This window comes from uncultured Slackia sp. (assembly GCF_959608125.1).
Lineage (GTDB): Bacteria > Actinomycetota > Coriobacteriia > Coriobacteriales > Eggerthellaceae > Slackia.
The window spans coordinates 1-57,671 of record NZ_CAUHPG010000010.1 but is presented as its reverse complement, the minus strand read 5'-3'; the positions used below and the strand labels follow the sequence as shown (position 1 = coordinate 57,671).

Below are 57,671 nucleotides of genomic sequence, written 5' to 3'. Positions count from 1 at the left end.
CGCTTTTGCGTGATGCGGGCCTTGTCCACATGCCCGTCGCGCCTGGGCCGTCGTATTCGACAAAGGGCGTACCTGCGCTTAAGCATGCGGCACCGATGCCGCGAAGGCAAAGGGTCCGATGAGGCGCTTTGCTTCCATCACCCCAATGAAAACTGGAGGAAAAACTGTGGCAAACATCAAAAGTCAGAAAAAGCGTATCCTGACCGCCGAGAAGGCTCGCCAGCGCAATCGCGCTGTCAAGTCCGAGCTCAAGACCGCCGTCCGCCGCGTGCGCGAGGCCGTCGAGGCTAAAGACGGCGTGAAGGCTTACGTCGCCGCTCAGGAGGCCTGCCGTCTGCTCGACAAGGCTGCTTCCAAGGGTGTCATCCACAAGAACCAGGCTGCCAATCGCAAGAGCGGCGTCATGGCTCTTGCCAACACCGTGGTGACCGCCGAGGATATCGCGGCTGCCCCCAAGCGCGAGAAGAAGATGCCCGTCGCCAAGGACGGCGGCAAGAAGGCCGCCAAGAAGGCCGCCAAGAAGGCCGCTTACGAGGCTGCTGCCAAGGAGAAGGCCGTCCGTCGCGAGGCTACCCTGAAGGCAGAGGCTGCCGCTCACGAGGCCAAGGCTAAGGCTGAGGCAGAGGCTGCCGCCGCCGAGGCTGCTGAGGCCGCTGCTGAAGAGGCTGCTGAATAAAGCAACTCGCGGTTTTACCGCACATTCAAGGGGAAAGAGGCTCCGATTCGTCGGGGCCTCTCTTTATATAGGCTCGCATCGCTTCGAAACCGCACGGATGCCGGGCCGGTTCCTCTCATGCGCGTTTTCCTGTTTTTCGGGGCGTCGTGCATGCAATCGGCTAGGATAAGGCCGACAAGATAGGAGACACGATGAACTACCACAACGTCAAATTCGCTGCCGCCTACGGAACGTCTTCCCAGCTTCCTGCGTCGACGCGTCCCGAAATCGCATTCGTCGGACGTTCGAACGTCGGCAAGTCTTCTCTGCTTAACAAGCTTTTCAACCGCAAGAAGCTCGCGAAGGTGTCTTCGAAGCCGGGCAAGACCTCCACGATCAATTTCTTCGATGCCGAAGGCGCTCATTTCGTCGACCTGCCAGGGTACGGCTATGCGCAGGTGTCGAAGTCCGAGAAGGTGCGTTGGGCCGAGATGATCAACGGCTATTTCGATCAGGACCGCGATTTCAGGCTCGTGGTCTCGCTGGTCGATATCCGCCATCCCGCAACGAAGCTCGACGTGCAGATGATCGACTTCCTCAAAGAGGCAGAGCTTCCTTTCATGGTAGTGCTCACCAAGGCGGACAAGCTGAGCAAGACCCAGATGCTTCGCCAGGTCGCGGCGCTGCGCAAACAGCTTGCTTTCGGCCCCGAGATCGAAGTCGTGCCGTGTTCGTCCGAAAACGGCACCGGTATCGACGATCTTAAGAAGGTCATCGAGAGCTATTTGGCGCAGGCGTAGCCGTTCGGCCGCCGAACCGTCGCGCTCGAGGACGTCGAGCGATACAATACACGGCGAGAAAAACGCCTTCGAGGCTATGTATCGGATAACGGAACGCGCGCGAGCGCGGCATCGAGGAACGAACAGGACATCATGGCAACCGATCCCCGCTTTATCAGGAATTTCAGCATCATCGCCCATATCGACCACGGCAAATCGACGCTTTCCGACCGTGTTCTCGAGCTGACCGGCACGGTCTCTTCGCGCGATATGACCGAGCAGCTGCTCGACAGCATGGATATCGAACGCGAGCGCGGCATCACGATCAAGAGCCAGGCCGTCCGCGTGGATTACACGGCCGATGACGGCCAGGTCTATCAGTTCAACCTGATCGACACGCCGGGCCACGTCGACTTCACCTACGAGGTGAGCCGAAGCCTCGCGGCATGCGAGGGCGCCGTGCTGGTCGTCGATGCGACGCAGGGCGTCGAGGCCCAGACCGTGGCGAATGCCATGATGGCGATGAACGCCGACCTCGAAATCATCCCTCTCATCAACAAAATCGACCTTCCGGCCGCCGAGCCCGAGCGTGTCAAGGTCGAAATCGAAGACGGCCTTGCCATTCCCGCCGACGACGCTATTCTGGCGAGCGGCAAGACGGGCGAGGGCATCCCCGATTTGCTCGAGGCCGTAGTGCACATGATTCCCGCGCCCGAAGGAAATCCCGACGCCCCGTTGCGTGCGTTGATTTTCGATTCGTATTTCGATGCGTATCGCGGCGTGGTGGCGCTTGTGCGCGTTGTCGACGGCTCGATTAAGAAGGGCGATACGGTTCGTCTGGTTAATGCGGGAACCGAGCTGCAGGTCGAAGAGGTCGGTGCCCGCCGTCCTGCCGAAATCGCCCTGCCCGAGCTCTCGGTCGGCGAAGTCGGCTACCTTGTCACGGGCCTCAAGGACGTCTCCCTGGTTCGCGTGGGCGATACGATCACGGCGAAGACGGGCGGCGTTACCGAGCCGTTGCCCGGCTATCGCGAGGCGAAACCCATGGTGTATACGGGCCTGTTCCCGATCGACGGAGACCAGTACGAGGCGCTCAAAGAGGCACTCGAGAAGCTTTCCCTTAACGACCCGGCGCTTATCTGGGAGCCCGAGAACAGCCATGCGCTGGGCTTCGGCTTCCGCGTGGGCTTTTTGGGCTTGCTGCATATGGAGGTCATCAAAGAGCGTCTCGAGCGCGAGTTCGGCCTCGACCTGATCGCGACGGCGCCGAGCGTCGAATACCATGTCTACAAGACCAACAAGGATATGGTGAGCCTGCATTCGCCGCAGGATATGCCCGACCCGTCCGAAATCGACCACGTCGAAGAGCCTTATCTCAAGGCCACCATCATGATCCCGCCCGACTACGTGGGCGCCGTGATGGATCTCACGGTAGCGCATCGCGGTACGTTCAAGACCATGAACTACTTGTCCGCGACCACGGTCGAGATGATATGGGAGATTCCTTCTTCCGAGCTGATTCTCGATTACTTCGACCAGCTCAAGAGCCGCACGAAGGGTTATGCGAGCCTCGATTACGAGTACCTGGGCTATAAGCCGGGCGCTCTTCAGAAGCTCGACATCCTGCTTTCCGGCAAGCCGATCGACGCCTTGTCCTTCATCGTTCACAAGGATAAGGCCTACGACCGCGGCCGCGTGCTGTGCGAGAAGCTCAAAGAGATCATCCCGCAGCAGATGTTCGAGGTGCCCATCCAGGCCGCCGTCGGCGGCCGCGTGCTGGCACGCCAGACGGTCCGCGCGAAGCGCAAGGACGTGCTTGCCAAGTGCTACGGCGGCGACATCTCGCGTAAGCGCAAGTTGCTCGAGAAGCAGAAGGCCGGCAAGAAGCGCATGAAGGCCATCGGCAACGTAGAGGTTCCCCAGGAGGCGTTCATGGCCATTCTGAAGGTCGACGAGTAGTCGGATAGCGGAGTATGCGGCCGTTCGTTCTTCGATTCGAGGGCGTGCGGCGAAAACGATATAAGAATCCGTCGACGGTTTCGCGAAGCGGAACCGTCGTTGTTTGGAGGCGTTGTATGCAGATGAAAAACGTCGTCTCGGTCTTTTTCACGGGCGCGGGCGCGACGAAGAACGTGGTTGCGCGCGTGTGCGACGGCCTGGGCGGCTGCCAAGCGTCGTTCGACATAACGCCGTATGCCGCTCGGGTCGATTTCGAATTCGGCCCTGGCGATATCGCGGTCGTCGGCGTGCCGTCGTACGGCGGACGCGTCCCCGCGCCCGTCGTGGAGAAAATCGAGGCCTGCAACGGCAACGGGGCGCTTGCCGTCCTCGTCGCGACGTTTGGAAACCGCGATATCGACGATACGCTGCTCGAGCTTGCCGACGCTGCCGAGCGCGCGGGATTCGTCGTCGCGGCTGCGGGGGCGTTCGTCGCGCATCACAGCCTGATGACCGACGTGGCGATCGGCCGTCCTGACGAGCGCGATTTCTCCGATATCGACGAATTTTGCGTGCGCGTGCGCGACAAACTCGCTGCGGCCGAGGGCGCAGAGGTCCTGTCGAACCCAGAACTGCCCGGCTCCAGGCCGTATAAGGAGTTCGGCGGCGTCCCGTTCGTTCCCGAGATGGTCGGCGGCTGCACGTCGTGCGGCATCTGCGCCCGCGTCTGTCCGACGGGGGCGATTCCCGAAGAGGTCCCTTCGTCGACCGACGCGGCGCGCTGCATCTCGTGCATGCGCTGCGTTCATGCGTGCCGCCTGAAGGGCAGGGCCATCAAGGGGATGAAGTACAAGATCGCGAAATTCGTGTTCGCGCGCAAATTCAAAGCGAGGCAGGGCTCTCGCCTGTATCTTTAGAGCCGTTGCGGGTTCCTGGGCGTTCGAGGGCGAAGGCCCGGGCTCGCGGTGGCTCATTCCGCTTTTTCGATTTCCTGCAAGATTCGATTCGAGGGAGGACGGCAATGCCACACGACCCTTATAAAGCGCTTTATATCCATCTTCCGTTTTGCAAGCATCGTTGCGCTTATTGCGATTTCGCCACGCGGGCGGTCGAGCGCGACAGTCCCGAAATCGGCGAGTATATCGAGCGGCTCATCCTGGACATCCGCCGCAAGGCGAAAGAGGGCGAGCTTTCGGCGGTCGAAACGGTGTACCTTGGCGGCGGCACGCCTTCGTACATCGGCTCGAAGCACCTTTCCAACCTGTTCTACACGCTGGGCGTGTCCATGGACCTGACGCCCGAGGTGGAATGCTCCATGGAGGCCAACCCCGAAAGCATCACGCCCGAGCTGATCCGCGACATCTACGCGCTCGGCGTGAACCGCCTTTCCATCGGCGTGCAGAGCTTCGACGACGGCCTGCTTCGGACGCTCGATCGCGTCCATGACGGCGCGCGCGCCGAAGAGGCCGTCCGCATGGCTCAGGAGCGTTTCGAGAACGTGTCCGTCGATCTGATGTGCGGCATTCCGGGCCAGACGCCCGAGATGTTCCTCGACAGCTTGAACAAGGCGGTCGAGCTGGGCGTGACGCATGTCAGCGTCTACCCGCTCACCATCGAAGAGCACACGCCGTTTCAGAAGATGGTCGACAAGGGGCAGATCGACGATGTGGACGAGGAGCAGGAGGCCCTCATGATGTCCATGGCGCCCAACGTGCTGGCGCCCGCAGGCTTCCATCGTTACGAGGTGGCAAGCTATGCCAAGGAAGGCTACGAGTGCAAGCACAACATAGCCTACTGGACGGGCGTGCCGTATCTCGGCCTCGGCTTGTCGGCCGTCACGATGACGCAAAACGACGCGCGCCGCATGCGCGTGCAGGACGGCGAAGTGGTCGACGACCTCGATCGCCGTCAGATGGCCGCCGAAGACCTCATGATGAAGATGCGCATGTGTCGCGGCGTCGCCGAGGAAGAGGTGTTCGAGGCGGCGCTGCTGCTTCCGACAGTGCAGGAGACGTTCAGGGGCTTGGTGCGCGACAATTTGGTCGAGCGCAAGGACGGACGTTTCGTGCCGACGTTCGGCGGCTGGCTTCTGGGCAACGAGCTGTATGGGAGGATCTATGAGCTGGCTCCGTAAGTTCGCGTCGAACGCGTCGACGGGCGGCGGGCGTGTCGACGTTCCCGTGCTGCTTGCGCCCATGGCGGGTGTGAACGACCTCGCCTTCAGGCAGCTGTGCGTCGAGTGCGGCGTCGATCTGACCTATACCGAGATGGTGTCGTCGAAGGCCCTTTCGTTCGCCAACGAGAAGACGCGCCATCTGCTCGACCGAGCGCCCAACGAGAAGCGCGTCGCCGTGCAGCTGTTCGGCCACGAGCCTCAGACCATGGCGCGCGAGGCAGCCTGGGTCGAAGAGCAGATGGGCGATGCGCTCGCCTACATCGACATCAATATGGGCTGTCCTGCGCGCAAGATCGTGAAGAAAGGCGACGGCAGCGCCTTGCTGAAGACGCCCGATACGGCGTGCGATATCGTGCGCCAGGTGTCTGCCGCGGTCGAGCATCCCGTGACCGTGAAGTTTCGAAAGGGCTATCACGAAGGGGAGGACGTCGCCGTCGAGTTCGCGCGCAGGATAGAAGACGCGGGAGCCGCCGCGGCGGCGGTGCACGGCCGCACGGCCGCCCAGTTCTACAGCGGCACCGCCGACTGGGATGTCGTAGCTCGCGTGAAGCAGGCCGTCGCCATTCCCGTCATCGGCAACGGCGACGTGCGCAGCGGCTCGGATGCCGTAGCGCTCGTCGAGCGCACCGGATGCGATGCGGTGATGGTCGGTCGAGCCGCCCAGGGCGATCCGTGGCTTTTCGCGCGCGTGAAGGCCGCCTTGCAGGGCGGGGAAGAGCCTGCTTTGCCGACGGTCGAAGAGCGCGTCGCCATGGCCCACCGGCATGCCGAGATTCTCTCGCAGCGCATCGGCAACAACCTCGTGTATATGCGCAAGCATGTGATGTGGTATCTGCATGGAATCCCGGGCGCTGCACGTGCGCGCGGCGAACTGAACGGCTGCGTCACGTTGGCCGATTTCGACCGCGTGCTCGAAAGCCTGCTCGAAGACCGTGCGCGCATCGAGGCGCAAGAGGCCGAATATCTTGAGAGGGGATTCGAATAGGGGATTTTTGCATTGTCCGATGCCTTCGACGTGCTGTCTTTCAAAGGGCGCTACGTTGGGACATCGCTCAGCCTGTCTGCTTTCCAGACAAGGTCGTGCGGAAGTCATGCGATTGTTTGCAAGAGCGAAAGAGCTCTTTTTGAACTTATTGTCTAAATCAATTTCGATGTATTAAATAATGTCAGAAATAATCTGATCTTATCGAATCTTTCATTAACGCAATGATGAAGATGCCAATTTCGCTGAAAATGGCGAATGAGAAAAGATAATTGATAAAAGACTCTTGATTTTTCTGGAAAGTTCAGAATAGACTTTTTATGCACGGCAACGAGCCGTGACCGTTTTATCCAGAGTCGGGGTAGAGAGTTGGCTCGAAGATCCCGACACCAACCGGCTATGTGCGCGGTGGTCCTGCCAACATCGATGAAAGGAGTCCGTCATGGACAATATTTCTGTGCGTAACGTACGCGATTATCGAAATCTTGCAATCGAATTCAAGCCGCTGCATTGGCTTGATGTCCCATCGGGCGCTGTTTCCGCTATGGCGAAAGCGAACCTTGGCCATCAGATGCGCTATAGCGTCGAGGCGCTTGAGGACGAATTGGAGAGAGCGGACCATCGTCATGTGCTCCAGCTCGAATGCGTGGGCGGCACCGAACGCGATCCCGAGTGCTGGTCGTTGTATGCCGACGGCGTGCTTGCGGCAAGCGGCAGCGGTGCGTTCGCTCGCGCTTGTTTCGAGGAGGATGCCGAGGCGTTCAAAGATGTGTGTCGTGGCGCGGTCGAGGCCGCCGAAAAAGACGGATTATCGCCCCTCCGCGAGCATGACTTCCGACCGCTTCGCACTTGCCGCGCCATTGCTGCTGTAGAGGGGCGACGCTCTCGCGCGTAGGTTGCTCGATTGCCGGCGAGGAAGGGGAGGCCGTCTCGGTTTCCTCTTCGCGCGTCATGCCATGAGCGGTACATTCGCCATGCGGGCGCATCGTGTTGTTGCGTGCTTTTCCTACGAATCGATCCTTGTTGCCTTTTATGTTGGTTTTTATGGAAAAGACGGGGTGAAAACGCAATGATCATCTTGGTGACGGGCACTTCCCATACAGGCAAAACGGTTTTGGCGAAAAACTCGTCGAACGCCATGGCTTCGCGTGCCTTTCGATCGACCTTTTGAAGATGGGGTTTATCCGCAGCGGCAACACCTCGCTCACTCCTGAAGACGACGAGGAGCTCGAGGCGTATCTGTGGCCCATTGTGCGCGAAATCATGAAAACGGCTATCGAGAACGGGCAGGACCTTATCGTGGAAGGCTGCTATGCCCCCTTCGATTGGCGGAAGGACTTCACGGACGATTATGCGAGCGAAATCCCCTTTTGCTGTCTGGCGATGACCGAGCGCTACATCGAGGAGCATTTTGACGACATCAAAGCCCACGCAAGCGATGTCGAACGCCGCCTCGACGACGAATGGCGCACGAAAGAGCTGCCGCTCGAAGAGAACGCGCACACTATCGAACTGTGCCGCAAACACGGCGAGGCGTGCGCCCTGATAGATGAGCGCTACGAGGTCGGTTTGGAGCTATAGGCTGGGGTCGGACGGGTGCCGAAGCGTTCCCGTCCGATGGGGGGCGGCGAGGGGTATGCTCCCTCCGCTCGCTCGGCATCATTGCTATGGCCTATTAATGTATCGATTCGCCTGATTGCTAAGTGCTAAGACATGGGTGTATTCACGTTTTTGCAAATGGGGATGGTTCTCGCATACTGTGGGTTGTTCGAGTGTGCTGCAGGGGTCATTTACGTGACATAATTTTCACGAGGGGACGGGGCATTCGCCTCTGGCGCAGAACTTATCCGCTGCAACCTGCTGTTAGACTGTTGATAAGTTTTGTTTCCGACTGATTTTTTATTGCTTTGGACAAAGTATAATTCGCTCTATAGTTCGAACTGTGTAAGGAAGGTTTCAATGGGCTTCAAAATCAAGTACACGTATCCCAACGGTGAAGAAGAAATTGAGGACGACGTTTACGAAACCGAGCAGGAGGCCGAACAGGTCGCAGAAGATGGGGTGACTGATTTTGCGACCGGAGCCGAGATTCTCGAAGATATGGGTCGTGATTTCATAGAGGGGTCTCTTGAATACGAGATTATTGAAGAGTAGACCTCATCTAGATGTTTGATGCCAAGACGTTGTTTCCATCAAGACGATGACAAATAGGGAGGGTTCCCGCATGCTGTGAGTTGTCTAGATTCATAGCGAAGGAGCCCTCCCATGGAACAGCATCCTAACGCAAAACTCACCCCGAAGGGGCGCGAGACGCTCGTCTCGCGCATAGAATCCGGCCTCGGCGTCGCCGAGGCCGCGCGCCAGATGGGAATCAGCCGCCAGACCGCCTGCAAATGGCTGCGCAGGAGCAGGTTGGGCGAGGGGCTCTCCGACCGCAGCAGCCGCCCGCGCAGGCTGGCGAGGCTCACGCCGGCCGACGTCGAGGAGCGGGTCGCCGCCGCGAGGCGGGAGCTTCTGCTCGCGCCGCTCGGGCTGGCGGCCGCGACCGGGATGCCCGCCCGCACCTGCGCCCGGATCGTCGCGAGGCGGGGGATGCCCAGGCTCGCCGACGTCGACCGCGCCACCGGGGAGGTGCGCCGCTGCGGCCCGGTCACTCCCGTGCGCTACGAGCGAGAGAGCCCCGGCGAGCTCGTGCACGTCGACGTCAAGAAGGTGGCCCGCATACCCGACGGCGGCGTTCATGGGCCGGTGCATGCGCTTCTTCGAGGGCATGGGCGTGCGGGTCGATAGCGTGATGACGGACAACGGGCCCGGCTACCGCAGCGGCGAGTTCAACGCGCTGCTCGAGTCCGAGGGCTCCCGGCACATCTACACGAGGCCGTTCAGCCCCTGGCAGAACGGCAAGGTCGAGCAGATGAACCGCACGCTCGCCCAGGAATGGCAGTACGCCCGCGCCTACGGAAGCGACGCCGGGAGGGCGGACGCCCCCCGGCCTTCATCGAGCACTGTAATTGGGAGCCCCCGCACAGCGCGTGCGGGGGCTTGCCGTCCATGTCGCGCATCGTCGGCGTAAACAACCCATCGGCACACAACAGCTAGATTTTTAATACGCACGCTTTCCGACCCTTCTTTCTTCTCAGATTCTGAAGGGCCTTCCTCTACTCTCTCTCCCTTGTGGTCTTTTGAACTTGGTGGCAATCCGCTCTTTGACGGCAGAAAGCCTGGGTTGAGCGGTTTCTCCCCACCACTTTTCAACATGTGGTTTCGCCTTCTTAATGCCCTTTACCAGCAAGATGCCTCCGGCGATTACCACGACGGTAATTCCGACTGCCTTGCCGTCGATGTCAATGTCTTCATCGTTTGCCATGACGTAGTCGGAGTTGCCAAGATTATCTTCATCTTCGCCCTCACACTCTGCCCGCCGTTCTTCTCTCTGCCTGCGCTGTTCAGCGCGGCGGGCGGCAATCTCGTCTCTGATCCCCCGCTTTCGCTCTGGGCTTACTGGGCCGATATCTTCGAGGACCTCATCGTCCCATCTGGCAGTAACGTACCCAGCGTGCATGGGACTGGAAACATCCCAGTGCTGTTGATTGGCGTGTGCTTGTCCCTTCTCCGTAAGCCTCCAGTCGCCTGGTTCGCCCTCAAAATATCCTTCATCACGAAGAAGGATATTCATCTCCTGAGAATTCAAACCAAGCTCCCAGGCCAAGCGCGCTGTTTTCATGCCCATGGCATCCACCTTTCTAACACTATAAGTATCTCACGCAAATCTCTCGTGAGGCACGCTGCTTCCGTTCGCGGGCAATTTGAGACGCGGACGTAAGTTGAACGCGCAACATAGACGGCATAGGAGGTTCAATTGCGCGGGGCACGGAACGGCGGTATTGGGTGTTGGAGAGGGTCAGGCGTATTTGCGGGGGCTGAGGTGCAGGCTCGCGGTCGACGAGATGGGGCCGTATATTCTGGAGTGGGATGGTTGGATGCGGGCGCAGGGCGAGTTTTGCGATTGCCGGGACACGGACGGTTACGGACGGGTGTACGAGGTGCACAGGTGCTCGATTGTGCTGGCGATACGGGTGTGCTGGGAGTGGATCTTTGCTATTGAGCGAGAGGACGCAGGTGGTGCGCTTGAGGCGGAGGAGACTGATTGCTCTCCGGCGCACTAGGGCGTTTTCGATTGCTTGTTGACTTGGCGCGAGCGTCAAAGGTTGGCAATGTCGATATTGGCGATGTTGGAAAAAGATAACGGCAGCTAGTTGCGGTAGCCTTCTTGGAGGCATATTGGCAATGCTAGAATGAAAAAAATATGTTTATGGATAGAGGTTTGATAAAGCTGTGCATTGGGTTGTTGTCGACAATGAGTTGGTTTGCGAGGATGATGAGGGCGGCGTCGTACGAGTGCCCGCCTCATCGATATGGAGCCATTTTCAGGGTGACGCCGACGATAATCTGCCCGATTTAACCGGACTTAACGTTCGCTGCTCTTCGAAATACCAGACACCCCAGTTGAGGCTCGTCAACACTGATGAGGGCCCGTTTGGAATGCTTGTGCTGGAGGCAAAGTCGCCTCTCGGAAAGCTAACAACGCTGGGCAACGAGCACAAATCTGATCACGTTACGTCCAATAACATCTGGTCGCCACTGGATAAAGCCACTCTTGAGGAAATCCTTAATGCAGTCGAAGGCGTAGGAGCAACAATCGGCGTCGCGTTGAGCGCCAAGCAGTATATGACGTGCATCCGTGATCTGTATGGCCACAGCTGGTTCATTTGCGAATGCGAGTTTGAAGCGAGGCGGTGGTCTGCGACACATGCTCCGCTGCGAAGAAAGCAACCGGCTAAGTTCGCTGCGACGCTTTTTGACTATCAAGCGCAGGGCAGCGATTGGTTGACCATGATGCGCGATAGCGGGGTCGGCGTGGTCCTGGGGGACGGCATGGGCCTTGGCAAGACGATCCAGGTCATCAAGACGATTTGCGACCTAATAGAAGACAACCCCGAAGCTCAGACGCTCATTATTTGTCCCTCGGCTCTCGTTGAGAACTGGGGTAGAGAAATTGATAAATTCACTCGAGGACTCGAGTATATGGTTCATCGGGGCGGCAATAGATCGCGCAATTATCGAACGTACACGGCATCGGTGATGATTACGACTTACGACGTTGCGCGGATGGACGTCGGAGTGCTTTCGCTTGTGGACTGGGATTTAGTTGTTCTCGACGAAGCGCAATTTATTAAGAATCCCAACTCGCAGAGAACTCGTGCAATTAAACGGATATCTCGCGAAGCATCGATCGCAGTCACCGGAACGCCATTTGAGAACCACATGACCGACATCTGGTCGCTGTACGATTTTTGCATGCCAGGATTCCTTGGAACTGTGGACGCGTTCACAACGAAATATGGCGATGATGAGGAATCCGCCTCTGAACTAGGCAGGGTTATCGCACCGACGCTACTCAGGAGGAGGCTTAGCGACATACCAAATGATTTGCCGCCCCTGATAACGATACCTATGCCGATTGCTCTTGAGCCGAGCGAGGCAGAAGAGTATGAAAGACGAAAGCTACAGTACACGCAGCAAGGGACAACATTCGGAGCTATTGGCAACCTTTTGTCAGACCTTGCGGCTCCGTTGTCTTCGGAGAGACACCTATCGAACCTCAAATACGACTATCTGGATTCCGTTGTAGATGAGGTGGCAGATTTCGGGGAAAAGATAATTGTGTTCGCGGAACGGCGGGCAACGATTGATACGCTGGAAACTAAGTACGCCAGCCACTTCCCCGTCTTTATCCTGAATGGATCGACGCCGATGGACATGCGGCAGCAAGTGGTTGATGACTTTTCTCGCTCCGAAGGCGCATCCATGTTGATTTGCAACCCCACCGTTGGCGGTGCGGGGCTGAACATCACCGCGGCGAACCACGTCTTTCATTTCTCCATGCAGTGGAACCCTGCAATGATTGACCAGGCCGATGCAAGAGCCCATCGAAGAGGGCAGGAGAAGACCGTAGTAGTCCATTATCCGTTCTACGCGTCAACAATTGAGGAGTACATGTGGGAGAAAGTTGAAAGGAAGCGAGCCCTGGCGGCTGAGGTAGTGATAGGCAATAAAGCAGAATCGGATGCCAATGAAGTAGCAATGGCGCTGAGTTTAAGCCCGGTATCGTTAGCGAGAAACAAGGAGTAGGTGTGGCGATGCAAAGTTTTGATACTGAAATTGTGATTCCAGAGCCATCCAGGTTGCTCGAGGGACTGAGGGACACCGGTTACGATTTCAATACGGCTGTTGCCGACATCGTCGATAACTCGATTGCCGCCGACGCCGAGCACGTAAGGATAACTGCGTCCAGAACTGCCGACCAAGGAATTCGGTTTTCCGTAGCCGACGACGGTATTGGCATGGATAGAGACGGACTCATTTCCGCAATGAAATACGGTGCGCCCGCGCGAGAGGGAAAGCACAGCCTCGGAAAATTTGGACTCGGCCTTAAAACTGCGTCAACGTCATGCTGCAGGAGGCTGAAGGTCATTTCCAGAAATGAAGCAAACGCTCAACCGCTCTGCGCTGTATGGGATTTGGACTATATTGCGACAGAGGGCAACTGGGTTCTTCGCTTCGAAGACACGACGGTGGACGATGACGAAGAATTCTTCGCCTGTGCCGAAGAGGCATCTGGAACACTTGTCGTTTGGGAGAAATGCGACAGGCTTTTGTCGGCTCGCTACTCCAACCCAAATTCCGCAGCATTTCAACGAGCCTTCGAGCGCAGTCTCGTTGTGCTGAGGCAGCATCTGGCGATGGTCTATCAGAGGTTTCTCGATAAAAACGACAATCGCGCGAGGAATGTCGAGATAACGCTAAACGGTGAGCTGGTGGAGCCTTGGGACCCATTCTGCAAGGAACTTGGTCCCGACTACGGTACGAAATACTATTCGATTACAGCCGAAGATAGCGACGGGGCTGTGGTAAGCAGCAATGTGAAGGTGACGGCCTACATCGTCCCCGCCAAGCAAGAGCTTGCCACAGATGCTGAGAAAAGCCGCGTGATGCCAAGCTATGGCAACGATGACTTAAAGGCCTACTCGGAAGAATCACTGGGCGGATTCTATATTTATCGAGAAAACAGGCTCATTCACTGGGGTGACTGGTTCAACTTGCCTGGTGTCGATTTCCACAACAAGCTGTGTCGCTTCGAGCTTTCCTTCGACGAAGAGCTTGACGACGTTTTCCAAGTCGACATTAAGAAATCCAGGATCCTGCTTAATGATGAGCTCCGCGAGGCTATTTTCGAATTTGCGGGCCCGATCAAGAACGAAGGCAATAGGAGATATCGCGGTAACGAGAGAAAGGTCATCTCGAAGACATCGAAGGGCCTGCACGAGGACGCGAACGCGCAGCTGGCGAAGTCACAGCAGGGCACCAGAGTGAAGAGCTCCCTTGGCACTGACAACTCTGGAAACCCGACGATTAGCAATAGGTTCGGAACCACTGCGGTGCCCTACGAAATAATCGAGAATGAGGGGGAGCACCCCGTTAAGGTCGAAGAATCTCTTGAGGATGGGCTGCTGTGGATGCCCGCGTTTATCGGTGACCAGCACGGCGTTCTGCTCAACTCGAACCACCCGTTCTACCAGCGGTTCTACGGAATCAATAAAGAGAACTCGAGTGCGGTGCAGGGAATGGACTCTGTCTTCCTAGCATTTGCGCAAGCTGAGACCACCGCATGGCAGCCAGAGGCCAAGGAAAACCTTGAGGAGGCACGTTACGAGGCATCGCGCATTCTAAGGAAGTACGCCGATGCATTGCCGGATGTTGCAACGGAAGATTTCGAGGATGAGAAGTAGTGGATATTGCGACTGGCCTAGCACAAAAAGCAAGCATGTTTTTCGGCACCGAGATTAACTGTGCCGCCAAATACGACGCTGGCCCATATTACGAAGTAACTTCTCCAGTTTTTGTGAAAGGGAGAGGGGTGGGCCTGGTTATCAAGCGGCCGTTCGAACGCAAAATGGTTGCGATGCCATCCTTTGGCATGTTTGGCACGAAACTCGTCGAAGTCTGGAAATCGATGGACGACGATGCGCTGGAAAAGGCCTTTCGATATCTATGGATATATCGGGATAGCCTAAAGATAGATTTGCGCATGTGCGGTATGCAGGTCTATGAACTGAATCAGGCAATTGAAGCCCTAAGAAGCATGGAGACCCCGGCTGATTTCAGCATGAAAGTCAGCTGTGAAATTAGAGGCGGGCAAGAGGAGGATGCCCTCTTCAATTTGGTCCAATGCGCATATGGCTTTCTCCTGATGCTCTCGGGGGCTATCGTCGATCAAGATCCAGCAGATGAGCCTCAGGGTGAAGCCGAGGGGTTGGCGAAGCAAGTTTTAACGACTCAATATGAAAGAAGTTCAAAGAACCGATTGATGTGCATAGCTGCCCATGGAAGCACCTGCGCAGTTTGTGGATTTGATTTTGGTGCAACATATGGGGCGTTTGCAGATGGGTTTATCGAGGTGCATCACAAAACCCCGGTTTCCAATTTGAGAACATCGACGATGATCGACCCAGTTGAAGATCTCGTTCCGTTGTGCCCGAACTGCCATGCTGCAGTACATCTTTTTGATCCGCCGCTCAAGCCAGAAGAGCTGACAGCATTGATGAAACAGATTTGAGGTAGCTAGTGAAAATCCACGAATTGCCGCCAAGCGCAGGTCGAGTTATTAACAGCCTGAGAGACGCTGGCTATGACTTCAATACCGCCGTGGCCGATATTGTTGACAACTCCATTTCTGCGAATGCAACTAGCATTTTGATTACGGCAACGATGGGCAGCCGCTCTGGCCAAATTGACGTGACGATTGCCGACAACGGCTGTGGAATGTCCCCCGACGAAGTTCTGAATGCAATGAAATATGGCTCGGATGAAAGGGTGGATTCTCATAGCCTGGGCAAATTCGGACTCGGATTAAAGACTGCTTCTACGTCACAGTGCAGAAAAGTTTCGTTAGTATCGAGGAAGAATGGCAGCGACGAGCCCTTCAAACTCGTGTTGGATATCGACCACGCACTCAGAACGAACCGGTGGGAATATCTCGAAGGGCCTGCGACTGCAGTAGAGTTGCAGGCTCTAAAGCGAGTGGCAGATGACCACGCAGGAACGGTGGTTCGTTGGGAGAAGTGCGATCGCATCCTATCGAGGAAATATAGCAAACCTGGCGGGCAGACTCATCAAGCTGCTTTCTATAGGAAAGTGAATGAGCTGCGCTTTCATCTTTCAGTGGTGTTCCAGAGATTCCTGGATTTCGAGGATGGAAGGGCACCGAACGTCAAAATCTCACTTAACGGTGGACGGATACACCCTTGGGACCCGTTCTGCAAGAAGCTGGGCGGAACCGAAGTCACATTTGCTGACAATATCCTTGTCGAAACGGATACCGAGGAAGATGTGCCGTTCAATGTTGCTGCGCATGTCGTTCCGTCTCGCGACGAACTCAACCTGTTTGAGCTGGAGAGCGTCTTTCCGCAGGGGGTCTCACCCGATAAGCTGCAAGGCATCTACGTCTATAGGGAAAACAGGCTCATACATTGGGGAGATTGGTGCAAACTCAGAAAGCCAGACTTCCATTACAGGCTATGCAGAATTGAGCTTTCGTTCAACTCCGATCTCGATGAGATTTTCAACGTTGACTTCAAAAAGTCGCGTATAGAAATCGATCCCTCGGTTGGCGAATATCTGTTAAGCGAGGTCATTGACCCAGCGAGGAAAAAGGCTGAAGCCAGATACAGGGGCCAGGCTTCAATTAGGCACAAACGTGAGGCTGAAGTCTTACATGCTAAGGCTAATAGCGACATTGGGAAACAGGCCGCATCTTCTAGAAGTTATTACGTCCAAAAGCTTTCCGATGGGCAATCAAAAGTTGTAACGAAGAGCGGAGCGACGTTCATCGAATCAAAGCCCATCATCAGGGACGAGAAAGCCGGGGGCGTTATCGCGGTGACTGAGCTTCCGGACAGCGTCTTGTGGCAGCCGCGTCTTGTGGAAAACTCATCGTCCATTTTGCAGACAAGCGTAGAGGTAAATGTCTCGCATCCCTTCTACCAAAAGGCTTACGACCTATGCAAAGAAAATCCTAATGCAATCAAGGCCCTGGATTATCTATTGTGGTCTTTGGCCAATGCGGAATACTCAGCAAAGGACCAACAGTCCATAGACAATTTTGAAGAGATGCGCCGAGAAGTATCTAGGAGTCTTCGCAAGCTTGCCGAAGAATTACCCAAACCCAAGAAGGATTAGTGATAGCCGAACGTAATGGTCGAGCACTTAGCAGAGGCGCCAGTCGATGTCGAGGTGTTTGCCGTTTTGACGCAGCGAACCTTGGGGCGGTGCTCGGCCTTTGCGCCATTGGCATCGTATTTAATCTGAAGATTGAGCGTTAGGTAGTATCTGCTGTTGCACTCGTATATCTCGCCCGTTTTCGCTGTCGGACGATCACTGCTCGTCGATGGTGTATCGAAGCAGGTGGTGTCGATAAGGTGCTCTTCGAAAGCGCCTCTTTTTACGATCGGGTATGAAAGCGTGTCGCCCACCTCGTTGATGAGTAAGAAGCCGTCGACGGTGTCTTTATGGGCCCAGTCCACCGAAGGAACCATCCCACAGAAGGCTGCCCAAAGATACTGACGAAAAGCGATGTCGTAAAGCGACGCGTCTTCTTCGTCTAACGGATTGCTGCGCTTAACACGACCCAATATCTGACGGCTGTGTTTACCCTTGACAAAATACGACTCCAAGATCATGTATCCCAATGTGGATTCAGCATACGGATGAACTCTAGCTAGATTGCGCTTAAAAGTGCCAGCATCTGGCGAGAGGCTGCGATAGCGAATACTCGATGAATGGTCCCTGCAGGCTGCAACACGATTTTTGACTTGGTTTTGGGGAATCGTCGAAACTGCATGAAAACCTGAAGCGTCAAAATCCACAAGCTCGTAATAGAAGTACGTCAAGCCAGACGGATTAACCAATGAAGGACGCGAACCCGCCATGCATTTAACACTGTATTTCATATCGTATTCCGATGATGTCTTCGGATCAAAGATATGAACAACGAGATCCGGCTTGTCAGTGTCAGAGGGCTTGAGTTTATGACAACCGATTGTCTGAAGAAAACCATCGGCTTCGGGAATTGCGAACGAGCGACCGCGGAGAGACTTGATGCCATCAAAAATTACCTGAGCGCAGTTCTCAAATTCAACCTGAGCAACAGTTCGTAGCTTCACGCCGTTCTTGATGATGTCGACTGTTTCCTCATCAGTATTGATGAGATATTCAAAGTTCCTATCAGATGCTTCCCGGCGCTTGACTGATTCAACAGAAACGATCTGACGCTCATTCACTTTTAGATTGTCATCAGTTGATGCGATTCTCCCCGTGCCCAGAACGTGGCAGAACGCATAAGCCTCGCCCCATTCGCCACGATTGCCCTTAAGTTGCTTAATGCTGGTGATCATGGCGTCATTCCTCCTGAGTTTTCTTGATCCGCTCGGCAATTGTTTTAATTACCAGTATGGAAACGGAATTACCAAATTAGTTACAGGGATGTGCGTCTGCCGGCTTAACCTTGAGCGACTAGAGAAAAGCCTGAAGACGGGTCTACTTTCGAGAGGCAATCCCCTAATGCTATTTCCGTTGATGACATCTCTGATGTTTGCTGTGAGTATCATACTATGCTTGCGTTCATCCTCCACAAATTGCGCGTCTTGTCTTTATAGGCTATACCGTTTGTTCCGAGAGGTGGGAGGTGACAAGGCAAGCAGGGACGGTGCGGTAATGAAAACGTCGTTGGGCGGCACTGACAAGCTTGATGCCTACAAGGGACACTTTCGGGGCGCAATGCGAAGTTTGAGTTCGAAGCCCCGATTGCCGATGTGTCCAAGACTGCCGAACGCGCGTTTTCGCTTTGCGCTTGTCTCGACTTTCGTTCTGCGGGTTTTTCGTTTGCATCGCTACCGCGGCTTGCGGGCCACGATGGAAAACGTAAGCGGGATTCGCGGCAGGCCTTCCGGCATACGCCAGCTTTCATCGTGCTTGTCGAATTCAAGCATGGGAAGCGAACGCCAATCGGACACGCCGTATTCTCGAAGCGATTCAAGGTCGAGGACCGTTTCGAGCAATGCGCCGATGATTTCCTGAAAATCGTGCGCCCAGTTGTGGTTGACGGTATGCGGGACCCGTCCGACTTTCCCCTCGCAGGATGGATCGGTCACGTACGACGAATCCTCTTCGTAGGCGACTTCGGTTCCGCCGAAGCAGCCTTGGACGACGGTGAGCCCCGCATTGTCTAGCGCGAAAAGCATGGGATGATCGTCGCGGATCATGAAAACGCCGACAGGGGCGAGGGTCTTTCAATAGACGGCACTCATGTGGTCAATTCGGACAGCTGAGTGGACGGGGCGGCGCTGTTTGCGGGCGGCTCGCGCCATATCGATGACGGCTTCATGACGATTGGAGTTCGCATTAGCACTCGTGCTTCAAGGCTGCTAGAATCACCTTCATATCGGATTCATGCAAAGAATGGCAAACCGCGCGATGCGAAGGAGGACGAGATTCGTGTTGTCTGATCGCAGGCAAAGAGTGCTTCAGGCGCTCATCGAGGAATACATCGCCAATGCGCAGCCCGTCGGCTCGCGTACACTCGTCGATCGCTATCGCCTGGGCGTGTCTCCGGCCACGGTGCGCAACGAGCTGTCGGTGCTCGAGGACGAAGGCTACCTGACGTCCCCTCATACTTCGGCGGGCCGTATCCCTACCGATGCGGGCTACCGTGCTTTCGTCGACGACCTTCTCGAAGAGGAGTACGGCGACGAGACCGAAGGAACCGCATTCGACGAGCTGCGCGACGCGGCTTCGAAGATGGACGACCTCATGGAGAAGACGTCTGCAGCTCTCACACGTCTGACCGATTGCCTGTCGGTCGTCTTGGCTCCCTCGCTTTTGGGTACTGCCGTCAAGCAGGTGTCGCTGGTGTCGTTCACGCCTTACCGTGTTCTCATGGTGGTCGTTACCGACGACGGCCAGGTGCTCGACCGCCACGTCGAGTTCGCCGAAGAGGTCTCGCCCGACGACCTGGCATCTGTCCAGAACGCCTTGAACGACGTTCTTTCGGGAAGGCCGATGTCGGAGGTTCGCGGTATGGCCGCGCGACGCACCTCTGACGCTTTGACGAGCCCTCTCGGGCGCATCGTCATCGACGAGCTCGTCGAATGCCTCAATGCGGGCGAGTCCGACCGCGCCCATAGGCTCGGCATCTCGTCGCTTCTGAACAAGCCCGAGTTCAGCAATGCAGCCGCAGCGCTTCCCGTGCTCCAGGTGCTCGAAGACGACACCGTGCTCATGCACCTGTTCGACGACGTGGCCGAATCGGGCAATGCTTTGGAAGTGCGCATCGGCAGCGAGAACGGCGCGAGCCAGCTCTCCGGCGTGTCGGTGGTAGCTGCGCAGTACGGTCCATCCGATTCTTCGGGCATCGTGGCGGTCATCGGCCCCACGCGCATGGATTATTCGAAAGTCATCAACGCCGTCCGCGCCGCACGAAGCGCGCTGCGCGACCTGTAAATACGAGGAAGGTAACCAACCGTTATGGCAAAAGACCTCTACGCCATTCTCGGCGTATCGAAAACCGCCACCGACGACGAGATAAAGAAGGCGTTCCGCCGCAAGGCGCGCGAGCTTCATCCCGACGTGAACAAGGCCCCCGATGCCGAGGACCGCTTCAAAGAGCTCAACGAGGCCTATGACGTGCTTTCCGATTCCACGAAGCGCGCCCAGTACGATCGCTTCGGCACCATTCCAGGCGCTGCCGGCGGCGCAGGCGGAGCGGGCGGCTATCAGTACGTCGATTTCGACGATTTGTTCGGCGGCGGTTTCGGCATGGGCGATCTGTTCTCGAGCTTCTTCGGCGGTGCCGCAGGCGGCCGCGCCAACGTGCGCAAGGAAGGTCGTGATATGGGGGTCGGCCTGCGCCTGACGCTCGAGGAGGTCGCCGCGGGCGCTAAGAAGGAAATCGTCTACGATCGCCTGGCTCCGTGCGAGGCGTGCGGCGGCAGCGGCATGGGCGAGGGCGGCCATGAGACCGACTGCCCCGAATGCGAGGGCCGCGGCCGCGTGGTCACGGTGCAGCACACCTTCCTCGGCGACATGCAGACGGCCAGCACCTGCCGCAACTGCGGCGGCACGGGCAAGGTCATCGAGAACCCGTGCGAGGAATGCGAGGGACAGGGCCGCATCCCCGATCGCCAGCATGTGACGGTCGAGGTTCCCGCAGGCATCCGCGAGGGCCAGCAGCTGCGCGTGAGCGGCTTCGGCGAAGCGGGCATGCACGGCGCCAAGGCGGGCGACCTGATCGTCACCTGCCGCATCCAGCCGCACGAGTTCTTCGAGCGCGAAGGCGACAACCTGCATGCGCGTGCCAACGTGAGCTTCATCCAGGCCACGCTGGGCGCCGAAATCGAGATCGACGGCATCTTCGAGGACGAGAAGGTGCAGGTGCGCATTCCCGAAGGCTGCCAGAACGAGCAGATCGTGCGCGTGAAGGGCATGGGCATGCCGCGCCTGAACTCCGATTCGCGCGGCGATATGTACGTGCATATCAACGTTCTCATCCCGAAGAAGGTCACCAAGAAGCAGCGCGAGTTGCTCGAGAAGGTGGCGCAGGAGTTCGGCGAAGAGGTTTCCGATGCGCGCAGTCCGCTGCAGAAGCTGCGCGACGCGTTCAACTAAGCCGATCGAAAACGAGCATGCATGCGCGGCGGCCGGAAAGCCGCCGCTTCGCGTTTCGCTATAAGGCTTTTATGCTGATTCGGGCGCGGCGCCCACGCACGGCTCTTACGGGGGCGTTTTCGCTTATATTCGTACCCATCGATGTTTCCGTTGAAAGGCTCCGATGGTGTCCGATACCGAACCCCGCCGTTCCCAGACGTTTCATGTGGTCAATTTGGGCTGCAAGGTCAATCGCGTCGAAAGCGACGACTTCACCGCAGCTCTGCTCGCCCGCGGAGGCGAGGCGGTCGACGAGAAATCCGCAGACCTGGTCATCGTGAACACATGCACCGTCACCGGCGAAGCCGAGAAGAAGACCCGCAAGGCGGTGCGCGGCGCGTTGCGCGCGAACGATCGCGCGCGCGTCATCGTCACCGGATGCGCCGCCGCCATCTCGCCCGAGGTGTTCGAGGCGATGGACACCCGCGTCCAGGTGGTGCCGAAGGGCTCCATGATGGGGCTACTCGCTCCTGAGGGGTCTTCCTTCGAGCCTCACGGCGCCGCGCCCTTGCTGCGCGTCGGCGGCGAATTCCCCACGCGCGTGGGCATCAAGGTGCAAGACGGCTGCAACAACGCCTGCACGTACTGCATCGTTCACGTGGCCCGCGGCCGCGCTTGGTCGAGGCCTGCCGACGAAATCGTTTCCGAGGCGGTCCGCCTGGCTCAGGCGGGCGTGCGCGAGATCGTCCTGACGGGCATCAACCTCGGGTCCTATGCGTTCGAGGGCATGACGCTTGCGGGGCTTTTGCGCCGCCTGCTCGAAGCGACCGACGACGGCGTGCGATTCCGCATTTCGTCGGTCGAGCCGCGCGACGTCCACGACGACCTGATCGAGCTGATGGCGCGATCGGGCGGCCGCATCTGCAGGCATTTGCATCTGCCGCTGCAGTCGGGCTCCCCTAAGGTCCTCAAGGAAATGGCGCGCCCCTACAAGGCGGCGTATTTCGAGGAGCTGGTCGACAGGCTCTACGAGGCCATGCCGATGCTGTCCCTTTCCACCGACGTCATCGTCGGCTTTCCGGGCGAGACCGAAGAGGATTTCCAAGCCACGGTGGCGATGGCGGAGCATTGCCGTTTTTCCAAGATGCATATCTTCCGGTATTCGATGCGTGAGGGAACGCCCGCGGCGCGCCGCGCCGACCAGGTCGACCCTGCCGTGAAGGCCGAGCGCGCCAAGCGCCTCGAAAGCGTCGCGCAGTGCCTTCGCGACGAAGACCTCGCGCGCCGCGCAGGCACGGTCGAGCGCGCGTTGGTCGAGACGAACGGCGTGGCGACCACTGAAAGCTATCATGAAGTGCGCGTGTCCGAAGATGCGCGCGTGGGCGAGTTGACGGAGTTCAGGCTATGAGCGAGAAGACCGGGGCCGATCTGAAACGAGAAAACGCGCTGATCAAGTCGTTCGGATACGCGGCTCAAGGCGTGCGTTTCGCCTCGTCCGAGCGAAACTTCAAGGTGGATTGCCTCGCGGCGGCGGCGGCCGTGCTTCTGTGCGTGCTTTTGCAGGTGCCTGCCTGGGGGTTCGTGGCGGTGATCATGTGCGTCGGCGTCCAGCTCGCGTTCGAGACGCTGAACACGGCGGTCGAGGCGGTGGTCGACCTCGCATCGCCCGACATCCATCCGCTCGCCAAACGGGCGAAGGATTGCGCGGCGGGGGCCGCGCTGATCGCGGCCTGCATGAGCGTTATCGTAGGCCTGGTCGTGTATGTGCCCGCGGCGCTGAGGCTTTTCGGCATTGTATGAGCGCGGGCTTGCCGAGGCATGTGCTGCAAGGGCGCCGCTCGCGCGCCCATTCGAAAGGGGGAGCTATGTCATTGCATCATTTCTTTCTGGACGACCAGGTCCTCGAGCTCGAGTCCGAGCCGTGTTTCGCGTTGCGCTTGAGTCCTGAGGATGCTAAGCACGCCCGCGTGCTCAGGCTCGAGCCGGGAGAGCATCTCAGCGTGGTCGACGCCGCGCGGGATTATTTCGAATGCGAGGTGGTATCGGCGGAGGGCGACATCGTGGTGCGCATCTCCCAGAAGCTCGATGCGCCCGATTGCGGACCGACTGTCGTTTTGGCCCAGGGTCTCGCCAAAGGCGACAAGATGGACGACATCGTGCGTCATGCCACCGAGGTCGGGGTGAGCGCTTTCGTTCCGCTCGTCTGTTCACGTAGCGTGGTGAAGCTCGACGCGAAGAAAGCCGCGGCGAAAACCAAGCGTTGGCAGGCGATCGCACATTCGGCCGCCATGCAGGCGGGTCGGACGACGGTGCCCGAAGTGGCGGAGCCTGTGGATATCGCCCGTGCGGCGAATATGTTTTCCGAGGCGACGGCCGTGTTGGTGTGCTGGGAGGAGTGCCCTTCGACGTCGACCATCGCGTCCGCGCTCGCTAGCGCTTTCGAGGAGTGCGGCGTGTGCGACGCCCGCGACGCCCGTATCGTCGTAGTGGTGGGTCCCGAGGGCGGCCTGTCTGCCTCGGAGGTCGAGATTCTTACGTCCGGCCGTCGGGCATGGCCCGTAACGCTCGGGCCGTCCATCCTTCGCACGGAAACGGCGGGCGTCGTGGCTCCCGCGCTCGTTCTGTACGAGTGCGGCGGCATGGGCAGCGGGCGCGGAGCATGCCGCGTCTAGACGGTCCTGAAATCACGCGTCCTGCACGGTAGGCGCTGCCCGGCTCGCGCGGAATCGCCTACGGCATCATGGGAATGGAAAGAGAGAGGTAGTCGATGAATATCGCTGTTGAAATCGAACACGGTGCGGATATCGCCGAAGGGGTCGATATCGAGGGAATCTCCCGATACGTGCTGGCGCAGGAAGGCCAGCCTGAAAACACCGAGGTTTCCATCACGTTGACCACGAACGAGGAAGTGCATCGCCTGAACAGGGAGTTCCGCGGCATCGACCGTCCGACCGACGTGCTTTCGTTCGAATGCGACGGCTACGACGACGATTTCGACGAGGGCGATGCGTTCGAGGACGCGGGCGTTCCCGATGACGAGCCGTATCTGCTCGGCGATATCGTGATCGCCTCCGACGTGGCGCGCGAGCAGACCGCTCAGTTCGGCACCACGCCTCAGCAGGAACTCGCGGTACTGCTGGTTCACGGCCTTTTGCACCTGTGCGGCTGGGACCATGTGCATTCCGATGAGGAGGCTGAGGAGATGGAGGCACGCGAGCGCGAGATGCTCGCGGGCGTCGGCCTGGCGGGCATCCGATAGGCGATCGGAGCTCGTCGAAAGGCATCCGTCGCCGAATTCTGAGAAATCGGTGAACGACGTGCGTATTTGTGCTATACTTCTGCGTCGGCTTCTTAAGTGCGCCGTGTTACGTCGGAGCAAACGGGACCGTTCAGGAACCGCAGCGTTTCCATCCGACCTCTTTTACGGTGCCAGGCAGTCCAGGGTCTTCAAAGGCCCGGCCGAACAGGGCATTGCGTGCGATGCCCGCGCACTGCGCATACGCCGGACCCGAAAGAGCGCTTAAGCAGCAGGTCGTATCAAGACTCATAGAAGGAAACGAAACATGGATATCATCCGCGCAATCGAACAGCAGCAGATCAAGGAAGTCGCTCCGTTCAACGTCGGCGACACCGTCAAGGTTCACTATCGCATCAAAGAGGGTAACCGCGAGCGCATCCAGGTGTTCCAGGGCGACGTCATCCGCCGTCACGGCCACTCCTGCCGCGAGACCTTCACGGTCCGCAAGATCAGCTTCTCCGTGGGTGTCGAGCGTACCTTCCCGGTTCATTCTCCCAAGATCGAGAAAATCGAGGTCGTTCGTCACGGCGCCGTCCGTCGCGCAAAGCTCTACTATCTGCGCAACAAGGTCGGCAAGGCTGCGAAAATCAAGGAAAAGGCTTTCTAAGTCGACTACCTGCAAAAGCCCGCTTCGGCGGGCTTTTGTTTTTATCGGAACCGATTCGGGCGAAGGGAACGGCATGAAACAGACGTTGGCAGATATCAGGGCGGCGTTGCGCGAGGCCGACAGGGAAGGATTCGAAGCCCTCGCGCGCGCCTTGGAAGGCGACGAGCGCAAAGGCGTGCAGCAGGCGCTTGCCGCTGCCCGCCGCAGGCTCGATGCCGAAGACGCCGAACGTGCGCGTCTCGACGAGATGTATGCGTTTCAGGCGAGTCTGGCCGCCGGAGGAGTCGCCGTCGGCCTCGACGAGGTGGGGCGCGGCCCGGTCGCGGGCCCTCTCACGGTTGCGGCGGTGGTCTTGCCCGACGATGCGCGCATCGAGGGCCTGAACGACTCCAAACAGATCCGCCCCGAGAAGCGCGAGCAAATCGCCGTCGAAGTGAAGGACGGGGCCGCGGCCTGGGCGATCGAACATATCGAGCCCTCTTTCATCGATGAGCACGGCATGGCTTCGGCGCTGCGGACCGCCTTCGCGCGCGCGATCGCGGCGGTCGAAGCCCAGGGCGCGCATATCGATTGCGTGCTGCTGGACGGCAATGCAATGGGCCTTGACCCGCGCGAGCGCAACGTAGTCAAAGGCGACGCGAAATGCGCGTCGATCGCTGCTGCCTCGATTATCGCGAAGGTCGAGCGCGACGCGTTGATGTGCGCGTATGCGGAAACGTATCCCGAATACGGGTTCGAGAGCAACAAGGGCTACGCGAGCGCCGAGCATATCGCCGCAATCGAACGTTACGGGCTCAGCCCGGTGCATCGCGCGTCGTTTTGCCGCGCTTGGACGCAGGACGCGCTTTTCTAGCATCGCGCCTGCTTCGGATCGCGTGTCGGAGGGTGTCTGACGCATGCGTCGCACGTGCCTGCCATGCCTGGGCCGGAAGGAGCGGGCCGTCGCGCCAGAGTCGGGCCTGAAACCCGATAAAAGGGCGCCAGGAGCGTTTTCTATGCTGGTCTTCCGATGAAAGGAGGCGGCATGGAACGAGAAGAGAGCCGCAGGGCCGCGACGAAGGAACGGATTGCAAGACAGGATACGGCGGGCGGCGTAATACCGCAGGAGCCCGAATGCGGCGTCGACGCCGTGAACGAGGGGGCCGAGCGCCCCCGCGAGGACGAGACCGCTTCGATGACCCCGCACGAGCTGGGCGTGCGGGGCGAAGAGGCGGCGTGTGCCTTTCTCGAGCGAAGGGGATACGAAATCCTCGAGCGCAATTGGACGTGTCCTGCGGGCGAGGCGGACATCGTTGCGAAAGACGAGGACGGAACTATGGTGTTCGTCGAGGTCAAAACGCGATCGAGCCTGGAAGCGGGCTTTCCCTCCGAGGCGGTTACGCCGCACAAGCGCGCCCGCTACGAGCGTATCGCAGGATATTTCTTGTCGGAATACGAAGGCGCGGAGTGCCGCGTTCGATTCGACGTCATCTCTATTCTGGTGCTCGGCAACAGCCGTGCGCTCATCAGACATTATGTGAACGCGTTCGCATCGGGGCGATAGCCCATGCATCTGCAATACGTGCTGAAGACGGCCTGCATACGCGGCGTCCGAGCGGTTCCCGTCGAAGTGGAAGTGGTCGTTTCGAGGGGACTTCCGGGCATGACGATCGTCGGCATGCCGGACGCGGCGGTCAGGGAGTCGCAGGAGCGGGTGCGTGCGGCTATCAGGGCCTGCGGGTTCACGATGCCGGCTGACAAGGTGGTGGTGAACCTCGCTCCCAGCTCCCTTCGTAAGGCGGGGTCGGGGTTCGACCTTCCGATCGCGGCGGCCATTCTTGCTGCAACGGGGCAGGTGGATGCCTCGAAGCTCCGAACGTATCTTTGGGTCGGAGAGCTTTCCCTCGAAGGCAGGGTCCGACCTGTCCCCGGCACGCTTTCGTATGCCTGCTGCGCCCGCGAAGAAGGGCTCGACCTGGCCGTTTCGAAAGACGCCGCCGACGGGGCGCAGCTTTCGGGCGTGGAGCAGCGCGGGGTGCGCTCGCTCGGCGACCTGCGTCGCTGCGACCTGCCGTTTCTCGGCTTTCCCGCAGCGCCCGCTCGAAGCGATGCTCCCGATTTCGGGTCGATCTACGGTCACGAGACCGCGAAACGGGCGCTGCAGATCGTTGCGGCGGGCAATCACGGCATTCTGATGACGGGCCCTCCCGGATCGGGGAAGAGCATGCTCGCGGCGGCCTTGCCGTCGATTCTGCCTCCGCTCGACGAGGCCGAGCGAATCGAATCGGCGCGGGTCCATTCGGTCGCGGGCGAGCCGATCGAAAGCATCCTTTCAGGAGTGCGTCCGTTTCGCAAGGTCCACCATTCGACCAGCATGGCGGGCCTGATAGGAGGCGGAACGCCCGTGCACCCGGGGGAGATTTCCCTCGCGCACAACGGAGTGCTCTTTCTCGATGAATTGCCCGAGTTCTCGCCTGCGGTGCTTCAGACGTTGCGCCAGCCCATGGAGCAGGGGCGCGTCGTAATCACGAGGGCCGACGGAAGCGTCGAGTTGCCGTCGCGCTTCATGCTGGCGGCGGCGGCCAATCCGTGTCCGTGCGGACATTACGGAGATCCCGATATCGCCTGTCGCTGCACCGATTCGCAGGTGGCGCGCTACCAGGGGCGGGTCGGCGGCCCTCTGCTCGACCGCATCGACTTGCATGTGGACGTGTGGCGTTGCGACCCCGCTTCGATCATCGAAGGCGAACGTTCGACCTGTGCGACGTCGGATGTTTTACGCGAAGGCGTGCTCGAAGCGCGCGAGTTCGCAAGCTGGAGGCGTGCTGCGCTCGGCGATGGGAGGGCACTCGGGACCGACGACCTGCTGAAGGTATGTCGTCTCGACGAGCAGGCGAAAGGTCTTCTGGAGATGGCGGCGCGTTCGATGGGTATGTCTGGGCGCGGCATAGCCCGCGTGCTCTCGGTGGCGCGCACCATCGCCGATTTGGAGCAATGCCGCGATGTCGACGAGAAGCATCTGGTCGAGGCGATCGGCTTCAGGGTGAGGAAGGGGTCGTGATGGCGAATGCGGGATGCAGCAGGTCCGTGAAGGGCCCGCGCTGGGAGATAGCGCGCGGGACGCAGGGGTATCCGCCCGTGTTCGAATGCCTCGACGATCCTCCTGAGACGCTGTATGTGGTGGGCGATCCCAACGCGTTGAGCGAAGGACTCGCCGTGGTGGGGGCGCGCAAGGCGACTCCGTATGGCAGGGCGGCCGCGCGCCTGTTCGCGGGATGCGCCGCCCGACGAGGAATCTCGGTGATTTCGGGAGGCGCGCGCGGTTGCGATGCCGCCGCGCACGAAGCCGCGCTCGAGCAGGGAGGTCGCACTGTCGCGTTTCTCGGAGGCGGCTGCGATATGGTGTATCCCGTATGCAACGCGGGGCTTTTCGACCGTATCGCCGCATTGGGCGGCGCGGTGGTCTCCGAGCGCCCATGGGGCTTTCCGCCGAAACCTTACACCTTCAGGGCGCGGAACAGGTTGATTGCAGGCCTTGCCCGAGCGACGCTCGTCGTCGAAGCGGGCGTTGCGAGCGGTACGTTTTCGACGGCCGACGAAGCGCTGCGTGCCAACAGAGACGTGCTCGTGGTGCCGGGATCGATCTTTTCCGAAACATCGCGCGGCGCGAACATGCTGATCAGGCAGGGCGCCATGCCGGTGATCGACGAAGAGTCGTTTTGCGAGATGCTCGACCGTATGTTTCCCGAAACGGCTTCGGCGCATCCTGCATATGTTTCCGCGCCGGCAAAGGGCGTGGTGAGCGGTCAAGGGGCTTTGCCGCTGCCGGGGCCGCGCGAAACCTACGTGGCCGCGGCGCTCGCCGCCGATCCGATGCGCCTCGAGCAGATGGCCGCCGCTTTCGTCGACGGCGACGAGCCGCTTTTCGGGGGCATGAGCGAGTTGATGGCGTGCGTCGGCCGCCTGGAGGCGATCGGCGCGATCGAGCGGTATCCTGACGGAAGGTTCGGCGCGGTGAAGCAAGCCTGAATGCGGGCGGTTTCTATGGAAACGATATGGTTGCGGATGCGTCTGGCTCGAAGAGTGCGGGCATCCTCACTCGAGCCGGTAGAATCACGGCCATGGATAAGACAGTAGATATCATCGGCGCGGGCCTTGCGGGAAGCGAGGCGGCTTTGCAGCTTGCCTCCCGCGGCGTTCGCGTCCGCCTTCATGAAATGCGGCCCGTCGTCCAGACGGCCGTCCATCACGGTTCCGATTGCGCCGAGCTGGTTTGCTCGAATTCGCTCAAAAGCACCAAGCCGGAAAGCGCAGCAGGCATGCTCAAGGCCGAGCTTGCGGGCCTCGGGTCGTTCTTGATCGAGCAGGCGGGCCTCAATCGCGTCGACGCCGGCGGCGCTCTCGCCGTCGACCGCGACGCCTTCTCGGCCGCGGTCACGCGTCTCGTGCGCGAGCATCCTTCGATCGAATATATCGTCGGCGAGGTCGACCGTCCTCCGGCGGATGCCGACGCGGTCGTTCTGGCCACCGGTCCCTTGACATCGGATGCGCTGGCGTCATGGGTCGCCGAGCGCGCAGGGTCCGACAACCTCGCCTTCTTCGACGCCGCGGCTCCGATCGTCATGGCGGATTCTCTTGACGAAGCCGTGCTGTTCCGCCAGTCGCGCTACGAGGACCAGGCGGTGGGCGACTATCTCAACGCGCCGTTCACCAAGGAAAGCTACGACGCCTTCATCGACGAGCTGCTCGCGGCGGACCGCGTCATCAAGAAGGATTTCGAGACGGGCGATTTGTTCCAGGCATGCCAGCCGATCGAGGAAATCGCGCGCAAGGGTCACGACGCGCCGCGCTTCGGAACGTGCAAGCCGGTCGGATTGACCGATCCCGCCACGGGCAGGAGGCCCTGGGCCGCCGTGCAGCTGCGTGCCGAAAACGCCGACCTGACCGCGTACAACCTCGTGGGATTCCAGACCAATCTGACGTTTCCGGAGCAGCGCCGGGTGTTCCGCATGATTCCCGGCCTCGAAAACGCCGAGTTCGCCCGCTACGGCGTGATGCACCGCAACACGTTCATCTGCGCCCCCGAGCTGCTCGATCGCACGCTTTATTTCGAGAAGGCGTCCGCCGAGGTCCCGGTCTATGTTGCCGGCCAGCTTTCGGGCACGGAGGGTTACTGCGAGGCCATCATGTCGGGTCTCGTGGCGGCTTTGTCCGTCTACGCGCGCCTGAGCGGCGTCGAGATGCCCGTCATGCCGCGCGCCATGGCCTTCGGCGCCCTGCTCGATTACGCGACCGACCCGAACACCGAGGTCTATCAGCCCATGCATGTGAATTTCGGCATCATGGAGCCGTTCGAGCAGCGCATCCGCAACAAGCAGGAACGCTATGCCGCCTATGCGCGCCGCGGGACGGAAGCGCTCGAATCGTATCGCAGCGCCCTGCAGGAAGCGGGCCTGCTCTGATCATGGACGATGCGCAGCGCATATCGCAGGCGCCGATCGATGGGCGCTTCGTCGCCTGCGTCGGGCGATTCCTCGATGCTCTGGCGCTGCAGCGCAACGCATCGGAGCATACGGTGCGAGGGTATCGCTGCGACCTGTTCGATTACGGGCGTTGGGCGGCGCGAAAAGGCGTCGACCCGCTGTTCGCGGACCATCGCGCCATGCGTCGCTACCTGGCCGAGCTCGACGCGGCCGGCTGCTCGCGGCGCACGACCAACCGGCGCCTTTCGGCCATGCGCTCGTTTTTCCGCTGGCTCGAGGCGAACGGGGTGCCGTGCGACGATTCGGTCGTGTCCATCCAGGGCCCCAAGGCCGAAAAGGGCTTGCCGCGGGTGATGAGCGCCGCCGACATGCGGCGCCTGCTTTCCGTCTATGCGGATCGCGACGACGAGCGCGGCATGCGCGACCAGGCGCTGCTCGAGCTTCTGTACGCGTGCGGCGCGCGTGTGTCCGAGGCCGCGAACCTCGGCGTGGACGGCGTCGATTTCGCGGGGGCGCAGGTCAAGGTGTTCGGCAAGGGCCGTAAAGAGAGGATCGTGCCGCTGCATGACGCGGCCTGCCGCGCGTTGCGCCGCTATCGCGACGAGGCGCGGCCCGTTCTCGAGTGCGCGGGGCCTTCGCCGTATTTCTTTCTGTCCACGCGCGGTGCGAAGATGAGCTCCGACGCCATTCGCGCGGTGTTCAAAAAGGCGCTTTCGGCCGCGGGCCTCGACCCCTCGCTTTTCCCGCACGCCGTGCGCCACACGTTCGCCACGGACCTTCTCGAAGGGGGCGCCGACCTGCGCAGCGTCCAGGAAATGCTCGGCCATGCGAGTCTGTCAACCACTCAGATCTATACGCACGTTTCGCCGACGAGGCTGAAAAACGAGCACGCCCGCGCGCATCCGCGCGGGTAGAGCGATATGGCGAAACCGGGCAGAATGGCGAATACGCCATCGGATGTATGGCATTGCGCGCCGCGACGGCTTAGCATGAAACGATGAATGATTTCGAAAAACAACCCCATGCATTCTCCAAGCTCGGCGGCAAGGCGAGCCGGTCGGCTCGCGCGTTCATCTCGTCGTTGCTCGGCGACTCGGTGCGTGAGCGTGAGGGCGAGCCTGCGGGTCCCTTCGAGCTTTCGGGCATGCGTCCGCGCGATTGGGGCGTCGATGCCTTGGTCGCCTTGCTTGCGTTCATGTTCGGATGCGTGCAGCTTATTCTCGCATCCACGTCGGTGCTTTATGTCGACGGCCCGTTCAGGGAAATGGCGGGCCTGGTCAATATCGTTCCTAACGGATATGCATACGCCGCGCTGGCGTTTACGACTTTTCCCTTGGTGTTGCGCCGCGCTGCGCCGTGGCCGACGCTTGCTATCGTATCGGCGTGCTTCTTCTTCTCGAGCGGCTTCATGTCCGGATACGCCCTGTCGGCCGTCGGGCCGATCGTCGCCGCCTTCACGGTGGCAAGCGAGCTGAGCGGCCGGCACGCCGTCGGCGCGGGCATTGTCACGGCCATCGTGATGCTTGTGGTGCCGACGCCGCTGCCGAGCGAGACGCTCGCCGCCATCATGCGCATGCAGAATGCCGTATTCGCCGCTGCCGCGGTGTCGCTCGGGTTCGCGGTGCGGACCTATCGGGCCTATGCGCGCGAAACCGAGCGCAGGCTCGACGAGGCTGAGCGCAGTCGCGAAGAGCTCGCTGCGCGTCGCGTCGCCGAAGAACGCGTGCGAATCGCCCGTGACGTTCATGACATCACGGCGCATTCCCTTTCGGCGGTCACCATCCAGGCCGCCGCCGCCGAGCGTCTGATCGACCTCGATCCGGTCGCGGCGAAAGAGGCGATTCGCGACATCAGGACCGTTTCGAAAGGGGCTCTCGACGAGATACGCTCCATGGTCGGCGTGCTTCGCGGCGACGAAGCGGCGCAGACGGCGCCTGCGGAAGGGACGGAGCGCCTCGACGACGTGGTGTCCTACCTTAGGCGCGCAGGTCTCGATGTCTCGTGCTCGACGCGCGGCTACGAGAAAGAGAAGGTTCCCGCGTTCGTCGACATGGCTCTTTTCGCCCTCGTACGCGAAGCGGCCACCAATACGGTGCGCCATGCCCATGCGTCTCATGTGGATGTTACGCTGCGTTCGACCGGCTCGTCGGCGTCTTTGTCCTACGTCGATGACGGCGTGGGTTTTTCCCAAGCCGATCGCGATGAGGCCGAAGGACATGGACTGCGGGGCATGGCCGAGCGTATCGAGGCGCTCGGCGGCCGATTCCGGGCTGCCGGAAATGGCGGATGCGCGCTTTCCGCCGAAATCCCTCTGGAAGGAGTTCGCGATGCTCGATAGCAAAACACCCGCTGCGCCGATCCGCGTGGCCATAGCCGACGATCAGGACCTCGTACGCAAAGGCTTTCGCCTCATCCTCTCATCGTTTCCCGGCATCGAGGTGGTGGGCGAGGCGGTCGACGGCTCCGATGCGGTCGCGTTGGCGCGCAGGATGAGGCCCGATGTCTTGCTGATGGATATCCGCATGCCGCGCAAAAACGGCATCGAAGCCACCAAGATTTTGGCCGAAGACCCCGAAGCCTCTCATGTCGCCGTTTTGATCTTGACTACGTTCGACATCGACGAATACGTCTATGACGCCTTGGCGGCGGGTGCGAGCGGGTTTTTGCTCAAAGACGTCGAACCGGACGAGCTGGCGCGCGCCGTGCGCGTGGTGGCTGCGGGCGATGCCCTGATCGAGCCGTCCGTCACGCGCCGCCTGGTGGAAACCTATGCGGCATCGAGGCGCAAGACGCGCTTCGACGGGTCGGCGGTCGAAGGCCTCACCGAGCGCGAGCGCGAGATCTTGAGCCTGGTCGGCCGCGGCATGAGCAATGACGATATCGCCGACGAGCTGGTCATATCGCCCGCTACGGTGCGCACGCACGTCGGTCGCGTCATGGCGAAGCTCGACGCCCACGACCGCGCTCAGCTGGTGGTGGCCGCCTATGAAAGCGGCTTGGTGAAGCCAGGAATGTAGGCCGTATTCGCGCCGCGGCTCTTTGGACGTATGGAGGATTTCGCGTACGTCCGTTCGAAACGCCCGATCGCTGCAATAAACTATCCAATTACACATAATGCATTCGAAGAGAGGTTCGGAAAGTGGCAAGCGATTCCATCGTGGTCAAAGGGGCCCGTGAGCACAATCTCAAAGATGTGAGCGTGACCATACCGCGCGACAAGCTGGTGGTCATCACCGGTCTTTCGGGAAGCGGCAAGTCGAGCCTGGCCTTCGACACCATCTACGCCGAGGGTCAGCGTAGGTATGTCGAAAGCCTTTCGGCCTATGCGCGTCAGTTTTTGGGCCAGATGAACAAGCCCGACCTCGACAGCATCGACGGCCTTTCGCCGGCCGTTGCGATCGATCAGAAAACCACGTCGAAAAACCCGCGCTCGACCGTGGGAACCACGACGGAAATCTACGATTACCTGCGTCTGCTGTACGCGCGCATCGGCATTCCGCATTGCCCGGAATGCGGCCGTGAAATCAAGAAGCGCACCACCGACCAGGTCACCGACGAGATTCTTGGTCTTGGCGAAGGCAAGCGCGCGCTGATCCTGGCGCCTGTCGTGGTGGGGCGCAAGGGCGAACACACCAAGATTCTCGCCGATTTGCAGAAAGAGGGCTTTTCCCGCGTGCGCATCGACGGCGAGGTGGTCAAGCTCGGAAACGAGCCGGTGAAGCTCGATAAGAAATTCAAGCATACGATCGACGTGGTGGTCGACCGCGTGGTGCTCAAGGATTCCGCGCAGGGCCGCATCGCCGAATCGGTCGAAGTCGCCACCAGGCTTGCCGAAGGCCGCGTCGTCGTCCATATCGTCGACGACGAGCCCGCCTCCGAAGACGCGCTGAAGACGACGCCCGGTTTCACGGGAATTTCTGCGGCCGACCATTTCTTCTCGCTCGCGTTGGCGTGCCCCGAGCACGGCCATTCGATGGACGAGCTGCAGCCGCGCGATTTCAGCTTCAACGCGCCTTACGGCGCCTGCCCCGACTGCGCCGGCCTTGGCAGCAGGGAGGAGGTCGATCCGAGCCTGCTTGTGCCCGACCCGTCGCTGTCGCTGAACGAGGGCGCCATCGCCCCGTTCGCCACTGGAAATTATTACCCGCAGGTCTTGCGTGCTGTCTGCGCGCATATGGGCGCCGATCCCGCCACCGCGTGGGAAGACCTGCCGAAAAAGGTCCGCGATGCGCTCCTGTTCGGCATCGAGAAAGAGAAGGTCCGTGTCGACTACGTGACCGTCGACGGCCGTGAAACCTATTGGAACATCGATTGGGAAGGCGCCTGCGAGGCGGTCCTCGGCCGCTACAAGGATGCGCAATCCGATTCCCAGCGTGACAAATACGGCAAGTACTTCGCCACCATCCCGTGCGCGACTTGCGGCGGTAAGCGTTTGCGTCCCGAAATCCTGGCCGTTACAGTTGGCGGCAAGAACATCCATGAGGTCTGCGAGATGGCGGCGGTCGATTCGCTGGCGTTCTTCGACGCCCTCGAGCTGAGCGAGCGCGAGGCGACGATCGGCGCGGCGATCGTCAAAGAAATCCGCGCGCGATTGAAGTTCCTTGTCGATGTGGGCCTCGATTATCTGACGCTCGAGCGCGCGACGGCGTCGCTTTCGGGCGGCGAAGCGCAGCGCATCCGCCTGGCCACGCAAATCGGCGCAGGCTTGATGGGCGTGCTCTATATTCTGGACGAACCTTCGATCGGCCTGCATCAGCGCGATAACGAACGCCTGATCGCGACGCTCGAGCATCTGCGCGATCTGGGCAATACCGTGATCGTGGTCGAGCATGACGAAGATACGATTCGTCATGCCGACTACGTTATCGACATGGGTCCCGGTGCAGGCGAGCGCGGCGGCGCGGTTGTCGCCGCAGGCGCGCCCGACCAGGTGGCCGCGGCCGAAGGAAGCTTCACGGCCGATTACCTGTCCGGGCGCCGCCGTATCGAAGTGCCTGCCGAACGCCGCCGCCCCCGCAGAGGGTCGGTCAAGCTCACGGGCGCGTCCGAAAACAATCTGAAGAATGTGACGGTCGAGGTCGAAATCGGAACGCTTACCGTGGTGACGGGCGTGTCGGGTTCGGGCAAGAGCTCGTTGATCACCGATACGCTCGCCCCCGCCTTGGCGAACCGCATCAACCGCGCCCATCATCGCACGGGCGCCTACCGCAAGCTTTCCGGCTACGAGGCGCTCGACAAGGTAATCGATATCGACCAGAGCCCTATCGGTCGTACGCCGCGTTCGAATCCCGCGACCTATATCGGGCTGTGGGACGACATCCGCGCTCTGTTCGCGAGCACCCAGGAGGCAAAGGCGCGCGGTTACGCGCCCGGCCGCTTCAGCTTCAACGTGAGCGGGGGGCGTTGCGAAGCGTGCAAGGGCGACGGCCAGATCAAGATCGAGATGCATTTCCTGCCGGACGTCTACGTGCCGTGCGAAGTGTGCGGAGGCAAGCGCTACAACCGCGAAACGCTTCAGGTCGCCTATCGCGGCAAGAACGTCTACGACGTGCTCGATATGACGGTCGAAGAGGCCCTCGAGTTCTTTAAGAACATCCCCGGCCTGGCGCGCAAGCTGCAGACCCTGCACGACGTCGGTTTGGGCTACATCCGTCTGGGGCAACCCGCCACCACGCTTTCGGGCGGCGAAGCCCAGCGTGTGAAGCTGGCCAGCGAGCTGCAGCGCCGCCAGACCGGCAAGACGTTCTACATCCTCGACGAGCCTACTACGGGCCTGCATATGGAAGACGTGCGCCAGCTGCTCGACGTGCTGCAGCGCCTGGTCGACAAGGGCAATACCGTCCTGGTGGTCGAGCATAACCTCGATGTGATCAAGTGCGCCGACCGCGTGATCGACCTGGGACCCGAGGGTGGTGCGCGCGGCGGCTCGATTCTCGTGGCGGGTACGCCCGAGGAGGTGGCCGCCACGCCGGAAAGCCACACCGGCCGTTTCCTGCGTCCTCTTCTGGAGGCCGGACGATGAGGCGCCATGACGCCGGTGCCTCATCGCCCGAGGAAAATGGCGCCGCGTTCGAGAAGGGCGCGTCATGTGCGTGCGGCCGGGGCGAAGGGGATGAGCCGTCGTTTTCATGCTCGGCCGAGGCAGCGCGCCTGCTCGACGCCCGTTCGGTCGCTGCGTCGCGTGCGGCGAAGCAGCATAAGCGCGAACGCATCGCGCTCGCCGTGTTCGCCGTGCTGGTCGTTGCGGGCTTCGTCCTGCTGACGTCGTACATCTCGAACGCGGGCCGCGGGCTCAACGTCGCGGCTACGAGCATCGACGATGTCGCTGGAGACATGTCGGGCTACGATGTGGTGCTGTTCGACGGAACGGTGCGAAAGAAGGATTCGTCGCAGGTCGACGACAAGGCGGCCGATGCGCAAGGAAGGGATGTCAAGCCCATTCTGATTCCGTCTTCATCGGCTAAGATATCTTCGGCCGAGGATGCCGAAAGCGCTTCTTCGCAGACGCAGTATGCTGCTGACGGGGCTTCCGACGGGGAGATGACGATGGAGGAAGCGCGTGCGATCTATGAGGGTAAAAAGGCCTCCGTCATCGAAATCCACTCGGATTCGCTGCGTGAATTCGTGAGCGGCCGCATCATTATGAAAGACGGCCATACTTACGGCTTCTTCAGCATTCCCGCGGATATGACGGGGGGCTTTTCTATGCCGACGACGACCACGACGAAGACGACGAAGACGACCGTTACCACGCCGTCGGGCGAACCCGGATCGGTCGATGAGAAGACCACGACGCGTGTGAAGAGCGCTTACGGAAGCGTATCCGAGCTGTTCGCCGCCGTCGATCCCGCAGCGATCGATCCGGCGTTGGTGAAGCACATCGAAGACGTGCTGGGTCGTTTCGAGGCGGCTCATGTCGATACCGTGGTGGCGTTTACGTCCGACCCTACGCCTTTTTCCGTGATTTCGGGCGTGGATGCGGTGATCACGTTCAAGTCCGACGACCGTTTCTCGATGAGCGAGGTTATCGACGGCACGCTGTACTTCGACGCGCCCGAGGAAGGCAGCGTCGGCGTGCTTATGATAGCCCCTGGAAATGTAGCTTCCACGAAGGTTCTTACGGAAAACTAGTTTCGTCTATCGACTGGGTGAAAGTCGTCCGCCACGGTGCGCTGCGACCGTCGGCGGGCGGCATTTTCTATTTCCATGCCGTATCTTTTCTTTCGCTTTCGGCGGAGGACCGTCGCGCGATGGTATCATGACGCATCTCGCTTATATTCCGTTTCGCTTTTCCGACCATAGAGCGGCACTTGGAGCGAAACGCGGCGCTCGCGTTTCTAGGCGGGCTTTTATCGGGGCGGGAACGGATCAGGCGGCCCTACGGGGTCTTGTCGGGAGGAGAAGCATGGGCATTGCGAAGGGGTACGCGCGGGCATCGCTTCATGGACGGCTCGCCGCGCAGTGCAACGATACGGCGCGGCGTCTCGGCGCGACCGCGCGGGGGACATGTCCGGTCGATATGACGCGCGCCCAGGTGGGCGTTGCGCATGCGCAAAGCTGCGGGAAGTGCGTTCCGTGCCGTATCGGGCTTGCGAGCGTTTCGAGCATGCTGGAAGACATCATCGACGGCAAAGCGGATTCGGGTGCGCTTGCGCGCCTGCGTTCGCTTGCCGAGCATATCAGGGATACGTCCGATTGCGCTATCGGCTACCAGGCGGCCGAGCAGGTGCTCGTGAGCCTTGCGGCGTTCCATGACGATTTCGAACAGCATATGGAGCATGGAAGCTGCCTGCGCAGCTCGTCTCAGGGCGTGCCATGCACGGTGTCGTGTCCTGCGCACGTCGACGTTCCGGGCTATATCGCGCTGACGGCCGCGGGTCGCTTCGATGATGCGGTCGAACTGATCAGGAAAGACAACCCGTTTCCTTCGGCGTGCGCCTACGTCTGCGAGCATCCTTGCGAGCAGACTTGTCGCCGCGCGCTGGTCGACGATGCGATCAACATCCGGGGCATGAAGCGCTATGCCGTCGATCATGAGACGCGGCCGCGCGCCGCATCGCGCCTCGAGGCCACGGGCAAGAAGATCGCCGTGGCGGGTTCCGGCCCGTCCGGCCTTTCTGCGGCCTACTACTTGGCGCGTCTCGGCCACGACGTCACGGTGTTCGAACGCCTCGAGAAGCCGGGCGGCATGCTGCGCTACGGCATTCCCAACTACCGTTTTCCCAAAGACATCCTCGATGCCGAAATCGCGTCGATCGAGGCGGCGGGCGTGAAAATCGTCTACGGCGTCGACGTGGGCGTCGACCTGCCGATCGAGGACGTGCGACGCGATTACGATGCGCTGTACGTCGCGATCGGCGCGCACGGCGACAAGCGCGTCGGCATCGAGGGCGAAGACGCCGCAGGCGTCGTATCGGCGGTCGAGATGCTGCGCGAGGTGGCATCGGGCGAGCTTCCCGACTGGAAGGGAATGGACGTGTGCGTCATCGGCGGCGGCAACGTCGCGATGGACGCCGCTCGCACGGCCATCCGTCTGGGAGCGAAAAGCGTCACCGTGGTCTATCGTCGTCGCGCGGCCGACATGACGGCGCTGCCCGAGGAAATCGAGGGCGCAGTGGCCGACGGCTGCCACATCGCCGACCTCTCGGCGCCTGTGCGGATCGAGACCGACGAGGCGGGCCGCGTGTGCGGGCTGCAGATTCAGCCGCAGGTCACGGGCCCTGTCCGCAACGGCCGCCCGTCTCCTGTGCCCGCACAGCGCCCGGTCGAATCCATCGCATGCCAGGCTGTGGTGGTGGCCGTCGGCCAGGATGTCCTCTCGGCGCCGTTCGAGGGCGCGGGCCTCGCATGCGAGCGCAAGACCCTCGTCGTCGATGACAAGCTGCGCTGCATCGATGCCGCAGGCGTCTATGCGGGCGGCGACTGCATGCGCGGTCCCGCATCGGCGATCATCGCGATCGCCGACGGCAAGCAGGCTGCGCGTTCGATCGACGCCGACCTCGGCTTTCATCGGGAGCTGTCGCTCGATATCGTATTCGATCCGGTCTCGCAGCACGACCGAATGCCGTGGGGTCGCGCTGTTCTCGGCGAAAGGCCGGGCGAGCAGCGCCGCCACGATTTCGAGCTGGTGGAATACGGGTTCTCGGAGCAGGAGATGCGCCAGGAGGCGGCGCGCTGCCTGAGCTGCGACCATTACGGATGCGGAATCCTGCGCAAGGAAGGAAGGCTCGCATGGTAGAGGCGAATCGTGCGGCGCAAGAGCGCCATGAAACCGTCCGTGTCGTTGTGGACGGCGTGGGCATCGATGCGCCACAGGGCGCGACGATCCTCGAGGCCGCCCGTCTCGCAGGCATTGAAATCCCCACGCTGTGCTATCTGCGCGAGCTCAACGAAATCGGCGCCTGCCGTATCTGCGTCGTCGAGGTCGAAGGGATCGACCGCCTGGTGGCGGCATGCAATAGCCCCGTCTTCGACGGCATGGAGGTGCGTACCGACACGCAGCGCGTCCGCCTTGCGCGTCGTACCAACCTGCAACTCATCCTTTCGCGCCATGACCGTCGTTGCCCGACCTGCTTCAGAAACGGAACGTGTCGCCTGCAGGCCCTGGCCGACCGCATGGCCATTCATGACGTGCCGTTTCCTACGAGCTTCGATTCCGAGCCGGTCGACAAGCGCTTCCCGCTGGTGAAAGAGCCTGCGAAGTGCATCTCGTGCCTCAGGTGCGTTTCGGTGTGCGAGAAAAGCCAGGCGCTCGCAGTGTGGGCGCTCGTCGATTCAGGCTCGCGAAGCCGCGTCGATGCGGTGGCGAAAGACGACTGCTCGTATTGCGGGCAGTGCATCACGCATTGTCCCGTGGGGGCTCTGCACGAGCGAAGCGATATCGCGCGCGTGTTCGACGCGATCGGCGATCCCGATACGGTGACGATCGCGCAGATCGCGCCGTCGGTGCGCACGTCGTGGCACGAGGGGCTCGGTCTCGAAAACGAGGAGGCGACTCCCGGCCGCATGGTGGCGGCTGTGCGAAAACTCGGCTTCGACTACGTGTTCGACACCGACTTCGCGGCCGACATGACCATCATGGAGGAGGGAAGCGAGCTTCTGCATCGGCTCGAGGCGGGGGTCGACGGCCCGATGTTCACGTCGTGCTGTCCCGGATGGGTGCGCTTCCTCAAGACGCGCTACCCGTGGATGCAGGATCGCCTTTCCACGACGAAGTCGCCCCAGCAGATTTTCGGCGCTTTGGCAAAAACATACTATGCGGATCTACTTGGCATCGACCCATCGCGGATTTTCGTGGTATCCTACATGCCTTGCGTGGCGAAAAAGGCAGAACGGGCCTATCCTGGCATGGATTCGAACGAAGGCATCCGGGACGTTGATGCGGCGCTGACCGTGCGTGAGCTCCAGCGTCAGATCAAATCCCGTTTCTTGAACGTCTCATTGCTCGACGAGGAGGATTTCGATGCTCCGTTGGGCGTCGCTACCGGCGCAGGCCATATTTTCGGCGTTACCGGGGGCGTGATGGAGGCGGCTTTGCGCTCGGCGTATTTCCTTGCAACGGGTTCGAACCCCGATCCCGATGCATTCGAAGAAATCCGTTATGACGGCATAGAGCGCGGTTGGCGTGAGAAGACGTTCGACCTTGCGGGTCGAAAGCTTCGTGTCGCGGCTGCGAGCGGCCTTGCGAATGCAGATGCGCTGTGCGCTGCCATCGACCGCGGCGAAGTCTCCTACGATTTCGTCGAAGTCATGGCGTGTCCGGGCGGTTGCGTCGGAGGAGGCGGCCAGCCTATCTGCGAGGGCGAGGAACGAGCGGCCCTACGCGGATCGGCCTTGCGTCGCATCGATGCGCAAAGCGAATTGCGTTTCAGCCATGAGAATCCTTCCGTGCAGGCATGTTACGGCGCTTTTCTGGGAGAGCCGCTCTCCGAACTCGCCGAACGTCTGCTGCACAGCGATCACGGGGCGTGGTCTATGCCGTGCGCTGTGGGGGTCGACGGTCCGGCAGAGAAGAGCTAGTGTCGGATTGCGGGTCGAAGGATTCGCGCGCGGGTCGCGGCTTCGGCAGGGCCGTCCCGCGCGTTACCGATAGGTGCGGGCGCGTCGCGGCGCCCGCACCTTTTTCGTGCACGCATTTCGATGATGCCGCCCGCTCGCGGGACCGTCGAATAAGGGGGGCTTTCCTCTATCGGGCGATTTATCGCGCCGACGGCCGATGATTTTTCCGAATATGCATGATTCGGGCATTGATACATTTCAGTACATGCCAGATGAACAGGGGAAACATCGAATATATCCCAGGTGTCGCTTTGTATATGCATACGCTATGCAAAACCGTGGATATATGTGCCGAAAATAAATGGAAAACCCCTCGAAATACCTGCTTATGGGGAGTATGATGGCCTCATCGGCAGAGTGATGACCCGGAATGCGATAAGGAGTGAAAAACGATGACCGAACACGAAATGTCTCTGCGATCCGCTTGTGCGCCTGTTGTGTGCGCTATCTCTCTCATCTGCGGCGTTGCTCTTCTTTGCGTCGCTGCGATCGTTATGATGGGAGTTATCTAGGGTCTTCGCTGCCGCGGTGCAGCGGTTGTTTTCCTTCGGAATCTCCCAGTAATTCTGCCGATATTCGGAATTTCGTATAACAAAGCATCCGCGAACCCACTGTGTCGCATTCGTCTTCGAAAAAGGAGACGAAGGGTTCAAGGCCGCACCGATAGACTCTTCCGAAAGCCCTGCGAATGTCGCAGGGCTTTTTCGTATGCAACCAGACGGCGTTAGACGAAGCCGCGGCTTTGTCGCCGAGCTCGGCGCATAAAAAACGTCCCGCCTCGAATTACGTGACGGGACGTTTGCATTCGGCGATGCGATTCGTCGGAGGGATTAGACGATGCCCTGGGCCATCATGGCATTGGCGAGCTTGTTGAAGCCGGCGATATTCGCGCCGACGACGTAGTTGCCGGGTTGGCCGACCTCCTCTGCAGCATCGGCTGCCGCATGGAAGATGTTCACCATGATGCCGTTGAGCTTGGCATCGACTTCATCGAAGGACCAGGAAAGGCGTTCGGAATTCTGGCTCATCTCGAGGCCCGAGGTGGCCACGCCGCCGGCGTTAGATGCCTTGCCGGGGAAGAACGCGACGCCGGATTCGATGAGATAGTCGGTGGCATCGAGCGTCGTGGGCATGTTGGCGCCTTCGGCGACCACCTTGCAGCCGTTGGCGACGAGGGCCTCGGCGTCCTCGATGAACAGCTCGTTTTGCGTGGCGCACGGCAGGGCGATGTCGCAGGGGATGCTCCAGACGCCGCGGCCGTCATGGTATTCGGCGCCGGCGACGCGCTCGGCATAGGCGGAGATGCGGCCGCGCTCGACTTCCTTGATCTGCTTGACCGCATCGAGCTTGACGCCTGCGGGGTCGTGGATCCAGCCGGTGGAGTCGCTCATCGTGACCACCTTCGCGCCGAGTTGCTGGGCTTTCTCGGCGGCGTAGATCGCCACGTTGCCGGCACCGGAGATGCAGACGGTCTTGCCCTCGAGGGAGTCGCTTGTCTGGGCGAGCAGCTCTTGAACCAGATAGACCAGGCCGTAGCCGGTGGCTTGGGTGCGGGCGAGAGAGCCGCCGAAGGAGAGGCCTTTGCCGGTGAGCACGCCGGTCCATTCGTTGCGCAAGCGTTTGTATTGGCCGAACATGTAGCCGACCTCGCGCGCTCCGACGCCGATGTCGCCGGCGGGAACGTCGGTGTCGGCGCCGATATGGCGGGAGAGCTCCGTCATGAAGCTCTGGCAGAAACGCATGACCTCGCCGTCGGATTTACCTTTGGGGTCGAAGTCGGAGCCGCCCTTGCCTCCGCCCATGGGAAGCGTGGTCAGGCTGTTCTTGAAGCACTGCTCGAAACCGAGGAACTTGATGATGGACAGGTTGACGGAAGGATGGAAGCGCAGGCCGCCCTTATAGGGGCCGAGGGCGCTGTTGTACTGGACGCGATAGCCGCGGTTGACCTGGACCTTACCCTGGTCATCGACCCAGGGGACGCGGAACATGACGACGCGCTCCGGTTCGACGAGACGCTCGAGCAGGCCTGCCTCCTCGTATTCGGGATGCGCCGCGAGGGCGGGCTCGATGGAGGTCAGGACCTCGGTGACGGCTTGGATGAATTCGGGCTCGTTTGCGTTTTTCGCCTTGACCTGTTCGATCACGCGTTGTGCGTACGTCATGGCTTCCTCCTATTGTCGGTCATGCGGACTCGTTTCGTCCCGCGTTCTTCCGTGATGCACTCTAGCAGATTAAAGCCGCTCTGTTTCATCGCTGTTACGGTGTCGAGATTCATGGCGAAAGCGGTCTACGAGCGGCGCAATTGGTCCCCGTCGGCGGCATTGCGGGACAGGGCGTGCGAAAACGTGGCGGTTCGGCAACGGTGTTCCGCGGCGGGGCCGCGCTGCGTTACCATGGTGCGTGGAGGCGCGAGAGATGGATGCGCCGGACGATGGCGCCTTTCCAGAGGCGTTTCGATGGCCCGTTCGTACGGGCGGATACGGCGGTGGAGTATGCCAAACGGCACCATGGACGATAAGCAGCCGAGCGTGCGCCGCTCGGCGACCCTTCTGGCCCTTGCGGCGTTCTTCGCGTTTCTCGCGGCGCTCGGCGTGATGTATTCCCAACAGGTGCTCGCAGCCGTCGGTGCCGTATGGGCGGCGTTTTTCCCTCTTGTCCTGGGCTGCGTGATCGCGTTTTTGGTCAACCTGATCATGGGCCGTCTCGAGCGCGTGTATTTCCCATCGGCAAAGGCGGGCCCTTTGGCGGCGTCTCGACGTCCGGTTTGCTTGGCGGCGTCGTTCGCCATTATCGCGATCGTTATCGCCGTCATCGTGAATTTGGTCCTTCCTGAGATGAAGGCGTCGGCCGGCATTATCCAGCAGGGCGCCGTTCTGGTTCTGGAGGATTTCTACCAGTGGGCGCAAGACGACCTGGATATGCTGCTTGCTTCGCTCGATACCGCGGCCGTCGAGAATATCGAGCACAGCTTCGCCGATTTCATGGCCACTCTTTCGAGCGGTGATTCGTCGAGCTTGATGAACATGGTGAAGTCGGTCTTTTCGACTGCGACATCCATCGCGCACAACGTATTCTCCTTCATCGTGGCGCTCGTGTTCTCTCTGTATATCCTGCTCGATAAGGATCGCGTGTTCAGGGGCCTTGACACCTTCATCGAGATGACGGTGCCCGCGCGCTTCGCCGACACCCTGCGCCATGCGGGGCATGTGGCCAACCAGTCCTTCTCGCGCTTCATCACGGGCCAGTGCATCGAGGCGGTCATCCTGGGAACGCTGTGCGCCATCGGCATGGCCATCTTCGGCATGCCGTACGCCGTGGCCGTCGGCGCATGCGTGGGCCTCACCGCGCTCGTGCCCGTCTTCGGCGCCTGGCTGGGCGGCGCGATCGGCTTCCTCATGATTTTGACTGTCGACCCCATGCAGGCCGTCTGGTTCGTCGTGTTCCTCGTCATCCTGCAGCAGCTCGAGTCGCATCTGATCTATCCCAATGTCGTGGGCGCCTCCGTCGGCCTTCCCGGCATCTGGGTGTTCGCGGCCGTGCTGGTGGGCGGCGCGCTGTTCGGCGTGGTCGGCATGTTCCTCGGCGTTCCCACGGTGGCGACGCTGCGCACGCTGGCGATCGACCGCGCTGCTGAAATCCGCGCGCGCAGAAAAGAGCTCGCCGAGCAGCAGAACGCGGTTTGCTCCGATGAGGCTGCGGCCGGCATAGCCGAATAAGAGCGCTTCTTTTGTCGGAATAAGGAAAGCATACTGTAAACTGCCTGATGGGCGCTGCGAAGGTTTTATTCGCAGCGCTTTTTCGTGCTTCGTGCGAAAGGTTCGTCGAGTCTTTGTCGTGTTTCGCCGCCGTTTTTCAATTTCTTGGACTGTCTTTCCCTTTTCTTTCGTCTGCCGTCGGTCCGGGTTTAGGCGTACGGGCTGTTCTGCACGGCGGGATCGGATTATCACGGCCGCTTCGGCGCCGTGCTCCGTGTGGGATTCCGACGGGTCGAGGGCTGACGGCGGCTTCGCATTCGAGCGATAAGAGGAAGGGACCCGGCCGGGTCCCTTCCTCTTCATGCGGCGGTTGCGCCGCATCCGTGTGCGTTTTAGTACGTGGTGGGGGCGAGCAGCACCTTGCCTGTGCCGCGGTAGACGTTGACGAGGCCTTCGCCCGAGGCCGCCGACCCGACGAGCGATTTGCCCGAACGCTCGACGGTGAAGCTCAAAGACCCGCTCCAGGCGAGCGCCATATTGCCGTCCACCTTCAGCTCGTCGTTGTCGAGCGTGATTTCGATAAGTTCCTCTTTGGGGCAGGGGGATTCGAGGCACAAGGCGCCATATCCCTGGATGCCGAGATTGAACAGGCCCTCGTTGCCTGCGACGGCGGAAGATACGTTGCTGCGCATGATGGCTTTGTGTTGCAGGCTCGAATAGCATGCCAGGAACAAGCCGTCGTCGAGGACGATCGAATTGCCCCAGTCCGCCACATCGAGGACGATGATGTAGCGGAACGTGGGCTCGAGCACCAGCATGCCCGTGCCTTCGTATTCGGGCTTGATGGCCGACTCGTTGGTCACCGCGCCGCGCAAGGCCTTGCCGAACAGGTCCCCGACGCCTTTGACGCCCGTGGTGCAGTTCACGTGGCCGACCGACCACTGCATGGCGCCCGCTTGCACCGTGACCGGCGCCTGGGAGAGGTCGCAGAGCACCTGGCGCCTGCGCACATTCATCTCGCTTGCGAAATAGGCCGTTATGGCCGTGCCCGCCGTGACGCTCAGGTCGCGTTTCCATTCGATGACCTTGAAAGCGCCGAATTCGGTGAGGACGTTGACGTCGTCGTTGTCGATGAAGTTTGAAATCTGATACATGGCTCTCCTCGCATGACGTCGGGGGTGAAACGGTATCGGTTCGGATACGCGCTTCTTTGTCGCATGAAGCATATCACGCGGATCGCTAAGATAAGGGGCCGCGTCGTCGTTTTCGTCGGTCGCGCCGAGGGCGCGGCGTTTTCGTCGGAGCAGGCGACGCGATGCGGCATCGGGCCGCGTTGAAGAAAACCCGCTCTAATAAGGAAGATAAGAGGTAGGAATGGCTGTTTTGTTCGGCATCGTAGCCATCGTCGGCGTGATCTCGTGGGCTATCGTGAAAAGCGACGAGCTTTCGGGCATCGGCCGCTCGGTAAAGAAGGGGTCGTTTCGGCATCCGCACGGCAGGCTCGTGGCCACCCATTGCGAAAGCGTGGCCGAGCATATTCCGTACAGCACCCGTTTGCTGAAGCGCGTGCCCGTGTTCACGTCGCTGGTCACGCTGGCGGCGGCTGTCGTGGGACTCGTCATGGAGGCGAACGGAATCGTTGCAGGCGTCGTAATCGTCGATGTGGTCGCATCGGGGGTTGCCGTGGTGCTTATGGCCGGCGAATGCATCCTGCGTCTTGCGAAGGGCATGCAGCGTTTCTCGACGTTCATCATCATCGTTTTCGCCGGCCTTTTGCTGGCTACGGCATGCAGCATGTTCGCCACCGCCATGGGCGGCGGTGCGGATAGTTTCATCGTCGTGGTCTCTCGCACCATTTCGAGCATCGCGGGCTGTGCGCTCGGCTGCGCATTGGCCGCCGGAGCGTTCCGCGAACCCGCGCGTTTCAAGCGTCGTTTCGAAGACGGCTACGAAAACGAGATCGCCGTTTCTCCACACAGCGCCGTCTATAAGGCCTACCGTGAGTTCGCGGTGGGAAAGAAGGCGTGGGAATCGGGCCGCAGGCAGGATTAGCGCGCTCGCGCTCGAGTGAGAAGCGCGTTTTCCGCTTGGCGGCGGATGCCATCGGTCTGCTCGGGCTTTTGCGATAATGGGGAAGAGAAGCGATCCGTCGATTCTGCAGCGGCGAGAAAGGGGTTTCCATGGGAATTTGGGACAATATCAGCGATGCGTTCAATAAAGGCGTGGAAGGCGCCGGTCGTTTCGCCGACGCGACGAGCCTCAAATTCAGGCTCGGCGAGGTCGAGCGCAAACGCCGCGACTTGGCGGGAGACCTCGGAGAGAAGCTCTACGAGGCCGTTTCTTCCGAAGGGGGCCTTCCCGAAGGATGCGAGGATATCGTCGCGGCCATGAAGGCGTGCGATAACGAAATAGCGCAGATCAAGGCCGAAATCGAAAACGTGGCCCGCAAAACCGAGGCCTCCAAAGCCGCGTCGGTTACGTATTCCTGCCCTTCGTGCGGAGCGACTTTGTCGCCGCAAGGGGCGCGTTTCTGCCATGTATGCGGCACGCAGCTCGCGCCTGTCCAGGCGGCTCGACATGCGGAAGATGCATCGGTTTCGCAGGATTCCCCCGAAGGGCATGCCGCTTCCGCGCAAAGCTATGAGGCCCCCGCTTCGCCGCATGCGTCTTCGCAGGGCTAGGGCTGGCCGTCATCATCGTGCTTCGATGGCGGTATCGTCGCATAGATGCGCTGTGTTACCATAGAACGTCTGAAACGAAGGCAGGCGAGGCGGAAGGAACGGACGAATGCGCGTGACTATCTATACAGACGGGGCGGCGCGCGGCAATCCCGGTCCCGGCGGATACGGCGCGGTCATGCATTATGTCGATCCTGCGGGCAAGCTGCACGTCAAAGAGCTCACGCAAGGGTTTCGTCGCACGACGAACAACCGCATGGAGCTTCTCGGCGTGATCGTGGCGCTCGAAAGCCTGCGCAGGCCGTGCGAAATCGATTTGTATTCCGATTCGAAATACGTGGTCGATGCATTCAACCAGCATTGGGTGGACGGATGGCTCAAGCGCGGCTGGAAAAACGCCAAGAAAGAACCCGTGAAGAACACCGATCTATGGAAGCGCCTTTTGGCGGCGAAAGAGCCGCATAGCGTGACGTTTCATTGGGTGAAAGGCCATGCGGGCCATCCCGAGAACGAGCGTTGCGACGAGCTGGCCACGGGGTCGGCCGACAACGGTCCCTTGCTTGAAGACCAGGGGTTCGAATGCACCGAGGGCTCGCTATTCTAAGGCGATGCACTCCGTGGCGCATGAAATATGCATGTTCCGAAAGGGGACGAGGCTCAAGCCTCGTCCCCTTTCGCCTTTCAGGAGGAAAGCCCCTTGCATGCGAAGCGGCACTTCACTCGTTGTCGGCCATCTCGCGTTCCCAATCGATGTCGGCGGGGCGTCCTTGGGCATCTAGCTCGGGATTCCAAAGGCATTGATCCATGTTCACATGGTCCTCGTCGACGAATGCCACGCCTTCTTTTTCAAGCAGCGCCCGCTGCATTCCTTCGCCGCCGAAGGCGTAACTCTGCGCGAGCTTTCCGTCTTTGAATACGACGCGATGGCAGGGGACCTTGACGGGTTCGCTGTTGCCTCGCAGCGCCCACCCGACGTATCGGGCCGACCGCGGGCTTCCGATCAAGCGTGCGATCTGGCCGTAAGTCGATACTTTTCCGCGCGGAATGCGGCGTACTTGCTCGAATACCTTGTCGGAGAAATCCCCCATAGCTCCTTCTTTCGTTCGACGTATCGTTCAGCAGTGTAGCGGAGCGACGTCGTTCGACGGGATTCTTTTTCCTTGCAAACTGTATATAGCGTGTATATACTGTGATTATAGGGTATATACACTTGGTTCGCAGACGACGCATCTGCGGATCGCCGTTGTCGAGGGCGCTCGATAGCGGCCCCGCCTGAAATCGATCCGCGGCATCGCCGCCGCATCGTTCGGGCGGGCGCTCCGAAGGCGTTCGAGGCGCCCGCCCGCCAAGCGGAAGGCCGGGAGGGATGCGACGGCGGTCGTTGTCCTCCCGGGACTCAATAGGGCGCTTCGATGCGCATCGAAGCGTGTGCGATAAGGGGTTTTCCTTGGATATCGTCATATCGAATGCAAGCAACAAGCCGATCTACGAGCAGATCGCCTCTCAGCTGAAGGACGCCGTTTTGTCGGGAGAACTCGAGGAAGGGGACATGCTTCCTTCCATCAGGGCTCTTGCGGCCGACCTGCGTATCAGCGTGATAACCACCAAGCGCGCCTATGCCGAACTCGAGGCCCAGGGGTTTATCGAAACCGTCCAGGGCAAGGGCAGCTTCGTGGCGGGGGGCAATAAAGAGCTGCTGCGCGAAGAGCGCCTTCGCCATATGGAAGGCCTGCTCGACCAGGCGGTGCGGGAGGCACGCTCCGTGGGCGTCGAAAAAGCAGAGCTGCACGAGATGCTCGATATGCTGTTCGACGGCATGTAGGCCGGCTGCATTTCATCGAAAGGGGCTGTCATGGCCGATTCCATTCGCGTCGAGAAGCTTAACAAGCGATACGGCGACGATTTTTCATTGCAGGATGTTTCCTTGCGTGTGCCGCAGGGCAGCGTGGTGGGGTTCGTCGGTGCCAACGGTGCGGGAAAGACCACCACGATCAGGGCGATTCTCGGCTTGATGGAGGCCGACGGCGGCATGGTCGAAGTGCTCGGCGAGCCATTCGGGCTCCGGTCCGATGCGGCGGCATGCGCGCGCGTGAAAGAACGCATCGGGGTCGTGTTCGACACGTGCCCGTATGTCGGCGACCTTTCCGTCAAGACGGTCGGTTCCGTTATGGCTACGGCCTATCCGTCGTGGCGTGCGGAGGTTTTCGAAGAATATCTGCGTCGTTTCGCGCTGGCGCCCAAGAAAAAGGTGAAAGACCTTTCGCGCGGTATGGGAATGAAGCTGCAGCTTGCGTGCGCGCTTTCGCACGAGCCCGAATTGCTCGTGCTCGACGAGGCGACGGCGGGGCTCGACCCGATCGCGCGCGACGAGGTGCTCGACCTGCTGCGCGACTATCTTGCTGCCGACGAGCGCCGTTCGGTGCTGCTTTCGAGCCACATCACGTCGGATCTCGATAAGGTCGCCGATCGCGTGGTGTGCATCGACGGGGGCCGCATCGTCTTCGACGAAGAGAAAGACGCTATCTGCGATATGGCGGGCGTGGCGCGTTGTCGGCGTGCGGAGTTCGATCAGGTCGTTTCGAGCGGCGCATATGAAGCGGAGACGTTGCGGTTTTCGCGCCATGCCTACGGCGTCGACGTGCTCGTGCCCGACCGCTTCGCGTTCATGCGCCTTTTTCCCGATATCGCCTGCGATAAGGCGACTATCGACGACTACATGCAACTTGTCTTGAAGGGGGAGGTCCGATGAAAACCGCCTTTCTTTCCGAATTCATCACATCGAAAAACGTCTTGATGCAATCGGTCGTCATCTATGTTGTCGTGTCGCTGGTTATCGGCGTATCGATGCAAAGCCCTATAGCCATGGTGGCTTGCATCGGCGCCATGACTCCGTTCCTGATGGTTTTCACGTTCTGCGCGCTCGATGGACTGAATGGCTGGGAGCGCTTTCGCGCTACGCTTCCCGTTTCCCGCGCCGCGATCGTCGCAAGTCGTTACGCCAACGTCTTGGTTGCCAGCGTTTTCGTGCTTTTCTTGGGATGGGCCGTTGCGCTGGCGCTTTCTGCGGCGGTGTCCGTGCTGCCCTTCGACGCCGATACGGTCGAGGCGTTCGCGAGCGAGGCGTCAGACCCGACGATGCTTTTGTGCGCCGGGGTTCTGGGCATGGGCGTCACGCTGTTCGCGGCATCTTTCATTCTGCCTTTCGCCATGCGCTACGGCATGACGAAAGCCGTGCGTATCGTGCCCGTCGTCTTGATCATGCTCCTGCCGGCGTCGATATTCCTTCTGCGCCAAGTGCCCGATATGGCGCGGTTGCTCTCCGATATCTCGATGTGGCTCGACCAGAATGTCGTTTTGGCTTCGGCCATCTTCATTGCGGCGGTGCTGGCGGCGTATGCGGCGAGTTGCGTCGTCGCCGTTGCGATGTATCGCTCCAAGGAGCTGTGACGTACGGGCCGTACGGATGCAGGATACGCACGGCAGCGTGGCGTTGCTTTTCGAGAATCCGCTTGCGATGTCTGTTCCTGGCAGAAGCGCAGCCGGCCTATAATCGAGGCGGGATAAGGGAAAGGAGCCCGAAATGAAGCTTTCGAAGATCATGGTTCCCTACGACGGCTCGGAGCATGCCCGTCGCGCGCTCGATTACGCCAAGGGCCTGGCCGCGATGGCAGGCGAGGATGCGCGCGTGTTCATCGTCCATATCATGCCTTCCGACATGATCGACGCCAAAGACCTCGACGACGGCGGGTCGCTCGACGGCGTGCCGCTGGGTTTGGTCGACCGTGAAGCATATCAGGGTCTGGTGGAGAAGGCGACCGAGCGCGCGAAGGCGAAGGTCTCCGCGGGCTTGAGCGATGTCATCGCCGAAATGGGCGATGCCGCCGCGATCGACGTAGTCGCCGATTCTTCTGCGGCTGATGCGATCGTATACTACGCCAAGAAAAACGATATCGATTTGATCGTCATGGGCCGCCGCGGCCTCGGCGCATTGCGCGGCATGCTCGGCAGCGTGAGCTACGGCGTCCTGCACGGCGCCGACGTTCCGGTGCTTACGGTGAAATAGCTTTGCGTACGCCATGCGGTGCGACAGCTGCATGCACGATATCTGAGAAGGGCCCGCTTCGTATGAGGCGGGCCCTTCGGGCGTTCCATGCCGCGCGGATACGACGAACGCGTTTTTTGAGTGCTCGTTCGACTTGATGTGCGGCTTTTTGCGATAATAAGAACGTTTGAGACAAGGAGCAAGGCGTTCGCCGCCTCTCGCACTATCACGAATGGAGCAACATGTCTGATTCTCGCTATGACTATCTGATCGTCGGCGCGGGCCTGACGGGCGCCGTGTTCGCCCACGAAGCCGCCAAGCTTGGAAAGAAGTGCCTGGTCATCGACCGTCGCAACCATGTTGCCGGCAATATCTACACCGAAGAGGTCGAAGGCATCAACGTGCATGTCTATGGCGCGCATATCTTCCATACCTCGCTGACGAACGTCTGGCAGTATGTGAACCGTTTCGCCGAATTCAACAATTACATCAACTCGCCCGTGGCTCTCTATAAGGGCAAGACGTACAATATGCCGTTCAATATGAACACCTTCTCGAAGATGTGGGACGGCGTGGTGACGCCCGCCCAGGCCAAGGCGAAGATCGCCGAGCAGATCGCGGCCGAAGGCATCGGCGAGCCGTCGAACCTCGAGGAACAGGCGCTGTCTTTGGTCGGTCGCGATATCTTCGAGGCGCTGGTTAAGGGCTACACCGAGAAGCAGTGGGGTCGTGACTGCAAGGACCTTCCCGCGTCGATCATCAAGCGCCTCCCGTGCCGCTTCACCTACGATAACAATTATTTCAACGACCGTTACCAGGGCATTCCCATGGGCGGTTACACCAAGATGGTCGAGCGCATGCTCGAAGGCGTGGAAGTGCGCCTCGGTGTGGAGTACCGCGACCTTATCGCCGAGCAGCCCCATATCGCCGAGCGCACCATCTACTGCGGTCCGGTGGATGCTTTCTACGACTTCAAGCTCGGAACGCTCGAGTACCGTTCGCTGCGCTTCGAGAGCGAGATTCTCGACGAGGAGAATCATCAGGGTGTTGCCGTGGTGAACTACACCGAGCGCGAGGTGCCTTGGACGCGCATCATCGAGCACAAGCATTTCGAGTACGGAACGCAGCCTAAGACGGTGATCACGCGCGAGTATCCCGCCGATTGGAAGCCGGGCGACGAGCCGTATTACCCGCTCAACGATGCCAAGAACGAGGCGCTGTACGCCCAGTATAAGGAACTGGCTGAGCAGGAAGGTTCCGTGGTGTTCGCGGGACGTTTGGGCGGTTACAAATACTACGATATGGACAAATGTATCGCCGCCGCATTCGACCTGGTGAAGGCAGAACTCGGCGTCGAGCTGTAGGATCGGTTCATGCAAAGACCCCGCACAGCGCGGCGCTGTGCGGGGTCTTTTCGCATTCGGGGAGGGCGCCGTTCGGCGCCCGTTTCATATGCGCGCTATTTCACGAGGCCGACCTTCATGAGCACGCGCTCGGCGCAGCGGGCGAAGCCGCGGCGCATAAGATAGTAGCGCGCCTTGTGGAAAGGGGCCACCGCATCGCTTGCGGATGCGTCGCATGCCTCAGGGGCTGCTGCGAGCGCGGCGCGGATGTCTGACAGGCACGCCTTCGTCGGACGGCGCCTGGCGACGTTTTCGCTCGGCATGCCGAAGTGTCCGTCCAGGCATGCCATAAGACGCGCGTAGAATGCGCGCTGGTCGGCCGCCGGCAACTTGCCGATATCGAGCATCGTGAAATCGAGGCTCCATTCCAGCAGTTCGGAGGCGCAGAAATCGCGCAGGCCGCGTTCTTGCCAGATGCGGCAGATCGCTTCGATGGCCGTCAGGTGACGGTCGAGCTTAGTGAGCATCGCGCGGCGCCCATCGGTGGATTCGTGCGTGACCGACTCGTCGTTCATGCGATAGACGTACAGTTTTTCGGACGAAAGGACGGTGCGCGCCGAGAAGGGGTAGACGGCGAAGTAGAACACCTGATCCTCGGCGAGCGGAAGGCCGGGTTCGAAGCCGATGCCTTCGCGTCGGGCGAACGAGCGGGAAATCGCGGTGCGGCAGGCGTAAGGGCGGGCGTGCTCTTCGAACAGCAAGGCGGGTTCGAACCCTTCGTAGACGACGTCTCTCGGAGCCAGTTCGCGACGCAGGCTGGCGGGCGCCGCTTCCGGAGGATCGCATTCGAGGCCGAAGGTGAGCACGTCCGGGCTTTGCGTTTCAAAGGTCCGATTCACGCGCGCGCAGGCATGGGGGACCAAGGTGTCGTCGGCGTCGACGAACATGAGGATGTCGCCCGAGGCGTGTGCGATGCCCGTGTTGCGCGCTACGGAGACGCCCTGGTTGGGTTGTTCGATCACGACGATACGCGCGTCGCGCTCGGCGTAATCTTTCAGGATGTCTTCGCAGCGATCGGGCGACCCGTCGTTCACGCAGATGATTTCGAGGTCGTCATGAGTTTGCCCGATCAGAGAATCGAGCGTCGCGCCCAGATGCTTTTCGGCCTTGTAGACAGGAACGATGACCGATATCTTCACGGAACCTCCCGGTACGGAGCATCGGTCAGGCCTCGCGTCTTATCCGATGCTGTTTTCGTCGATGCCTGCGGGTCCTATGATGCGACGGCTGCAGGCTCGCCGCCGCATCTCGTTATTTCGAGCGTCCCGCGACGGCTTGCGCGAGCGCCTTCGGGCCGCCGAGACGCAATGCGAACAGGGCCTTGGCGGCGGTGCCGCTGTCGTTCGAGCGCGCACGCACGCGCAGATACTTCTCGGGGTCGTCCATGATGGTGCGCAGGTTGAGGGCGCGCCAGCCGTTCCATTCGCCCCAATCGAGCGCCCCGGCCGCCTCGTAGCCTTTGAATTCGCGCCCCATGCGCTCGAGGAATTCCATCTTGAATTCGGGAGCGAGACGGTCGAGATTCCACAGATAGGCGTTGTATTGCGAGACCTGGGCCATGAAGCGCAGACCGCGTTCGTGCCGCTCGTCGTCGCGGGCGTCGAGCCAGCGGTTGATTTCCGCATATTCCTCGCACACGCAGAAGACCTTGCCTTTGGAATTGACCGACGAGGCCTCGTTGTCCTGGCGGTAATGGACGATGGGGTTTTCCAGGAAGGCGGCGCGTTCGGCGCTTGCCCAGACCTTGAAGGCGAACGAAGTGTCCTGATACGAAGCGCCGGGGGTTTCGAGGAAACGGATGTCGTTTTGCTCGAGGAAGTCGCGGCGATACAGGCCGCTCCAGATAGAGGGCTTCTGATAGAAGATACGCGTGTCCTCGCGCGTGTCGACGACGCGGCCGCACATATCGGTTTCGACCATGCGATGCAGCTCGTCGCGATCGCCTTCGGTCCAGTAGAACGTGAAGTTGCCCTTGACCGCCTGGGCGTCGTGCTCGACGGCCGCGCGGTAGAGGGATTCGAGCGCGTCGGGATAGAAGAAGTCGTCCGATTCGAGTACGGCGACAAACGGCGCACGGGCTTCGTCCAGGCCGACGTTCATCGTGGCGCCGTAGCCGGAATTAGCCTTGTCGATCACGCGGAAGCGCGTGTCCGCGGCCGCGTATTCATGGGCTATCGCCGAAGACGAATCGGTCGAGCCGTCGTTGAGGCAGATCGCCTCGAAATCGGAGAAGCTCTGGCCGCGCAGCGAATCGAGGCAGGGACGCAGGTATTTCTCGACGTTGTAGATGGGTATGAGGACGGAAATGGTCGGCCGGGTCGTTTCGGGTGCGGCGTTCGATGCCATGCTGTGTCTCCGTTCTTCATCGCGCGCCGTTTCGCGCGGGCTTCGTTCGAAACGGACCCGCCTGGGAAGGGCGGGTCCGTCGGGCGGGTGTTATTCCTCGTCGAGCGCCGACGCCGCCTTCGCGAGCATCGTCTTGTCGAGGGGGCTGAACTGGGTGCGGCTTCCGACGAAGACGATTCGGTCGACCTGGCCGCGGCGGCTTTCGAACAAGTCGATCGCATGCGCCACGCTGTCGAGGTCCTGCGGGTCGTCGAGCACGACGAGCGATTCGGTGCGCGCTGCATAGGGGCCGATCGTGTAGGAGTAGGCGGGCTGCCACGAAGGCGCCGCGATGAACGAGCGGACGGGCTCGGCGTCGGCGCCGCGCTCGTTTTCGATCCAGGCGCGGATGGCCTCGTTGGCGCGGTAGGCGTCGTCTTCGCAGAAACGCACGATTTGTATGCTGCGCTCGCGTATGCCGGCGAGCTGCGCATCGGGACAACCCTCTTCGCTGTCGAGCACGAGAAGCCTGTCGTTGCCGTGCGAGACGATGCGCTCGATCAAGCCGTCGCTAAGCGGCTTGCCAGGCGACTTGATGAGCAGCGGGCAGCGTTGCTCGCTTGCGTAGGGCGAAAGCGAAATCATGTCTCCCATGCATCCGATATGGGTGAGAATCGCGGGCCCCTGCCACAGATCGCGCTGCGCGCCGTAGTCGAACACCGCGAACGACAGTCCTTCGTAGGTGTCCGCCGACAGCGTTTCCACGTCATAGCGCGCGTCGGTCGCGGCTTGCAGGGCGCGACCGAACTTGTCGGCGTCGCAGTAGGGGGTCTTGCCTACCAGGATGATGCGCCGCGCCTTGAGCCGCTTGATTTCCTGAGAGGTGGCGTCAGGAATGCCGTCGGATTGCGTGAGCAGCACGGGGGCGCCGAGCGCGCCTGCGAGCCCCGCTCCGAGGAATCCATCCATCTCGTATTCGCCGAAGGCGACCACGACCGTGTCGGCGGGCTCTTCGCGGCTGCTGCTCAGACGCGCTGCCATGGCGTAGGGGCTGTCGGCTTCGAGCGGCTTGATCAGCGACTCGTCGGCCTGCACTCGAGAGGTGAGCATGGAGAACACGCGTTCCTCCGCCGCCTTGCTGCCGGTGTGTCCGCCCAGGACACGGTAGGTTTGGCACACGTCATGGGCGGTGCCGAGCATGCGCATATGGCCCTTTTCGATCCAGACGGCCTTGTTGCATAGGCGTTCGATCTGGTCGTTGTTGTGCGACACGATCAGGACGGTGACGTTATGCTCCTTGATCAGCGACTGGATGCGTTCCTCGCATTTCTTCTGGAACATGAAGTCGCCGACGGAAAGCACCTCGTCGACGATCAGGATGTCGGGCACGATCACCGTGGCGATGGCGAACGCGATGCGCGCGACCATGCCGGACGAGTAGTTCTTCAGCGGCATGTCCAAGAACGGCTTGATTTCGGCGAATTCGACGATGTCGTCGAAATTGTCCTGGATGAACTTCTTCGAATAGCCCAGCAGCGCACCGTTGAGATAGATGTTCTCGCGCGCGGTGAGCTCCATGTCGAAGCCCGCGCCCAGTTCGATGAGCGGCGCGATGGTGCCGTGGATCGTGCACGGTCCCTTCGTGGGTTCGAGCACGCCGGCGATGATCTTGAGCAGGGTCGATTTTCCCGATCCGTTCGTTCCCAGGATGCCGAAGACATCGCCCTTCTTGATGTCGAGGGTGATGCCGTCGAGCGCGCGGAACTCCTTGAAGCGCAGCTCCTTGCGCGCGAGCGCGATGGCGTATTCCTTG

At 60.6% G+C, this 57,671-nt stretch carries 52 protein-coding genes; 43 read left to right on the top strand and 9 right to left on the bottom strand.

Translation table 11 applies throughout. The features are described 5' to 3' along the window. Positions 1-166: 166 nt before the first annotated feature. The 11 genes from rpsT to Q6E04_RS04685 all read left to right on the top strand — a co-directional run bounded on the left by rpsT (position 167) and on the right by Q6E04_RS04685 (position 9,603). On the top strand, positions 167-676 hold the full coding sequence (gene rpsT, locus Q6E04_RS04735; RefSeq protein ID WP_303249654.1) for a 30S ribosomal protein S20: 510 nt from the start codon (positions 167-169) through the stop codon (positions 674-676). Positions 677-867: 191 nt separating this feature from the next. Then, entirely contained in the window at positions 868-1,455 is a 588-nt protein-coding gene (yihA, locus tag Q6E04_RS04730; RefSeq protein ID WP_303249653.1) for a ribosome biogenesis GTP-binding protein YihA/YsxC, read from the top strand. Positions 1,456-1,587: 132 nt separating this feature from the next. Continuing rightward, complete coding sequence (gene lepA / locus Q6E04_RS04725; protein WP_303249652.1) at positions 1,588-3,393, top strand: translation elongation factor 4; 1,806 nt, start codon at positions 1,588-1,590, stop codon at positions 3,391-3,393. Between the two features lie 116 nt (positions 3,394-3,509). Continuing rightward, a complete protein-coding gene (locus Q6E04_RS04720) occupies positions 3,510-4,289 on the top strand; it encodes a 4Fe-4S binding protein (RefSeq protein WP_303249651.1) in 780 nt (259 codons plus the stop codon). Between the two features lie 104 nt (positions 4,290-4,393). Further along, positions 4,394-5,506 (top strand): radical SAM family heme chaperone HemW, encoded by a 1,113-nt coding sequence (hemW, locus tag Q6E04_RS04715; protein ID WP_303249650.1) that lies wholly within the window; start codon positions 4,394-4,396, stop codon positions 5,504-5,506. After that, the gene (dusB, locus tag Q6E04_RS04710) at positions 5,490-6,533 is read left to right on the top strand and encodes a tRNA dihydrouridine synthase DusB (protein WP_303249649.1); all 1,044 of its coding nucleotides are present in this window, start codon (positions 5,490-5,492) and stop codon (positions 6,531-6,533) included. Before hemW ends, dusB begins: the two co-directional genes overlap by 17 nt. Before the next feature lie 439 nt (positions 6,534-6,972). Further along, complete coding sequence (locus Q6E04_RS04705; RefSeq protein WP_303249648.1) at positions 6,973-7,425, top strand: hypothetical protein; 453 nt, start codon at positions 6,973-6,975, stop codon at positions 7,423-7,425. Between the two features lie 278 nt (positions 7,426-7,703). Next, on the top strand, positions 7,704-8,111 hold the full coding sequence (locus Q6E04_RS04700; protein WP_303249647.1) for a hypothetical protein: 408 nt from the start codon (positions 7,704-7,706) through the stop codon (positions 8,109-8,111). A 378-nt stretch (positions 8,112-8,489) separates the two neighbouring features. Then, positions 8,490-8,684, top strand: a complete 195-nt coding sequence (locus Q6E04_RS04695) for a hypothetical protein (RefSeq protein ID WP_303249646.1) — start codon at positions 8,490-8,492, stop codon at positions 8,682-8,684. Between the two features lie 111 nt (positions 8,685-8,795). Continuing rightward, positions 8,796-9,320, top strand: a complete 525-nt coding sequence (locus tag Q6E04_RS04690; protein ID WP_303249645.1) for a helix-turn-helix domain-containing protein — start codon at positions 8,796-8,798, stop codon at positions 9,318-9,320. Positions 9,321-9,324: 4 nt separating this feature from the next. Then, the gene (locus Q6E04_RS04685) at positions 9,325-9,603 is read left to right on the top strand and encodes an integrase core domain-containing protein (RefSeq protein WP_303249644.1); all 279 of its coding nucleotides are present in this window, start codon (positions 9,325-9,327) and stop codon (positions 9,601-9,603) included. A gap of 63 nt (positions 9,604-9,666) precedes the next feature. Here Q6E04_RS04685 and Q6E04_RS04680 read toward each other — a convergent pair whose 3' ends face one another. Next, on the bottom strand, positions 9,667-10,260 hold the full coding sequence (locus Q6E04_RS04680; protein WP_303249643.1) for a hypothetical protein: 594 nt from the start codon (positions 10,258-10,260) through the stop codon (positions 9,667-9,669). Positions 10,261-10,865: 605 nt separating this feature from the next. On the opposite strand from Q6E04_RS04680, the gene Q6E04_RS04675 reads away from it, so the two are divergent. The 4 genes from Q6E04_RS04675 to Q6E04_RS04660 are packed head-to-tail and all read left to right on the top strand — an operon-like array spanning position 10,866 to position 16,829. Then, positions 10,866-12,722 (top strand): DEAD/DEAH box helicase, encoded by a 1,857-nt coding sequence (locus tag Q6E04_RS04675; protein ID WP_303249642.1) that lies wholly within the window; start codon positions 10,866-10,868, stop codon positions 12,720-12,722. Between the two features lie 8 nt (positions 12,723-12,730). Then, positions 12,731-14,380: an ATP-binding protein gene (locus Q6E04_RS04670; protein WP_303249661.1), complete on the top strand. Its 1,650-nt coding sequence runs from the start codon at positions 12,731-12,733 to the stop codon at positions 14,378-14,380. Beyond that, positions 14,380-15,207: an HNH endonuclease gene (locus Q6E04_RS04665; RefSeq protein ID WP_303249641.1), complete on the top strand. Its 828-nt coding sequence runs from the start codon at positions 14,380-14,382 to the stop codon at positions 15,205-15,207. Before Q6E04_RS04670 ends, Q6E04_RS04665 begins: the two co-directional genes overlap by 1 nt. Before the next feature lie 8 nt (positions 15,208-15,215). Then, positions 15,216-16,829 carry an ATP-binding protein gene (locus Q6E04_RS04660; protein ID WP_303249640.1) on the top strand — a complete coding sequence of 538 codons (1,614 nt, stop codon included), beginning with the start codon at positions 15,216-15,218 and terminating at the stop codon, positions 16,827-16,829. Here the strand turns inward: Q6E04_RS04660 and Q6E04_RS04655 are convergent. Next, a complete protein-coding gene (locus Q6E04_RS04655) occupies positions 16,826-18,043 on the bottom strand; it encodes an HpaII family restriction endonuclease (protein ID WP_303249639.1) in 1,218 nt (405 codons plus the stop codon). The two genes, Q6E04_RS04660 and Q6E04_RS04655, sit on opposite strands and share 4 nt — an antisense overlap. 495 nt (positions 18,044-18,538) lie before the next feature. Beyond that, entirely contained in the window at positions 18,539-18,910 is a 372-nt protein-coding gene (locus tag Q6E04_RS04650; protein ID WP_303249638.1) for a hypothetical protein, read from the bottom strand. Positions 18,911-19,142: 232 nt separating this feature from the next. Here Q6E04_RS04650 and hrcA point away from each other — a divergent pair, with 232 nt between their 5' ends. The 19 genes from hrcA to Q6E04_RS04555 all read left to right on the top strand — a co-directional run bounded on the left by hrcA (position 19,143) and on the right by Q6E04_RS04555 (position 41,676). Beyond that, positions 19,143-20,147: a heat-inducible transcriptional repressor HrcA gene (gene hrcA / locus Q6E04_RS04645; protein ID WP_303249637.1), complete on the top strand. Its 1,005-nt coding sequence runs from the start codon at positions 19,143-19,145 to the stop codon at positions 20,145-20,147. A 24-nt stretch (positions 20,148-20,171) separates the two neighbouring features. Further along, a complete protein-coding gene (dnaJ, locus tag Q6E04_RS04640; protein ID WP_303249636.1) occupies positions 20,172-21,311 on the top strand; it encodes a molecular chaperone DnaJ in 1,140 nt (379 codons plus the stop codon). Positions 21,312-21,477: 166 nt separating this feature from the next. After that, positions 21,478-22,698 carry a tRNA (N(6)-L-threonylcarbamoyladenosine(37)-C(2))-methylthiotransferase MtaB gene (gene mtaB / locus Q6E04_RS04635; protein ID WP_303249635.1) on the top strand — a complete coding sequence of 407 codons (1,221 nt, stop codon included), beginning with the start codon at positions 21,478-21,480 and terminating at the stop codon, positions 22,696-22,698. Continuing rightward, positions 22,695-23,090: a diacylglycerol kinase family protein gene (locus Q6E04_RS04630; protein ID WP_303249634.1), complete on the top strand. Its 396-nt coding sequence runs from the start codon at positions 22,695-22,697 to the stop codon at positions 23,088-23,090. The genes mtaB and Q6E04_RS04630 overlap by 4 nt, the downstream gene beginning before the upstream one ends. Before the next feature lie 65 nt (positions 23,091-23,155). Beyond that, entirely contained in the window at positions 23,156-23,962 is an 807-nt protein-coding gene (locus tag Q6E04_RS04625; RefSeq protein ID WP_303249633.1) for a 16S rRNA (uracil(1498)-N(3))-methyltransferase, read from the top strand. A 95-nt stretch (positions 23,963-24,057) separates the two neighbouring features. Then, entirely contained in the window at positions 24,058-24,549 is a 492-nt protein-coding gene (gene ybeY / locus Q6E04_RS04620; RefSeq protein ID WP_303249632.1) for an rRNA maturation RNase YbeY, read from the top strand. 304 nt (positions 24,550-24,853) lie between these two features. Next, entirely contained in the window at positions 24,854-25,195 is a 342-nt protein-coding gene (gene rplS / locus Q6E04_RS04615; protein ID WP_303249631.1) for a 50S ribosomal protein L19, read from the top strand. A gap of 73 nt (positions 25,196-25,268) precedes the next feature. After that, complete coding sequence (locus Q6E04_RS04610) at positions 25,269-26,048, top strand: ribonuclease HII (RefSeq protein ID WP_303249630.1); 780 nt, start codon at positions 25,269-25,271, stop codon at positions 26,046-26,048. Positions 26,049-26,219: 171 nt separating this feature from the next. Next, complete coding sequence (locus Q6E04_RS04605; protein ID WP_303249629.1) at positions 26,220-26,738, top strand: YraN family protein; 519 nt, start codon at positions 26,220-26,222, stop codon at positions 26,736-26,738. Between the two features lie 3 nt (positions 26,739-26,741). Continuing rightward, positions 26,742-28,235: a YifB family Mg chelatase-like AAA ATPase gene (locus Q6E04_RS04600; protein WP_303249628.1), complete on the top strand. Its 1,494-nt coding sequence runs from the start codon at positions 26,742-26,744 to the stop codon at positions 28,233-28,235. Next, a complete protein-coding gene (gene dprA, locus Q6E04_RS04595; RefSeq protein ID WP_303249627.1) occupies positions 28,235-29,203 on the top strand; it encodes a DNA-processing protein DprA in 969 nt (322 codons plus the stop codon). The genes Q6E04_RS04600 and dprA overlap by 1 nt, the downstream gene beginning before the upstream one ends. Positions 29,204-29,295: 92 nt before the next feature. Further along, entirely contained in the window at positions 29,296-30,636 is a 1,341-nt protein-coding gene (trmFO, locus tag Q6E04_RS04590; RefSeq protein WP_303249626.1) for a methylenetetrahydrofolate--tRNA-(uracil(54)-C(5))-methyltransferase (FADH(2)-oxidizing) TrmFO, read from the top strand. A gap of 2 nt (positions 30,637-30,638) precedes the next feature. Beyond that, positions 30,639-31,571 carry a tyrosine recombinase gene (locus Q6E04_RS04585; protein ID WP_303249625.1) on the top strand — a complete coding sequence of 311 codons (933 nt, stop codon included), beginning with the start codon at positions 30,639-30,641 and terminating at the stop codon, positions 31,569-31,571. Between the two features lie 83 nt (positions 31,572-31,654). After that, positions 31,655-32,995, top strand: coding sequence for a sensor histidine kinase (locus Q6E04_RS04580; RefSeq protein WP_303249624.1), 1,341 nt, complete (start codon positions 31,655-31,657; stop codon positions 32,993-32,995). Further along, positions 32,985-33,674 carry a response regulator transcription factor gene (locus Q6E04_RS04575; RefSeq protein WP_303249623.1) on the top strand — a complete coding sequence of 230 codons (690 nt, stop codon included), beginning with the start codon at positions 32,985-32,987 and terminating at the stop codon, positions 33,672-33,674. Before Q6E04_RS04580 ends, Q6E04_RS04575 begins: the two co-directional genes overlap by 11 nt. A 122-nt stretch (positions 33,675-33,796) precedes the next feature. Beyond that, positions 33,797-36,679, top strand: a complete 2,883-nt coding sequence (gene uvrA, locus Q6E04_RS04570) for an excinuclease ABC subunit UvrA (RefSeq protein ID WP_303249622.1) — start codon at positions 33,797-33,799, stop codon at positions 36,677-36,679. Further along, positions 36,676-37,788 carry a hypothetical protein gene (locus Q6E04_RS04565; protein ID WP_303249621.1) on the top strand — a complete coding sequence of 371 codons (1,113 nt, stop codon included), beginning with the start codon at positions 36,676-36,678 and terminating at the stop codon, positions 37,786-37,788. Before uvrA ends, Q6E04_RS04565 begins: the two co-directional genes overlap by 4 nt. A 274-nt stretch (positions 37,789-38,062) precedes the next feature. Continuing rightward, a complete protein-coding gene (locus Q6E04_RS04560; RefSeq protein ID WP_303249620.1) occupies positions 38,063-39,895 on the top strand; it encodes an NAD(P)-binding protein in 1,833 nt (610 codons plus the stop codon). Next, positions 39,889-41,676 carry a [FeFe] hydrogenase, group A gene (locus Q6E04_RS04555; protein ID WP_303249619.1) on the top strand — a complete coding sequence of 596 codons (1,788 nt, stop codon included), beginning with the start codon at positions 39,889-39,891 and terminating at the stop codon, positions 41,674-41,676. Before Q6E04_RS04560 ends, Q6E04_RS04555 begins: the two co-directional genes overlap by 7 nt. 869 nt (positions 41,677-42,545) lie before the next feature. On the opposite strand, the gene gdhA is transcribed toward Q6E04_RS04555, so the two are convergent. Further along, a complete protein-coding gene (gdhA, locus tag Q6E04_RS04550) occupies positions 42,546-43,877 on the bottom strand; it encodes an NADP-specific glutamate dehydrogenase (protein WP_303249618.1) in 1,332 nt (443 codons plus the stop codon). A gap of 345 nt (positions 43,878-44,222) precedes the next feature. Here gdhA and Q6E04_RS04545 point away from each other — a divergent pair, with 345 nt between their 5' ends. Next, positions 44,223-45,431 (top strand): AI-2E family transporter, encoded by a 1,209-nt coding sequence (locus tag Q6E04_RS04545; protein WP_303249617.1) that lies wholly within the window; start codon positions 44,223-44,225, stop codon positions 45,429-45,431. Between the two features lie 371 nt (positions 45,432-45,802). Here Q6E04_RS04545 and Q6E04_RS04540 read toward each other — a convergent pair whose 3' ends face one another. After that, on the bottom strand, positions 45,803-46,564 hold the full coding sequence (locus Q6E04_RS04540; RefSeq protein ID WP_303249616.1) for an AIM24 family protein: 762 nt from the start codon (positions 46,562-46,564) through the stop codon (positions 45,803-45,805). A gap of 220 nt (positions 46,565-46,784) precedes the next feature. Between Q6E04_RS04540 and Q6E04_RS04535 the strand changes: the two genes are divergently transcribed. The 3 genes from Q6E04_RS04535 (at position 46,785) to rnhA (ending at position 48,692) form a co-directional block, all read left to right on the top strand. Then, positions 46,785-47,462, top strand: a complete 678-nt coding sequence (locus Q6E04_RS04535) for a hypothetical protein (RefSeq protein WP_303249615.1) — start codon at positions 46,785-46,787, stop codon at positions 47,460-47,462. Positions 47,463-47,590: 128 nt separating this feature from the next. Further along, positions 47,591-48,091 carry a zinc ribbon domain-containing protein gene (locus Q6E04_RS04530; RefSeq protein ID WP_303249614.1) on the top strand — a complete coding sequence of 167 codons (501 nt, stop codon included), beginning with the start codon at positions 47,591-47,593 and terminating at the stop codon, positions 48,089-48,091. A 106-nt stretch (positions 48,092-48,197) separates the two neighbouring features. Next, a complete protein-coding gene (gene rnhA, locus Q6E04_RS04525) occupies positions 48,198-48,692 on the top strand; it encodes a ribonuclease HI (RefSeq protein WP_303249613.1) in 495 nt (164 codons plus the stop codon). Between the two features lie 112 nt (positions 48,693-48,804). Here rnhA and Q6E04_RS04520 read toward each other — a convergent pair whose 3' ends face one another. Beyond that, complete coding sequence (locus Q6E04_RS04520; protein ID WP_303249612.1) at positions 48,805-49,176, bottom strand: MGMT family protein; 372 nt, start codon at positions 49,174-49,176, stop codon at positions 48,805-48,807. Between the two features lie 359 nt (positions 49,177-49,535). Between Q6E04_RS04520 and Q6E04_RS04515 the strand changes: the two genes are divergently transcribed. The 5 genes from Q6E04_RS04515 (at position 49,536) to glf (ending at position 53,494) form a co-directional block, all read left to right on the top strand. After that, the gene (locus Q6E04_RS04515; RefSeq protein ID WP_303249611.1) at positions 49,536-49,910 is read left to right on the top strand and encodes a GntR family transcriptional regulator; all 375 of its coding nucleotides are present in this window, start codon (positions 49,536-49,538) and stop codon (positions 49,908-49,910) included. 30 nt (positions 49,911-49,940) lie between these two features. Next, complete coding sequence (locus Q6E04_RS04510) at positions 49,941-50,837, top strand: ABC transporter ATP-binding protein (protein WP_303249610.1); 897 nt, start codon at positions 49,941-49,943, stop codon at positions 50,835-50,837. Beyond that, complete coding sequence (locus tag Q6E04_RS04505; protein ID WP_303249609.1) at positions 50,834-51,535, top strand: ABC-2 transporter permease; 702 nt, start codon at positions 50,834-50,836, stop codon at positions 51,533-51,535. Before Q6E04_RS04510 ends, Q6E04_RS04505 begins: the two co-directional genes overlap by 4 nt. Positions 51,536-51,668: 133 nt before the next feature. Beyond that, complete coding sequence (locus Q6E04_RS04500; protein ID WP_303249608.1) at positions 51,669-52,151, top strand: universal stress protein; 483 nt, start codon at positions 51,669-51,671, stop codon at positions 52,149-52,151. Positions 52,152-52,372: 221 nt separating this feature from the next. Further along, entirely contained in the window at positions 52,373-53,494 is a 1,122-nt protein-coding gene (glf, locus tag Q6E04_RS04495) for a UDP-galactopyranose mutase (RefSeq protein WP_303249607.1), read from the top strand. Positions 53,495-53,589: 95 nt separating this feature from the next. On the opposite strand, the gene Q6E04_RS04490 is transcribed toward glf, so the two are convergent. The 3 genes from Q6E04_RS04490 to Q6E04_RS04480 all read right to left on the bottom strand — a co-directional run. After that, on the bottom strand, positions 53,590-54,672 hold the full coding sequence (locus Q6E04_RS04490; RefSeq protein ID WP_303249606.1) for a glycosyltransferase: 1,083 nt from the start codon (positions 54,670-54,672) through the stop codon (positions 53,590-53,592). Positions 54,673-54,784: 112 nt separating this feature from the next. Further along, positions 54,785-55,879: a glycosyltransferase gene (locus Q6E04_RS04485; protein WP_303249605.1), complete on the bottom strand. Its 1,095-nt coding sequence runs from the start codon at positions 55,877-55,879 to the stop codon at positions 54,785-54,787. Positions 55,880-55,969: 90 nt separating this feature from the next. Further along, positions 55,970-57,671: ABC transporter ATP-binding protein (locus Q6E04_RS04480; protein WP_303249604.1), on the bottom strand; the 1,702-nt coding region annotated here is incomplete at its 5' end.

Coding starts and splice junctions, on each gene's coding strand:
- yihA (WP_303249653.1), top strand. CDS start 868: ATGAACTACCACAACGTCAAATTCGCTGCCGCCTACGGAACGTCTTCC.
- lepA (WP_303249652.1), top strand. CDS start 1,588: ATGGCAACCGATCCCCGCTTTATCAGGAATTTCAGCATCATCGCCCAT.
- Q6E04_RS04720 (WP_303249651.1), top strand. CDS start 3,510: ATGCAGATGAAAAACGTCGTCTCGGTCTTTTTCACGGGCGCGGGCGCG.
- hemW (WP_303249650.1), top strand. CDS start 4,394: ATGCCACACGACCCTTATAAAGCGCTTTATATCCATCTTCCGTTTTGC.
- dusB (WP_303249649.1), top strand. CDS start 5,490: ATGAGCTGGCTCCGTAAGTTCGCGTCGAACGCGTCGACGGGCGGCGGG.
- Q6E04_RS04705 (WP_303249648.1), top strand. CDS start 6,973: ATGGACAATATTTCTGTGCGTAACGTACGCGATTATCGAAATCTTGCA.
- Q6E04_RS04700 (WP_303249647.1), top strand. CDS start 7,704: ATGGGGTTTATCCGCAGCGGCAACACCTCGCTCACTCCTGAAGACGAC.
- Q6E04_RS04695 (WP_303249646.1), top strand. CDS start 8,490: ATGGGCTTCAAAATCAAGTACACGTATCCCAACGGTGAAGAAGAAATT.
- Q6E04_RS04690 (WP_303249645.1), top strand. CDS start 8,796: ATGGAACAGCATCCTAACGCAAAACTCACCCCGAAGGGGCGCGAGACG.
- Q6E04_RS04685 (WP_303249644.1), top strand. CDS start 9,325: ATGACGGACAACGGGCCCGGCTACCGCAGCGGCGAGTTCAACGCGCTG.
- Q6E04_RS04680 (WP_303249643.1), bottom strand. CDS start 10,260: ATGGGCATGAAAACAGCGCGCTTGGCCTGGGAGCTTGGTTTGAATTCT.
- Q6E04_RS04670 (WP_303249661.1), top strand. CDS start 12,731: ATGCAAAGTTTTGATACTGAAATTGTGATTCCAGAGCCATCCAGGTTG.
- Q6E04_RS04655 (WP_303249639.1), bottom strand. CDS start 18,043: ATGATCACCAGCATTAAGCAACTTAAGGGCAATCGTGGCGAATGGGGC.
- Q6E04_RS04650 (WP_303249638.1), bottom strand. CDS start 18,910: ATGATCCGCGACGATCATCCCATGCTTTTCGCGCTAGACAATGCGGGG.
- dnaJ (WP_303249636.1), top strand. CDS start 20,172: ATGGCAAAAGACCTCTACGCCATTCTCGGCGTATCGAAAACCGCCACC.
- Q6E04_RS04630 (WP_303249634.1), top strand. CDS start 22,695: ATGAGCGAGAAGACCGGGGCCGATCTGAAACGAGAAAACGCGCTGATC.
- Q6E04_RS04625 (WP_303249633.1), top strand. CDS start 23,156: ATGTCATTGCATCATTTCTTTCTGGACGACCAGGTCCTCGAGCTCGAG.
- ybeY (WP_303249632.1), top strand. CDS start 24,058: ATGAATATCGCTGTTGAAATCGAACACGGTGCGGATATCGCCGAAGGG.
- rplS (WP_303249631.1), top strand. CDS start 24,854: ATGGATATCATCCGCGCAATCGAACAGCAGCAGATCAAGGAAGTCGCT.
- Q6E04_RS04610 (WP_303249630.1), top strand. CDS start 25,269: ATGAAACAGACGTTGGCAGATATCAGGGCGGCGTTGCGCGAGGCCGAC.
- Q6E04_RS04605 (WP_303249629.1), top strand. CDS start 26,220: ATGGAACGAGAAGAGAGCCGCAGGGCCGCGACGAAGGAACGGATTGCA.
- Q6E04_RS04600 (WP_303249628.1), top strand. CDS start 26,742: ATGCATCTGCAATACGTGCTGAAGACGGCCTGCATACGCGGCGTCCGA.
- dprA (WP_303249627.1), top strand. CDS start 28,235: ATGGCGAATGCGGGATGCAGCAGGTCCGTGAAGGGCCCGCGCTGGGAG.
- trmFO (WP_303249626.1), top strand. CDS start 29,296: ATGGATAAGACAGTAGATATCATCGGCGCGGGCCTTGCGGGAAGCGAG.
- Q6E04_RS04585 (WP_303249625.1), top strand. CDS start 30,639: ATGGACGATGCGCAGCGCATATCGCAGGCGCCGATCGATGGGCGCTTC.
- Q6E04_RS04580 (WP_303249624.1), top strand. CDS start 31,655: ATGAATGATTTCGAAAAACAACCCCATGCATTCTCCAAGCTCGGCGGC.
- Q6E04_RS04575 (WP_303249623.1), top strand. CDS start 32,985: ATGCTCGATAGCAAAACACCCGCTGCGCCGATCCGCGTGGCCATAGCC.
- Q6E04_RS04565 (WP_303249621.1), top strand. CDS start 36,676: ATGAGGCGCCATGACGCCGGTGCCTCATCGCCCGAGGAAAATGGCGCC.
- Q6E04_RS04560 (WP_303249620.1), top strand. CDS start 38,063: ATGGGCATTGCGAAGGGGTACGCGCGGGCATCGCTTCATGGACGGCTC.
- Q6E04_RS04555 (WP_303249619.1), top strand. CDS start 39,889: ATGGTAGAGGCGAATCGTGCGGCGCAAGAGCGCCATGAAACCGTCCGT.
- gdhA (WP_303249618.1), bottom strand. CDS start 43,877: ATGACGTACGCACAACGCGTGATCGAACAGGTCAAGGCGAAAAACGCA.
- Q6E04_RS04545 (WP_303249617.1), top strand. CDS start 44,223: ATGGACGATAAGCAGCCGAGCGTGCGCCGCTCGGCGACCCTTCTGGCC.
- Q6E04_RS04540 (WP_303249616.1), bottom strand. CDS start 46,564: ATGTATCAGATTTCAAACTTCATCGACAACGACGACGTCAACGTCCTC.
- Q6E04_RS04535 (WP_303249615.1), top strand. CDS start 46,785: ATGGCTGTTTTGTTCGGCATCGTAGCCATCGTCGGCGTGATCTCGTGG.
- Q6E04_RS04530 (WP_303249614.1), top strand. CDS start 47,591: ATGGGAATTTGGGACAATATCAGCGATGCGTTCAATAAAGGCGTGGAA.
- rnhA (WP_303249613.1), top strand. CDS start 48,198: ATGCGCGTGACTATCTATACAGACGGGGCGGCGCGCGGCAATCCCGGT.
- Q6E04_RS04520 (WP_303249612.1), bottom strand. CDS start 49,176: ATGGGGGATTTCTCCGACAAGGTATTCGAGCAAGTACGCCGCATTCCG.
- Q6E04_RS04510 (WP_303249610.1), top strand. CDS start 49,941: ATGGCCGATTCCATTCGCGTCGAGAAGCTTAACAAGCGATACGGCGAC.
- Q6E04_RS04505 (WP_303249609.1), top strand. CDS start 50,834: ATGAAAACCGCCTTTCTTTCCGAATTCATCACATCGAAAAACGTCTTG.
- Q6E04_RS04500 (WP_303249608.1), top strand. CDS start 51,669: ATGAAGCTTTCGAAGATCATGGTTCCCTACGACGGCTCGGAGCATGCC.
- glf (WP_303249607.1), top strand. CDS start 52,373: ATGTCTGATTCTCGCTATGACTATCTGATCGTCGGCGCGGGCCTGACG.
- Q6E04_RS04485 (WP_303249605.1), bottom strand. CDS start 55,879: ATGGCATCGAACGCCGCACCCGAAACGACCCGGCCGACCATTTCCGTC.